The sequence below is a fragment of the Corynebacterium pseudodiphtheriticum DSM 44287 genome, from assembly GCF_000688415.1.
Taxonomy (GTDB): domain Bacteria; phylum Actinomycetota; class Actinomycetes; order Mycobacteriales; family Mycobacteriaceae; genus Corynebacterium; species Corynebacterium pseudodiphtheriticum.
Genome location: NZ_JIAH01000011.1, coordinates 1 through 57,671, shown reverse-complemented (window position 1 = coordinate 57,671; position 57,671 = coordinate 1). Strand labels below are relative to the sequence as shown.

The window sequence follows — 57,671 nt, the reverse complement described above, 5'->3', positions numbered from 1 at the left end:
GAGCATGTTTCGGATTTCTGAATAACATCTCTGCAATGTTCTTCGTCGTGTTTTCGAACCATTTGAGGTGTTGGCCGGAAGTCGACGGGGCTTGGCCTTTGAGCTGTCCGAAGGTGTACTCTTTGGCCGCCTTATAGGGCGTAAACTTTGGCTTCGTCAATTACCTTGCTCCATTCAAATTTGAAAGCGGTTGTTTTAAATTTCGATGAGCAGTAATCGGCTCTGAGTGCGTTGCGGCTTAAACTTGTTCCTTCGAAAGAGGGGTGGTGGAATTTTGATGTGTGGAAACGCGGATGGTTCTCAGAGTTTCCGGGAAATCCTCCCAAGCATGCGATTGTTTTCTTGTATGTCCTTGGAAAGCTGTTTCTCAAAGTTGAACTGGCCATTGGTTGAAGTGCTATTGGTCCGAAAATCCGAGCCAATTACGCTGCGAACATTCAGTTCAAAATGTTCTGAGTAGTGGTTGTTCAGCTCATCATCGTACTCCAGTAGGACGAACAGCTTTGCGGGCACGCCCTCGGCAGAATTCGAAATTAAATTGCCATCCAAGAGATTTTTATCAGGTTGTAGCCAATATGCAACGTCTACTTGGTGGCCGGGAACCCAAGTGGAAAAGACTGTGTTGCTGAAAATCGATTTGACGCGTCTTACTGGTGAGTAATGGAAACCTCCAGCGGTGGCTCCATTCTGTTCGGTTGTGCTAGGAAGATCTGGTTCAAACGTAACCTTTACGTTCTTTGCCACAGACTTTCCTCTATTAGAAACCATTAGACGTAAAGTTTCTTTTGCATAATCTGGCATCAAGATTTGAGCCATCATCATTGGCCGATTGGCGTTAATGTTGATCTGCCTATTTAGACGTAACGAACGCCGTGCTACAAGGAGGGAAACGAGGGCGATTAGAGCGATAGATGCGTTGATTAAGACGCTAGTCCTTTCGGTTGTCCACCAGCCTGCAAAGTCTAAGAAATGTTCCATTCACCAATCGTATCTCTATTTCTCTAACACTTTCCGTGCTGTGGACACTGAGGATCTCTGCCCCCTAGGCGCAACCCCAGAGTCTACCCCTATTGCCCTCACAACCCATGTTCGCTTAAAACGACGCTGCTGCGCACGCTATTTGGTGCGCTGCAACCGACCGAAGGCAGGGTGCTCCTGAATGGGGCACCTCTGGCCTCGATGCGGGCGCGCAAAATCGCTCACGAGCTTTCCGTGGCGGCGCAAGACAGTGGGGAACCACCGCAAATGACCGTCGCAGAGGTAGTTCGTTTAGGCCGACTGCCGCATAAAGATAATTCTGACGACGGCATCATCGCTGCTTTAAAAAGCGTCGGTATGTCGCACAAAGCACAAGCGCCTTTGACGCATCTTTCCGGCGGTGAGCGGCAGCGTGTGATGATTGCCCGCGCCTTTATTCAGGACGCCTCGCATGTTCTTCTTGACGAGCCGACGAACCACTTGGATATTCACTACCAGTTGGAGGTCTTCAAACTGATCAAGGACTACCGCGCCAATGCCACGGTCGTGTTGCACGACCTAAACATGGCGTTGGAGTACTGCGATTGGATCCACTTGCTGGATGAAGGCCGGCTGGTGCAATCGGGGCCACTCGTCCCAGAAATCCTCGAGCCCATTTATAACGTTCGCGTGGTGCGCACAGAGCACCACTTACACTTCGAAAGGTTAGAAAAATGAAAAAACTAGCGCAAAAGAAATTCGCCCCGCTTCTGATTGCACCACTGATTCTGGCTGGCTGCAGCAGCGCAGAAACTGAGGACACCGCGATCTCGTTGCAAAACTGCGGACGCACTGTCACTCTGGATGCGCCTCCAGAGCGCGTCGTTTTGCAAGGGCCCACTTCAGTACCAACTTTGCAACGCCTGGGTGTGCTTGACCGGGTTGTAGCAAAGGCCGGTGAATATCCGGAAGAGTACTTTGACGACGAGACTAATGCGGCACTGGAGAAAATCCCGTCGCTGACTAGTCGCGTGGATGCAAGCGGCCATCTGGAGCTGTCGAAAGAATCCATCATGGCCGAAGAACCAGACCTGATCATTGGCCAGAGTGAGACCGTGAACCCAGAAACCACCATCGAGACTGCACTCGTGCAAGAGCCAGGCTTCTGTGGTGAGGTGAAGAACGCGTCCTTCGACGATGTGTATGATCACATCGACCTGTACGGCACGCTGTTTGCCAAGGAAGACGAAGCCCAGAAAATCAAAGACGAGGTTGCTGCGGGTCTGGAGAAGATCGGCTCTGATGTCGGAAAAGGCAAGACGGTGGCTGTGCTGTACCCAGGCATTGAAGGTGCAAGCACCTATGCTTATGGCAAGGACTCCATGTCTAACCCAATCGTCGAAGCAATGGGACTGGAAAACGTCTTCGGTGATGTCGACGATCGTGTCTTTGAGATCAGTGCGGAACAGCTGGTGGCAAAGAATCCGGATATCATCCTGCTGCTGCACTCCGGCCAGGATGGCGTGAAAGAGGCCGTCACCAGCTTGGCTGGTGCAGAAACCGTCACCGCCGTGAAAGAAGACAAGATCCTGCCGATGCTGCTGGCTTTCGCTGAACCACCATCACCACTGGCTATTGATGGTGTTGAACAGTTGCAGAAATTCTTGTCTGAAAACTAACCCAACGCAAACTAGCCCAACGCTAGCCGCGTACCTGATCGGCGGCCTGGGCGGCAGTGATCAGCCCCAGTGGCACGCGCACCATTTCATCGGCACCCACATTATAAGAGCGTGAGATAAGCCCCGTAATCAGGTAGCTGCCGTCTGGTTTCGGTATAAGCCACGGATCGGCCACCGCGACTTCCGCCAGGGTAAAACGCGCGGTGGTGATCACGGTGCCTTTGTATTTGCGCACGCCATCGCCGTTTTCTGCGGCCGCATCTCGGGTGAATGCCACGCGGTGTGCATCCAGCTTGGTTGCTCCATTCTTGGCGTTTACCCCGCCGTTGGCGATCTCCGCGAAACGGAAGGCTAGGTCGGCGTCGAGAAGAAGATCAGGTTGGGGTGGTGCAGGGGTGTTTGGGCCAGGCGCGGGCGAGTAATTCAAGGGAATATAAAACTCCTCGGCCGCATTGATGGAACCTGCGCCGGGGTAGACGTATACACCCCAATTATCACCAGGCGTGGTTTCGGGTGGATCTACCACGATACGGGCGGTAAACGAACCGTCGGCATTCATTCGCTGCTCCTGCCTTGCGATGGAACGGCGCATGTCAATGGCTCCGGCAGGAATACTGTCCAAGGTGCCTTCTGGCATGACCCACGCCATGCGATCGTGTGGGTGGGTGCGGGTAGATGGATCTGCGCCCTCGCTGGGTTTCCAATGTGTGGGGAATGCTCCATATAGGGCGTAGAGGCCATTGGGCACACCCGGCGGGACGGGGAGGGGAAAGCCGCCCTGGTTAGCCTCGGGGGAGAATCCGACGCCATGCACCAGCAGCACGTCGCCACGGTGGACAGTCGCGCCATCGACGGGGGTGCCGTCTTCGAAAGTCACGGAAATCTGTGGATTTTCAGTAACTTTCGGGAAAATAGGTAGCTCGTCCGGAATCACCGGTGTGGCGGCGTGGGCGCTGGGAGTGATCTCGGGAGTGCCGGGAGCAAGCGTGCTAGCTGTAAGGGCGAGGGTGAGCACGGCGGCGGAAAGTGATGCTGTGCGGCGGGAGAAACCACCGTTGCGTATGCGGGGTGCATGGAATAGAAGGTGAGAGTTCATATCATTCAGGTTAATCCATGATCAGGTTCGCTAATCTCAATTTTTTATGGTTTGCCTCACCTGGGTGATCATCTGATTGGGTGGTCACTGAATCGTGGACGTCATTCGCCGTTGTATTTCCTGGGGTGTCTGAGATCCAACGTTAGAAGTGGCTTTGCGTAAGGGGAAAAGAGGCAGAGTTGAAACCGCTTTCCCAGTGCATGGACACGGAGTTAGAAAGCTGCTGGGGTAAAACGGTAAAGGTTACAAAACCTCGCTCAACAAGATCATTCTTTCACTCCAGTTAAGGGGAGATGATGGGCCTAAAGATATATGGAATCGATGTAGAAGAGACTCAATATGACGATGCGCTTTTTATACAGTTTTGGGAGGAATTTCTCACTGGCCATCTACAACAATTCAGCCAGCCTGACATTATTGAATTAGCGCCAGAGGACGGTGAATATGAGCTGGCCTTTGAACGCGCGGTTCGTAGTTTGATTGATGAGGACATTTTCGTTAGTGAGCAATGGCTTAAAGCGATCGAATTGGCGGTTCATATCCCAGATTACTGGGAGTCGAGTTTTTTTTCGAATACGCCAAGCGTGTACGCGCCCATCACGCAAAGGCAAGCGCCTAACTCGCAACATTTACCACCAACCCGGTTCGATCATCATCGCGCCGGGTTTTGTTATATCCACACCAAGAATTCCTGGGTGGAATCACCAATGGATACGGCAACCACCACCGCAGATAACTCGGATGCACATGCCGAGGACGACCTCGAAAACCACAAGCTTCAGCTGCGGGAAAGCGAGTCCAGAGTGCTCAAGCATTTGGCGTTGATGTCTCAATGCTCCGTTGTAGCAGCTCCGACGGGACTCAAGAGCATGTCGAGACGCTCAAGGAAGCATTCGACAAGCTGCAAGCACAGGTATTAGCTCTCCGCATTCGTGGAGAAGAGACATGCTTGACGTGTTCTACTGCCAGCGACTTGGCATTACCCCGCGTGCGCGGAGAAGCGAATGATGGCGGGCGTATTACACGGCTCTCAGCTCTTTGTATAGGCGGGGGATATTTCTTAGGCCGTAGCCTACGGCCATAGCAAAAGCCCCGTATAGGATAAGAGTGATTTCAATAGGCGCGGGTAGGGCGTTACTGATTATGAGCGCTACTCCGAGTGTGGTGGTGATTGTTTTTTCCATGATGGCTACTTTCTGTTGTAGGGTGGGGGCGAATCCCTTGCCATCTGGTTTGGCCGGGGATTCTTTTGTTGTTTATTCTCTAGAATAGCCTCCACGTATGCGGAGAAGAGTGTGATCGCCTACATGAGGGCGCCTGCTTGCGGGAATTACCTCCGCATGCGCGGAGGAGAGTTCTGCCCTAATTTCATGCGGCGCAATACCTCATCGGCGAGATCGTCCTCGCTTACTTCCCGTAGGGCTTGTAGTGGGTTTATTGCTTTGGCCCAGCGTTTATCTAGGTAGCCGGTATCTACGAGCGCATCTACAGGGTGGAATCCGTAATGCTCTGCTATGCGTATGACGTTTTCGGGGGAAATTTTTTGCTTATTCAGCTGTGCTACCAGCGTGGAATTTGCTGTGCCTATGGCCTTGGATATCGCTAGCACCGAGCCGCTGGTGATGGTTTCTAACCAGTCTTTGTGATTCATGGGCTAAATCGTAGTGACCACACCACCAATTTACCAAATTTGGTAAGCTGTTTAGCTGGGGAAACGTGGATGGCGGGAAGTGGGTCGGCCTAATTCTGTAAGTATTTGCGATATTTAGTAAATGTCAATGAAAAACAACACCCCAAGGAGGGGGCATGCGATTAGACCTGCAGGGAATTACCTTCGCATGCGAGGAGAAGAGCATGGAAAAGTTTCGGTGAAGCTCTACCAACATGCACTCGGACAGACAGCCGCACCGGCGCAGACTATGGTGCCTGCAGCACGAAGCCGTGCAGAATGGATGGACAAACTGCGCCCATTCGAGTTGGTCCGCCGGCAGACGCAACACTAGGAGCCACTAGACTGGAAGGCATGCAGCGCTGGGTCATTCACATCGACATGGACGCGTTTTTCGCTTCCGTCGAACAGCTGACCCGGCCCACTCTGCGTGGCCGCCCCGTCATCGTTGGCGGCATGAATGGCCGGGGAGTTGTCGCCGGGGCTTCCTATGAGGCCCGCAAATTCGGGGTGTCGTCTGCGATGCCTACGTACCGCGCGTTGCAACTCATCGGCTTTGGCGCGGTACAAATCCAGCCGCGTAAAGCTGTGTACTCGGCTGCCAGCAAACGCGTGTTTGAGCTGATTCACCAGCGCGTGGACCTGGTGGAACAACTCTCTATCGACGAAGCCTTCATGGAGCCTGCCGAACTCATCGGAGCCACCGCGGCAGAGGTCAAGGACTGGGCGGATAACCTGCGCGCAGAGATCAAAGACATCACCGGTTTGCCGTCTTCGATTGGTGCGGGCTCTGGAAAACAATTTGCGAAAATCGGTTCGGGCCAGGCGAAACCGGATGGCTCCAAGATCATTCCTGTTGACGAAGAACTCGAATTTCTGCACCCGCTGCCCGTCGGCAAGCTGTGGGGCGTGGGCCCAGTAACGGCGTCAAAGCTGCAGGCCATTGGCGTGACGACGATCGGTGATCTGGCGAATATGAGCGAGCGGGAGGTAAAAATCTCGTTGGGCGGCACCCTCGGCATGGATTTGTGGCACCTGGCGCGTGGCATTGACGAGCGGCCGGTGGCCCCGCGTGCAGAGGCGAAGTCACATTCGGCGGAACAAACCTTTGCTAAGGACCTGACCACCGCCGCAGAGGTGGATGAAGCGCTTGGCTGGGCTGCGGAATCCGCACATAAACGCTTGCTTGCCGACGGCCGGGGTGCGCGCACGGTCACCGTGAAGTTGAAGATGGCGGACTTTCGCATCGAAACCCGCTCGGCCACCCTGCCGTATGCCACCGATAACGCCGAAACCTTGCGTGCAGTCGCCGGCACTATTGTCCGTTACCCAGCAGAAACCGGGCCGGTGCGGTTAGTCGGCGTCGGCTATTCCGGTTTGGAAACCGCCCGGCAAGACGTGCTGTTTCCGGAGTTGGACCGCGCAGCGCAGCGGCAGGTTGCCGCGAGTGCTAACGGTGGGGTGAGCATGGAAGAACCAACGATGGTCACCGGTATTCCGGGCGCGGATGGGGTAGTGGTTCCGGGGGCTGTAGAAGACGCGGCGGCCGAACAACCCAGTGCTCCTGAGCTTCCGGGAAGCCATTGGCGCGCAACCCAGGATGTGTTCCACCCAGATTTCGGTCACGGCTGGATCCAAGGCAGTGGGCACGGGGTGGTGTCTGTGCGATTCGAAACCCGAGCCACCGGGCCTGGCAAGACCCGGACTTTCCCTGCCGATGACTCGCAATTGGTGCCGGCGGACCCACTGGATTCTTTGGCGTGGCAGGACTGGTTAGCCGAAAAGTTGCATTAATCGAAGCAGCGGAATAACTCTTCCGGGGCTGTGCCGGTGGCCAAGGCAATAATCAAGGCTAGCCGCGCTTGGCCTGGATGCACCGTGCGTGCGGAAATCGCACCGTGTTCAGCTAAGGTAGCCCCGCCGCCGCCACCACCGTAGGCCAGCTGCACTGCGCCGTGGGGCACACGTGTGGCCACGATAACTGGGATTCCGTGTCGTAGTGCACGCTGTGCGGCCTGCCCGAGTTCTGCGGACATATTCCCGGACCCCAGTGCTTCGATGACCACCCCGTCGACGCCTGTATCCACGGCGTAATCTAGCAACTCCGCGGTGGCGCCGGGATATCCTGCGAGCACGGGCACCCGGAAGCCAGATAAAGATGGCAGCGTGGCGAATTTTGGTACCGTTGCCGCACTACCGTGTGCGATGAAAGCTGTGAGCTCTGCAGTGTGGCGTTTGTGTACCGCGGTAGCAGGCAGATTCTGCCCGCCGAAGTGTACTTCCACTGCGTTGGTTGGGAGCAATTCCACAGCACGTCTGATTGCGCCCGCCAGGTTGCCCGGCCCGTCGGTCTCTGGATGATTGAAGGAGCGTTGTGCCCCCGTGAACACCACTGGCGCGCCGTGCACCAGCAGGGCGGTGGCGAAGGCAGATTCCTCCATAGAATCCGTGCCATGCGTGACGACGACCGCGTCCACCGCAGGATCGGTAGCTTGTTCGGTGATGGCAGCCAGCAGCGTGTCCAGTTCTGGTAGGCCGATCGAGGAGGAATCTAACTGCAGTGCGTCGTGGACGCAGAAGGTGAGCTCGTCGACAAGCCTGTTGTGCCCGGTTGGTTGCTGGCGAAGTTGTTGTTGCGCGGCGTCGACAAGCTGTTGGCCGCTGACCGTGGGCACGAGCGCGCCGGATTCATTGGTGGTACATGCGATGGTGCCGCCGGTGCAGATGACGGAAATCTGGCGAGTCATGAATTCAAGTATAAAAGGCACACGGGTAAGATTTCTTCGAGCGCTACGAGTATCAAAGCTGTGGCTTCGAATTTGCTTACGCAGATGTCTATTTTGGAGGATTAACCGTGAAATTCACGAAAACGAGCATCGCCGCCGCGACTGTCGGTTTGGCGCTGACCCTGGCGGCTTGCTCTGACGACGCCGACAACGCGGGTACCGCCGCCGAAAGCACGAAGAAAGCAGAATCGAGCACTTCGGCCAAGGCCGCGCCAGTTGAGCTGCCTACCAAAGAAGTGCTGAACGACGTTTTGCAGCGCGCTGCAGACCCGAACCTGCCTGCAGAAGAGCGTGTACTCACCGTCGAAGGCGGCGAGGAATTCCCAGAGCTGTTCGACACCATGGCTGCCGCAAAGATGGAATCGGGAGCTGAATTCAACGTCGTCGATCCGGTTTTGCCGGGTTACACCGAGGGATCAGCGTTGGCGACCGTCGCCTACTCTTTGCCAGAGCGTGAGGTGCAGCCTGCCGATAACGTCGAGTTCATCCACCAAGATGGCCACTGGAAGCTTTCACGTGAATGGGCCTGCGTCTTGGTTACCAATACTGTGGAACCAGAGCAGGTTCCAGCGGTTTGTATGGATGGCGGCGTTGAGGTACCACCGAACGAGGCTGAAGTTATCGACGAAGGCCACCAGGAATTGCCGGAGGCACACAACGAGCACGGAGAGCACCCGGCTCCTGCGCAGTAAATAATTATCGGCCACGAGTTCTTAGACTCGCGATAGACAAAGACCGCCTGCACCAGATGAGATTGGTGCAGGCGGTCTTTTGTTTGTATCGGGTGCTCGAACTTAGTTCACAACCGGAGCCATCCAGGACAGGATGTTTGTTTGCAAGAAGACTAAGGTGCAGAGCCCGATCAGCAGGATGATGGAGTAACCAACCACCGACTTGAAAATCGAGCTTTCCTTGCCTTCCATGCTGACGGCGGTGGCCGCAATAGCCAGCGATTGTGGTGAGATCATCTTGCCGACGACACCACCGGTGGTATTAGCTGCCAGCAACAGGTCTGGGTTGAGGCCGATGTTATTAGCGGCGGTGACTTGTAGGTTTGCGAACAGTGCGTTGGCGGATGTGTCGGAGCCAGTAATCGCGGTGCCGACCCAGCCCAGAACTGGTGCCAGGAAGCCGTAGACAGCACCGAGCGAGGCGACGTAGGTGCCCATGGCGACGGTTTGGCCGGAGTAGTTCATGACATAGGCCAGCGCCAGAACCATGACGATGGTCAATGCAGTCCAGCGCATCTTGTATGCGGTGCTGGTTAGCTCACTGACGACGTCGCTACCTTTGACGCGGAACTTACCGTTGTGGTTATAGATTCCGTAGATAACCGCAACGAAGATTCCGGAGATCAACAGCAGCGTACCTGGGTTATTGATGATCTTGAAGGTGTACGAAGTGTCGATGACATCGCCAGAGGCGTTAACCAGACGGTCGGTGAGCAATGGCCAAGCGAAAGAAATTTTTGCCTTATCTAGGATGCCCGGGATGGTTTCGCCCAGGTTTGCCAGACCAAAGATGACGGTAACGACGGCATACGGCATCATGGCCATCCAGACACGAGACTTGGTCAATACCTCGCCATCGTCTTCGCGTTCTGGGATGTCAAGACGCTTACGCATGGCGGCAACGCCCTTGGGCTGCCACACGCGCAAGAAGGCGAAAGCAGCGCCCAGGGAAGCCAGGCAGGCGACGATGTCGGTGAGCTGATAGGCGAAGAAGTTCGATGCCCACCATTGTGCGATTGCGAAGGAACCACCAATGATTGCTGCTGCCGGAGCGGCTTCGCGCACACCGCGGAATCCGTCGAGGATAAACAGCAAGATAAACGGCACTAAGAAGGCGAAAAATGGAGCCTGGTGTCCGACGATGGCTGCGATGTTTTCGGTCTGTTCGACGGTACGTCCGCCGACGTTACCTGCGGTGGTAATTGGGATTGCGACGGCGCCGAAGGCTACCGGGGCGGTATTAGCCAGCAAAACTGTGGTGGCGGCCTTCAGTGGCTTTACGCCCAGGGCCAGGATCATCGTTGCGGTAATTGCCACTGGTGCACCGAATCCAGCGAGTGCTTCCAGCAATCCACCGAAACAGAAGGCAATAAGGATGGCTTGAATACGAATATCGCCGTTACCGAGGGCATCGAATGTGCGGCGCAGGTCTTGGAATCGGCCGGAAACGACGGTGACCTGGTAGAACCAGATCGCCATCATGATGACCCAGACGATCGGAAATAGGCCGAATAGACCACCGCGGAAAGCTGACGAAAGCGCAGCGTCGACTGGCATGCTCATGCCGAAAATGGCAATCAGCAGTGCTGCTAGTAGGGCCGCGGCGCCTGAGGTGTGTGCGCGTGCTTTCACGAACAACAGCATGACGAAGAAGGTCACCAGTGGAACGGCGGAAATGAGGGCGGTGAGCCCGAGACTTCCTCCGATAGCTTCGGTATTAATCATAAATTGGTTCACGGGAGACTCCGAACTGTGAGGTGGATAAAAAGCTTCGTAATGAGGCGTTACGAGAAGATACTTAGCCGACTGCGTAGCATCCGCCGCGCTGGTGCTGGTGCATCCATCGCGCTGATGCATTGAGAATGCAGCACGTAGCTAAATCGATTCAGGTACCCGGAAAATTGGGGCACAAACCGGTAACATGAGTCACGAAAATGACGTTAACACAGCCCAATTCACGAAATTGAATTACCTGCAAAACACAGTTTCTGGAGGAGTCTTCGGTACGGGATTCTTAGAAGCAGCGGGCGTTTGCCGACGAAACCCGCGCCAATGCAGCGGTTGGTTAACCCGTCGACATTATGCAGAGAACCTTAGTGGCATGTGCTGCTATTGCGCGCTGCTAAAACGCATTCGCGTGGAAGAATCCTGCACGACGCTGGCTGCACCGTCGTCGTTGCCGTAGACCACGCGCGTGGTGAAATCGAGCTCGCCAGCAACCGGCAGTGGCTGTTTCATATCCACGGTCAAAGAACCACGTGAGCGAGTATCGGTGCTAGTCACATTCAAAGTGTCGTCGGCAAAACCTTCCGCGCCAGCATGCCCCTCTAAGGACAACGCTCCAAGTGCGGGACGTTGCTCGACGGAGATATCAAGTTTCACCTCATCGCCAGAAATATCTGTCACCGTAAACGTCGTGGTTTGCAGCATGGTTGCTTCGCCAGTGACACGAGAATCCACCGACCATTGCGCGCCAATGCCCACTGGCTCGTCCGGGAAAATCACGGGTGTGGACACCAACTTCGTCAGCGACTGTTCCACAACAGCACGCGCCTGATCGCTAGCCTGTTGCGGTGCGGCCAACAGCAACGTATTTAACTGGCCATTATTTTCAGCCAACCAACCAAAACCAAAACCGTCGGCAGAAGCGATCTCCTCTGCTAAACCTGCCGCATTTAAACCGGCATCATCAGCAGAGCCATTGCTAGTTTTGGTTCCGGAAATATGTGGGTCGCGCACCCGGAAATCGACATGTCGCGCAGAACCTGCACCGGGAGTCGAGTCAGCAAAACCTTCTGGAACCAGCACGGAACCAGCCACCGGCAGAGTAGTGGTCACCAAATCTCCCAGTTCCGGGGCCTCGGTCACCAGTTGATCATTTTTCATGACCAGCTGCTGGAACCCTTCTGATACTTGAATATCGACTGCTTGCTCGGAACTCACGTCGTTGTAGGACAGGAGCTTGCGCTCGCCCGTACCGGTAGACAGCACCTGGATGCGTGGTGGGTCTAGCGGAAGCCCGACGGCTTGCTCTGTAGCAGGGGCTTCGCCACGACGTTCACCCGCGCTACCGGCACTGGCGCCCGCGCTGTTGCTGGTCTCATCGCTTGCCGAGCCTTCTTCCCCACAGGCAGCTAGTAGCAGGGCCGACGTCGTTAAGAGCGAAGCCACAGCAAGGCGTCGGGATTTGGCGTCGCGCCGCGAAAGGGCAGAGTGCCGCGAATTAGCTGAGCGGCGAGAATTGGCTGAGCGGCGAGAACCCGTCGAGCCACGAGAAGCAAAATGGGAAAAAGCAGCAGCAGAAATCACGCTTGCCAGTTTAGCCAGCGCGGCGATTTCACGTAAAACCCTACTTTCAGGAACAATAAAGGCCGTGACTAGGTTAAAAACGTTGCCAACTCGACGACGCGCACCCTACCTGCGGCTCATGTTGCTGGTAATCGCAGGCGTCGTAGGGTTCGACCAAGCCAGCAAAATCGCTATCGAGGCTGCACTGCAACCCGGTCAAGCCTTCCCAATTCTCGGTGACTGGTTCCGCTTTTTACTGGTCTACAACCCAGGAGCGGCGTTTTCCCTAGGTAGCGAATCTTCTACGTGGCTGTTTACTACCTTTCAGCTGGTTTTCCTCGTCGGGGTGCTGCTAGCGTCGCCACGCATCGACGACCGTTTCCAAGCAATCGCTCTGGCGATGGTTGCTGGTGGCGCAGGCGGAAATTTAGTGGATCGACTGTTCCGCGAGCCGGGTTTTTGGTTCGGCCACGTGGTGGATTTCATTTCGGTGGGCGATTTTGCCATTTTCAATGTCGCAGACTCGTTTATCACCGTCGGTGTCGTGTTGTTCCTGGCCGCGGTGTTCACGGAAGAGCATCGAGCACGCAAAGCAGTAACAGACACGCCACAAAACAGCATTGAGCAACCAGCACGCCCAGCCAAGGAGGTCGACGATGAGCACTAACCCACGTGAGACCCGTTCGTTGCCGGTGCCGGAAGGACTGGCAGGTATGCGTGTCGATGCTGCGTTGGCGAAATTGCTGGGGCTGTCGCGCACAGTTGCGGCGAACCTGAGTGCGGACGGGGACGTGCTGGTCGACGGCACCGCCGTCGGCAAGTCGGAACGCTTACATGAAGGTGCCTGGTTGGAGGTCACACTGCCAGAACCTGCAAAGCCACTGGTGCCAAAAGAAGAACTCGTTGAAGGTATGGACATTTTGTACTTCGATGACGATTTGATTGCGGTGCACAAGCCTGTGGGCGTGGTCGCGCATCCTACTGTTGGTTGGGAAGGCCCCACTGTGGTGGGTGGTCTGGCTGCGGCTGGATTCCGCATCTCGACGTCTGGCCCGCCGGAGCGCAAGGGCATTGTGCAGCGCCTAGACGTCGGTACTTCGGGGGTGATGGTGGTGGCGGCTTCGGAGCGTGGTTATAGCAGCTTGAAAAACGCGTTTCGCGAGCGCAATGTGTCCAAAACCTACCATGCATTGGTGCAGGGGTTGCCGGATCCTATCGAGGGCACCGTGGACGGTTCTATCGGGCGCCATCCCAGCGCCGGTTGGAAATTTGCAGTCACCGACGATGGTAAGCGCGCTATCACGCACTATCGTTTGCTGGAAGCTTTCCGCGAGGCTAGTTTGTTGGAGATTTCCCTGGAAACCGGGCGTACGCACCAGATTCGCGTGCACATGTCTGCGCTGGGGCACCCATGCTGCGGGGACCCAATGTATGGTTCAGATCCGAATTTGGCGCAGCGGTTGGGCTTGCAGCGCCAGTGGTTACATGCGGTCAAGGTGGGATTCCACCATCCCGGTGATGGTCACTGGATGGAAATTGAAGCTCCGTACCCGGATGATCTTGCCGACGCCCTCGGCAAACTTCGGCAATAACAGAGTTGCCGAGGCAGAAACAGAGTTACCGAGGTAAAAGTTGCAGGGCAATCCCTCACAGAGAATACCTGGTCGCGGCTTGGGCGAGCTGGTGCTTCTCGTTGTTCTGGTTACAGCACTTGTGTGGTGGGCTGGCGGCGACGACAACGCGCGCCCGCGTCCTTTTGCTGGAGATCATCTGGGCCCACATGTTCAACAGAGTCGTGCAGACTACACAGCGCTTGCCGACGCTTCCTTGGCAGCAGCTCTACAGCGAGCACCGGAACAGCCAGTGTTCGCGATGCTCTCTTTCGCTGCTCCGCTGTCTAGTGCTGACGCAGGTAGCTTGGTTGCTGACCTCCGTCGAGTAGGGAGCTTGATTACGCAAGATGCGCAGATTCTGGCCTTGCCAGAACCAGCCGCGGACCCAGAACCAACCGCGATCCCTGACCGAACTGGCATTCCCTCTGATAGTGAAATTGCGACCGCGCGGACGCAAATTTTCACCAGCACCATAGCAGCTGCTTCTGGGATGAAGCATTCGCAGATAGGGGAGTCTCCGAGGGAAATAGAATCGTCTGGCATCATTGCCGTCATCGCTTATGACACCCCACGGAAGCTGGAAGCTTTCACCCACGATCCACGCATTGACGCTGTCGAAGTGCTGCCCCCGGATGCGGTGTGGGGACAGTTTGGCATCAGTCCACCGCAGGTTGCCCGCGGCGAGAACCCGCGCTTCCGCTAGAATTCTGGCTATGAAGAAGCGAGAATCGATCACTTTTACCGCCGCGCTTTTGGCGATTTTTGTGGGCTGTTTCAGCTTGGTCATTGGCGTATTCAATGGTTCTTTCGCCTGGCCAGGATTATTTGCTGCGATCGTGGGTGCCTTCGTAGCGTTTTATGTTTTGCGTGCTCATGCGCGTGCACAAGAGGCACTGGAGTCTTAGCCGCCAGGCGCTAGAATAACTCCATGGCTAAAAAATCCTCTTTCGTTCATCTGCATAACCACACCGAATTTTCCATGTTGGATGGTATGGCCAAGGTGGATCTGCTTTCGGAAGAGGTGAACCGGCAAGAAATGCCTGCCGTCGGCATGACTGACCACGGCAATATGTTTGGTGCGGATGCGTTTTATCGTCGCATGACGTCGAAAGGTATCAAGCCGATCATTGGTATCGAGGCCTATATGGCCCCGGAATCTCGCTTCAATAAAAACCGCGTGCGTTGGGGTACACCGGACCAAAAACGGGACGACGTCTCAGCCTCGGGTGCGTACTTGCACCAGACGATGCTCGCGGAAAATGCTACGGGTTTGAAAAATCTGTTTAAGCTTTCATCGCTGGCATCCTACGAAGGCCAGCTTGGTAAGTGGCCGCGCATGGACGCTGAGCTGATCGCCGAGCATGCCGACGGCATCATCGCAACTACTGGTTGTCCGTCGGGAGATGTACAGACGCGTCTGCGGTTGGGGCAATTCAACCAGGCTTTAGAAGCCGCAGCCATGTGGCAAGACATCTACGGCAAGGAAAATTATTTCCTGGAGTTGATGGACCATGGGCTGGACATCGAAAAGCGCACCAGGGATCAATTGCTAGAGATCGGCAAGCGCCTGGACTTGCCGCCGCTGGTGACCAACGACTGCCATTACGTGTTGCAATCGCAAGCTAAAGCCCACGAGGCAATGCTGTGCGTGCAGACGGGCAAAACTTTCCAAGACCCGGATCGCTTTAAGTTTGATGGCGACGGCTACTACATCAAATCTGCAGCGGAAATGCGTGAGAACTGGGACCACACCGTTCCAGATGGTTGCGATAACACGTTATGGATTGCCGAGCGCGTTGGTGATTATTCCTCCATGTGGGAAGAACACTCGCATGATCGCATGCCGGTTGCGGATGTGCCAGAGGGGTATACGCCGACGACGTGGCTGCACCACGAGGTGATGGAGGGCCTGGCAGAACGTTTCCCCGGCCAGGAAGTTCCCCGCGAATATATCGAGCGTGCGGAATACGAAATCGAGGTCATTGATGGCAAAGGGTATCCGTCGTACTTTCTGATCGTCGCGGAGATCATTAAATATGCTCGTTCGGTGGGCATTTGGGTCGGTCCGGGGCGCGGATCAGCCGCGGGCGCACTGGTGGCGTATGCGTTGACGATTACCAATATCGACCCGATTGAGCACGGCCTGTTGTTCGAGCGTTTCTTGAACCCAGAACGCCCGTCGGCGCCTGATATCGATATTGACTTCGATGACCGTCGGCGTGGTGAAATGATCACCTATGCCGCAGAACGCTGGGGCGAGGACAAGATCGCTCAGGTGATCACCTTCGGCACAGTGAAGACTAAACAGGCGATTAAAGATGCGGCGAAGGTGCATTTCGGGCAACCCGGTTTCCAGATGGCTGACCGCATCAATGGCGCGCTGCCAGCGCCGATTATGGCCAAAGACATTCCGCTTTCCGGCATCATGGACCCGGAACACGAGCGCTATTCCGAGGCCACCGAGGTGCGTAACCTCATCGAATCTGACCCGGACGTGAAAAAGATTTACGACACCGCCCGCGGTTTGGAAGGCGTGGTGCGCCAACCGGGCGTGCATGCGTGTGCGGTGATTATGGCTTCGGTGCCGCTGATGGAGCACATTCCGATGTGGAAGCGCAACGCCGACGGTGCGATCATTACCGGGTGGGATTACCCCGCTTGTGAGGCCATAGGCCTGCTGAAGATGGACTTTCTGGGCCTGCGTAACCTGACGGTGATCGGTGATGCGTTGCGCAATATCCGGCAAAACCGCGGCGAAGAAATTGATCTGGAAACGCTCATGCCTGACGACGAATCGGTTTCCGAGGTGTACCGGCTGTTGTCGCGTGGCGAAACCTTGGGTGTGTTCCAGCTGGACTCTACGGGTATGCAGGAGTTGCTGAAACGCATGAACCCGACTGGGTTCAAAGACATCGTCGCCGCGCTTGCGCTGTATCGGCCAGGCCCGATGGGCGTGAATGCCCACTTGGATTATGCCGATCGCAAAAACGGGCGGAAACCGATTACTCCGATCCACCCGGAGCTGGCAGAGCCGTTGGAAGAGATCCTGGCGGAAACCTATGGTCTGATCGTGTACCAGGAGCAGATCATGCGTATTTCGCAGAAGCTCGCGAACTATACCGCTGGTGAGGCGGATGGTTTCCGAAAAGCCATGGGTAAGAAGAAACCGGAAGTGTTGGCCCAGCAATACGAGAAGTTCTCTGCGGGCATGGCAGAAAATGGCTATTCCAAGGAAGCTTGCGATACCTTGTGGGGCGTTATCGAGCCGTTTGCGTCCTATGCGTTCAACAAATCACACGCGGCAGGGTACGGGCTCGTGTCTTTCTGGACTGGGTACCTGAAGGCCTATTACACCGCGGAATATATGGCCGCCTTGCTGACCTCGGTGGGAGATAAAAAAGATAAGTCTGCGATCTATCTGGCTGACTGCCGACACCTGGGCATCAAGGTGATGCCGCCAGATGTCAACGAGTCGGATGTCGAGTTCATGGCTGTCGGCAAAGACATTCGTTACGGCATGGGGGCTGTGCGCAACGTTGGTACTGAAGTTGTCAATTCGATTATTAAAACGCGCAAGCAAAAAGGTGCCTACCGTTCGTTCGGCGATTACCTGGACAAGATCGAGCTGTTGCCGTGCTCAAAGCGGATTACGGAAGCCTTGATTAAAGCCGGCGCTTTCGATTCGCTGGGGCATCCGCGCAAGGGTTTGATGTTGATCCAGGAAGATGCCGTCGACTCGGTACAATCAACGAAGAAGGCCGCGGATAAGGGCCAATTCGATTTGTTTGCCGGCATGGGCGGTGATGATTCCGAACAAAACGCATTCACCATCACTGTTCCGGATGAATCCTGGGAGCGGAAACACGAATTGGCTCTTGAACGCGAAATGCTTGGGCTGTATGTTTCTGGCCACCCACTGGACGGATACGAACAAGCGCTGGCTTCGTATATCGACACCGCTCTGACGACGGTGGTTTCCGGTGAGTTAAAGCCGAAGCAAAATGTGGTCATCGGCGGCATTATTTCGAACGTAGACCGGCGCTTTTCCAAAAAGGATGGTTCGCCGTGGGCGATCGTCACCATTGAGGACCATCATGGTGCGCAGGTCGACGTATGGGTCTTCAGCAAGGCTTATTCGCTGGTGGCGGAAGATATTGTGGAAGATAATATCGTGCTGTTCAAAGCCCAGATCCAAGTCTGGGGTGACGGCGATCAGAAGGTTATTGGTAGTGATATGCGCGTTCCCGAGTTAGGGCGTGGTGGGGGAGCAGGGCTGCCGTTGCGTTTGCACTTGACGACGCAACAGTGCTCGATGGAAGCCATCGCCGCGCTGAAATCCGTGTTATTGGACCACCCAGGCGATACAGAAGTCTACCTAACCCTTAGCCACGGCGAGGCTGAAGAAGTACTCGTGCTCGGTGATCACCTGACGGTCGATCGTTCAAATAGCTTGATGGGGGACTTGAAAGCCACGATGGGCCCGGGCATCGTTATGGCGCAAACCTAAGCCAGCATGGCGACGGATAATTTTTGGGAATTATCCGTGATAGCTAGCTATGTGATCTGCACTGGGGTGGTTACAATGAGTTGCTATGACTACCCCGCAGACTGCGCCAGCGTCCCCAGACAATTTCGAGCCCGTACGGGCCGCCGATATTCAGCTTGCGCAGTCGCGAATTTCCAGTGTAATTGCGCCTACCCCATTGCAGTATTGCCCTCGGCTTTCCCAGGAAACCGGTGCCGAAATCTTCTTGAAACGCGAGGATCTGCAAGACGTCCGCTCCTATAAAATTCGTGGCGCGTACTATTCCATCGCGAAGCTCAGCCAGGAAGAACGTGAAGCTGGAATTGTCGCTGCTTCGGCGGGCAACCACGCACAGGGGGTGGCTTATGCTTGCCGCACCATGGGCATCAAAGGTCGGATTTTTGTGCCGACGAAAACCCCGAAACAAAAACGTAACCGCATCAAAGTTCACGGTGGAGATGCCATCGAACTCGTGGTCACCGGTTCCAACTTCGACGAGGCAGCAGCTGCCGCCCGGGAAGAAGCCACGAAGCACGGATCGACCGTTATCGAACCTTTCGATGCTCGCGATACCATCGTCGGCCAAGGCACCGTAGCCGCCGAGATTCTGTCGCAGTTATCCGCGCGCGGACACAGCTTGGATACTGTTGTGGTTCCCGTCGGTGGCGGTGGCCTGTTGTCAGGCATTACAAGTTATTTTGCAGACATGGCACCAAACGCTGCTCTGGTGGCTGCAGAACCACTCGGTGCAGCCTCGCTCGATGCTGCGCTGACAGCCGGTGAACCGGTGACTCTGGAGACTGTGGATGCTTTCGTTGACGGGGCCGCGGTCAAACGTATCGGAGCTAAACCGTTTCACATCATCAATGCCAACCGGGAACGTATCCAGAACCTGCAGGTAGCCGAAGGCGCTGTATGCACTGCCCAGCTGAGCCTTTACCAAGACGAAGGCATCATTGCTGAACCCGCAGGTGCACTTTCAGTGGCTGCCCTGGAAAAAATAGATATCGCGCCGGGTTCAGTAGTGGTGTGCATTATTTCTGGTGGCAACAACGATGTGCTGCGTTATGCAGAAATCATGGAACGCAGCTTGGTTGATCGTGGGCTGAAACACTATTTCCTTGTGAATTTCTTGCAAGAACCAGGCCAGCTGCGTCATTTCCTGATGGAAATACTAGGCCCAGACGATGACATCACGCTGTTTGAATATCTCAAGCGAAACAATCGGGAAACCGGGGCCGCATTAGTGGGCTTGGAATTGGGTTCGGCTACAGACTTAGATCCTTTGCTTGAGCGTATGGTTGCGTCGTCGATTGAATGTCAGCGTTTGTTGCCGGGAACTCCGGAATATGACTATCTGGTGAAGTAGAACTGAGCGAGGAATGGAGCATTGTTATCAACTGCCTGTGGCGGGCGAATCGTTTCGTGCAGAGATTGAGATAAAACGCTCGCGGTTCATTGGAATCATCGAGCGCGTGTCCGACGACGAACAAGCACGCGGGTTTATTGATCGGGTGCGTGCAGAATTTCCCGATGCACGGCATCACTGCTCGGCATATGTTTACCGGGTGGATCAGGCTAACCCCGTGGAACGTTCTTCAGATGATGGTGAGCCGGGTGGAACTGCAGGCAAACCGATATTGGATGTGCTGAATGGCTCCGGAATGCAGGATCTTGCGTGTGTGGTAGTGCGTTATTTTGGTGGTATCAAACTCGGCGCGGGTGGTTTGGTGCATGCGTATTCGCAGACGGCAGGGGATGCTTTAGCGCAGGTGCAGCGACGGTTGCGGTGCATGCGTAATTTGTATGAGGTGAGTTTCTCGCATGCTGCGGCACAGAAATACGAGGCCGAGCTGCGTGCGAAAAACATCACGATCACAGATACCCAGTACGGAGCGGATGTCACCTACACCTTGGCGGTGGATCCCGACGCGGTGGAGCAGCTTGAATCGCAATTGGCTGCGCTTACTTCTGGGACGGCGCAGCTAGTGGAAGCTGGTACGGCGTGGGTGGAAAAGCCGGTAGACTAGACGTCCATGAGCATGCAACCAACTTCGCATAACCCTATTGACAGGCGCAAGGCGGCTGTACGCAAGTACTCCAAGAACGGACTGATTAGCGTCGGTGCCGGAATTGGTGGTGGCGTATTGTTCGCGTTCTTGTTTTCTAGCTCGTCATTCTGGTTGATTTTGGGCTTTATCGTTGCTGTGGTCGGTGGCGTGTACAACTACAACAAGGTGCGCAAGATCGTTAACCATAAGGACCATTACTAGAGTTTTTTTATGACTGCGAAGGCGAATGAACCCTCGGCGGCACCCGTGCGTATTGACGCCTGGCTGTGGTCGACACGCTTTTTTAAAACGCGGGCAGAAGCCACCAAAGCTGTGAAAGCAGGCCATGTGCTGATCGGCGACAAGGTAGCTAAACCCTCCACACCGGTGGTTCCAGGTTTGCGGATCACGGTGTGGAAAGACGATCGTGAATTCCGTTTGGAGATTAACGCGACCGTATCTAAACGCGTGGGTGCGAGGATTGCGGAGCATTGTTATATCGATTATTCACCGCCGGCGCCACCGAAGCCGCTGCAGCCCAGCGTGCCTAAGCGGGACCCAGGTGCTGGGCGCCCGACGAAAAAAGACCGCCGTGAGATGGAGAAATTCACCGGGAAACGACGAGGCTAATCAGCACAACTTAATGAACACAAGTTAATCAGCACAACCAAATCGGCGAAACCTAGTCAGCACAACTCTGTGGGGAACCCGTGCGCTGCCACCAGTGGCGAAGCGCAGAGCAAATCTGTGGAGCCGAAAAATTGCGATGCGGGCTGGGTATGTTCGGCTGCAACCCGCAACCAGGAAGTTGCTGTAGAAATCGAGCAACCGGTGAGCGCAACCAGCGTATCGGTGTTGGGAGCCAGGAAAATCAAAGCGCTGCTTCCTAACAACCGTGCTACGTGGTCGTGCATCACGGACAGCAAAAGCGGGTGAGCCAACCAGCTGGTAGCTGGAACAGGGGAGGAGCGAAGCTGTAGCCCTGGTGGGGCGCTGCCACCTAAGAGTCGTGTGGCAGGACGGGTCCAGAACTGGGTGCCTTCCGGTGTGTGGGCGGCTCGCAAGACGTTGTCCGCGGCTAAATCCCAGGCCTGACGCATGGGCAGGTTGAATTCAGATAACGCTCGGTGGCTCAAGGTCATATCATCGACGCTGAGTGTCACTGCAGTGGTGCGGGACAAAGGTAGGTGAGCTAGAGAATCACAGAATCCGTCGTCGCTTAAACCGCGCTGGTCCACCCAGGAACCCGGTCGCATAAGAGGAACGCATTTGGCTAGCGCTTGTGGGGGCCTGGCCGTAGTGGGGCCGGTCTCAATGGTGCCGGTTGTGGTGGTTAAAGGCGCTGCTGGGGCAATAGTTGGTGCCGTCACGGGAATCCTTTCGCTGGCTTGCTGCGTTAATTGGCAGCATCTGCGTTTCATGGTTACAGCAACATTGGACTGTCGCAGGCCAGCGGTGGTTCCCTGTTTTTTCCGGCGTCGTCAATCAGTCTGGTTGGTACCAGCGCCAGAACGACAGAAAGTTACGGCGTAACCACCGGACGGGAAGCTTTTTCGAGCAGTACGGCAACGGAATCGAACTGATAGCCGGCGACTACATCCAAGCCCATCTCGCACGTGCGGTTTGAGGATACAAACGCGTCATAATGCCGGGCATCCAGCCCAGTGCGTTCCTCGCGGGTGGCGGATTCCACCAATTCAGGGTGCAACAGGCCACGGTCACCGGCGGTGCCGCAACACATTGCACCAAACGGTACGCTGGCTTGGCCGGCGTGATTAGCCACAGCTACCAGTGCCTCCGTCTGGCCCATGTGTTGCGTGGAACAGGCCGGATGAACTGCGATGGTGCCCATGTCGTGATGGATAGGAAGGTAGTCGATGACGTCTTTATGCAACCATTCCACGATGTCGATGATGTGTAGTTCGTCGTAAAGCTGTTGCGTGTTTGCGTCTAGTACTTCGGGCACACCAGATAGCAAGCCATGGGTGCAGCTCGAGGCATCGATGATGATCGGCAACCTGCCCCCATCGGACCATTCGTGGAACTTGCGCACGATTGCATGCGCCTGGTGGCTGAAGCCATCCTGGTAACCCTTCGACGACCACGGTGTGCCGCAGCAGAAACCGGTGACGTCGTCTGGAATCCACAACGACTGGCCGCTGCGGCGGGCAAGCTCCACCATGGCACGTGGCAAATCGACGGTATCTGGGTCTGAGCCAGCTGGGCGCCCAAAAATTCGGTTCACACATGCCGGGAAATACACCGCGTTGGCACCGGCTCGTTCGGTCGCGGGCAAACGGCTAGCTGCCTGGGGCAATGCGCCCGGTACTGCAGGCACTAAGTCTGGGTTGATCACCGTGCGGGCCATGTTTGCTGCCCAACCAGCGGCTTTTTCTCCAACCTTATTAGCACTGATAATGCCAGCGCGTGCGAGCTTTTCCACGACATCCCATTTTTCGGCGGTGGTCAAAGCGACCTTTTCCGCGCGCGGGGTGGTCTGCTTGGCGCGCAGGTTTTTCATCACTGCACCGGTATCAATGCTGATGGGGCAGGGGATAGCACAGGTGCCGTCGGCAGCGCACATATCGACGGCATCATACTGGTATTCTTTCTGCAACTGCTGCAGCACCGGGGACCCTGGAGCTTGCCGGGCCATCTCTCGGCGCAGTACGATGCGCTGTCGTGGAGTGACTGTTGCGTGCCGTGATGGGCACACTGGCTCGCAGAAACCGCATTCCACACATGGGTTGATCTCTGCTTCCACACGCGGGAAAGATTTGAAGTTATGCAGGTGGTTATCCGTGCGGTGGGTTAGCTTCACATCTGGGGCCAGCATCGCGGTGGGATCGATCAGTTGTTTGGCCTCCCACATCAAATTCCAGGCCGCATCGCCCCATTCTTGGCGCACGAACGGTGCCATGTTGATGCCCGTGCCGTGCTCGGCTTTCAGCGAACCGTTGTATTTATCGATGACTAGATCCGCGAGCTCACGCAGGAATTCGGCGTATTTCTCTTTTTCTTTCGGATCATCAAATTCCGGGATGAGGAAGAAATGCAGGTTACCGAAGGCGGCATGGCCCATGACCATTTCCGGGTAACCGTAGTGGGAGAGTAAATGCAGCAAATCAGCTGCAGCCGCACCGATTTGTGCTGGTGGGAAACAAACATCCTCGGTGATCAGTGCGGATCCTTGCGGCCGGTCGGCACCTAGTAGCCCGAACAGCCCATTACGGATAGCCCAGGCACCGCGAATGTCTGAATCACTGGTGAGGAATTCCAGTTCAGCGCCCAGCTCGGCGTCGGCAAGCACATCTTTGACACGATCCATGGCATCGGCCAGCTCCTCGTCATCGGCGCCACCGACTTCGAGCAGCAGGGCGGCGGATTCGTCGGAGATATCGGCCCAGCCAGCTGGCGCTTGGTCGAAGTTCTCCACGGATTTTTTCATCACCGGCGCGACCATCAATTCGCAGGCCCAGGCGCCAGTTTCCATGAGCGGTGCCACGTAATTAGCGGCCTGGTAAAGGTCCGGAAGTTGGACCCAGGAGACAGCTTTCTTCTTCGGTAAGGCAACAGTGTCGAGCTCACATTCGGTAAAAGCACCGAAAATGCCTTCGGAACCAACTAATAAACGCATCAGGATGCGAACTGGTTCATCCTCATCCAAGAAAGCATCAAGGCGCAGACCGTTGGTATTGCGGATGGAGAATTTCTCGCGCAAGTGTGTAACCAACTGCTCGTCGCTGCGGATCTTGTCACGCAGTTGCAGCAGGCCAGCGTGCAGTTCCGGTTCCTGGGAGCGGAATTTCGCGTCACCGGCGCGCGTGTTCACGATTGTGCCGGATGGTAACACGAATTCCGCCTGCCGGATGCTGTGGTAGCTGTCGTTTTCCAGCCGACAGCGCATACCACCAGCATTGTTGGCAAGAACGCCGCCGATGGTACAGACCGAGGTAGAACCAGGATCCGGCCCGAGCATAAAACCCTTTCGGCCTAGTACTGCCTGAGCATCGCCCAAGACCACGCCTGGGCGCGACCACAACACCTTGCCGCCTTCGCGAACTTCCATGCCAGTGAGGTGGGTTTTTAGATCCACCAACAGATCATCGCCCTGAGCCTGGCCGTTGAGTGAAGTGCCAGCAGAGCGGAAAGTGATATTTCGGCCATGATCGGTGGCATAGCGCATCACGCGCGAGAGATCCTTCGTATTGCGCGGTGCGACGATGACCTGCGGGAGCAAGCGGTACGGGCCGCCGTCGGAAGCAAAGCGGACTATGTCGCTAATACGTGCGTGCACGTTTTCCGGACCGACGATCGCGCGCAAGTCGTCGACAAGCTGCTGTTTATCGGTGTGCAGATGGCTGGCGGGCACGGCATCACTCTGCGGCGCCGAATTCTCGGGCTGACCGTAACTTTGTGGATTGGGCGTGAGGAGCTTTTTCATAGCTCATACCTTATATGGTTGCGTTCGGTGATGTGTGCGCAATCACGGTGGGGTTTAATATCCCTGGAACGCCGGCTTATTTTGGTCTGCGTACTGGTAATACTCGCGGAAGGTCAACTGTGCGGCAGCTTCTTCGTCGATCAGCACTGTCGCGTGCGGGTGTAGCTGCAACGTGGAGGCCGGGCACATCGACGACAGTGGTCCTTCCACTGTTGCCGCAACCGCGGCTGCCTTGCTAGCGCCGGTAGCAACCAGCAACAGGTGCCCGGCGCGGCGGATGGTGGCCAAACCTTGGGTAAGCACGTGGGTGGGTACTTCTTCGGCGTCATCGAAAAAACGTGCGTTGTCTTGAATGGTTTGTGGGTGCAGGGTTTTCATTCGGGTCACGGAATTCAGTGACGACGTGGGCTCGTTAAAACCAATGTGTCCGTTGGTGCCGATGCCGAGGAGTTGGATGGCCACGTGCTCACTGGTGATGTGCTGCTCGTATGCGGCAGCGGCGGCTAGTGGGTCTTCGCTGTTGCCGGATGGGGAGAAGACGTCGGCATCGTTGATGTCGATGTGCTCGGTGAACTCGCGGCGGATAGTACGGGCATAGGATTGCTCGTGTTGTGGATCGAGGCCCAAGTATTCATCGAGCATGAAAACTTTGCAGCCAGCGAAGCTTAGCCCTTCGCGTTGGTGTCGGCGGATGAGCTCTTGGTAGGTCGCGATTGGTGTTGATCCGGTTGCTAGGCCTAGCACCGAACCACTCCGGGCATAGCCTGCGATGATGTCAGCTGCTTGTTTGGCAACAGCGTCTGGGGTGGCGCGAATGAGTATTTCCATGATGGGGTTCCTGGCAGTCTTTCGTTATAAGCAGTAAATTCAGCGGGCTGAATGCACCGCATGGATGGTGTGGTTTGGGGCGATTCCGACGAGGTCGATTGGCTTGCCGACGATCGCTGTGGGGTCTTCGGGCTTGGTGGAGTCTTGCAGAGTTGTGGGTTGGCCCAGGACCGCGTGGGCATTGCTCGAAGTAAAAGCCACAGCTTCTGGCAGGCTGTGACGTGCGGCGAAGCGGGTGAACTGTTCCAGCAGAGTGGTGGTGCCGCCAGCAATGCTGCCGGTGCTGCCATCTGTGGTGGTCAGACGGGCTACTGCAGTGTTGACTGTCACGTCAAGTCCGCCGAGCTTATAGCTGCCGTCGGCAAGTCCGGCTGCTTCCATGGCATCGGTGATGGCAAAGGCAGAGGGATTACCACCGGCCATGATCATGTCGACGGTTCCATCGGCTAAGTGCACTCCGTCACCGATGATTTCCAGGTGCGCCTGCCCGTGTCGGGCAGCGGTGATGCAGGCGGCTGCCGCACCAGGCTCGCGGTGGTGAATCGGAGGCATCGCATTAAACAGGTGGGTGGCGGTAACGGTTACGCCAAGTTCTCTAGCCCGTGTTATTACGGCAGAGGTGGTGGCGTAATCCGCGTTGGTGTGCCCCAAGGAGGCGATGATGTTGTGGTTTGCGCATAGCTGGAGGAGTTCGTCGACGTGATCGGTTTCTGGCGCAAAGGTGATTGACCGGACTGTGTTGTTTGAGGCATCGATGACGCGGGCGAAGACATCAGGATTACCAGGCATGATTTTGGCTGGGTTTTGGGCGCCGCATTTACCCGGATTGACGAACGGGCCTTCCATGTGGATGCCGTGAATCAGGCCTTCTCCCACTAGTGGGTGGAGGCGGTGTGCTTGCCGGGCCAATTCATCGCCGGTGGCAGAAACCAAGCTGGCCAGCAATGTCGTGGTGCCGTGTGTGCGGTGGTACCGTGCTGCGCGACGGCAATCTTCGGTGGTTCCAGAAGGGAAAGCGCCGGAATCTCCGCCGTGATTGTGCAAATCGACAAAGCCCGGCACCCAGGTGATGTCGCCAATGCCCGGTGTTTGTTCGACAGTGCTGACGACACCGGCTTCATCGATAGTAATGCGGGTGTTATCCCAGACAGCGTGTGCGGTGACAAGGCGACCTTCTAGGTGGCGCGGAAAGCCGTGGTCGGCGGCGGTGGGAGAGGGGGGCATCATTCTCCTGAGTATTCTCTTTAGCTAGTGACCGGTTGAGATGTTGACCGGAGAAACGTTTAATTGTGAATTCTACCCCATGCAGACATAAGACGTATGATGTTTACTGAAAAGATTGTGCACCAATTGTCTGGATTGTCAGGAGCAGAAGAAATGTCAGAATCCATCGCGCCATTTCACGGCGTAGTGCCCCCAATCGTCACCCCGTTTAATGAGGATTTCTCCATTGATACGGATTCGCTGCGCGCACAAGTAGAGCGGATGATCAAAGCCGGCATTCATGGCTTGTTCGCACTCGGCTCTTCGGCAGAGGTCGCTTTTTTGACCCGAGAAAACCGGCAGATCGTCCTGGACACCATCATTGACCAAAACGCTGGTCGCCTGCCCGTCGCTGCTGGCGTCATCGACATGACCACCCCACGCTGCCTGGAACACGTCGCTGATGCGCGCGAACGAGGCGTCGATGCCCTGGTAGCTACCGCACCGTTTTACGTACGCACCCACGCAAACGAAATCGAAGAACACTTCCGCCAGCTACACGCTGCAGCACCTGACTTGAAGCTATTCGCCTACAACCTGCCGGTCTCCGTCAATGTGGTGCTGGAGATTCCTATGCTGATTCGTCTGGCCCAAGAAGGAGTGCTGGCAGGCATCAAAGACTCCGGCGGTAAGGATGACTACACCCGCGCCGTTGTTGCCGCGCGCAAAACAGCCCAGCTAGAAAACTTCGTCGTACTCACCGGCTCGGAAATGACCGTGGACTACGCCTACTTGGGTGGCTGCGATGGCGTCGTGCCAGGCCTGGGCAATGTTGACCCCTACGCCTACGTACAACTGCACGAGACGTGCCGGGCGAAAAACTGGGAACAAGCCGTCGAAATCCAAGAACGCATCAACAAGCTCATGGCCGTAGCATTTGTTGGCGACGGCTCGCGGATGGGCGGCTCGGCGGCAGGGCTGGGTGGATTCAAATCTGCACTGCACCATCTGGGTATCTTTGCTTCCCCCCGCATGGCACCTACGCACATGCCGCTTAACGACGACGAACATGCGCGGGTCGCAGCCATCGTTGATGAATTCAGCCACGGTGTGTAACAGTGCAGGTGCAAAACAGCATCCCGACACAGAGCGCACTGAGTGCGCCGAGCGCACCGAGCACTCTGTGCTTCGATATCGGTGGTACGAAAATCGCCTACGGCATCGTCCACGACAACAGCCCAACTGAAACCATTGCTGCGGGATCCGTACCTGCACAACCACAAGGTTCTTCGCTAGCTGCGGAGTTCGACAAAGCTGTCGGCATCGCATTAGCAGCAGCTCGTGAAGCGGGGGTCGAGCCAGACCGCATCGGCGTCGGTGCGCCGGGCATTGTTCGCGGGCCGAGTGGAACCATACTCCGTTCGGGCCCCACGGTTCCTGGTTGGCAAGGAACCATCATCGAAGACATTATCGCTCGTCACACGAATGTGCCCGTAGCATGTCACAACGACGTGCGCATTTGGGCGTTCGGTGAGCACAACTTCGGTGCCGGACGCGGTATTACTGGCCGCGTGATCTATCTTTCGCTGGGCACAGGCGTCGGCGGAGCCATCGTCGACAACGGAGAATTACAAACCGGAACCTCCGGTTCCACCGGTGAATTTTCGGAGTTACTCGTGGCAGATCTGCGGGGCATGGCCGAAAGGGTAGAAAACACTTGCTCCGGAAACTCCCTAGCGCGCTATTACAACGTGCTCGCGGCTGATGCAGACTATGCCGGGCGTATCGCTTGGGACCACCCTGCCGGACCCGATGACCTGAGCCTTCCAGAGATCATGAAGCGCTATCATGCCGGAGATCGCCTGGCATTTGACGTGATTGATGGCAATATGCGCGGTTTTGGGCGTGCGCTGGCCGGGCTCGCTTTTGCGCTCGATATCGATGGCATCATCATCGGCGGCGGGGTTGGTGGGCTCGGCGAACCGATTTTAGGTGCGCTGCGCGCTGGGTTCGCGCAATGGACGGTGGATTCTGCGCAACGACTACCAATCGTGGATTCTGAGCTAGGCAGACTCGCGCCATTGATAGGTGCAGCTGCTTATGCCCGCGAGTATGCGGAATAGTTGTGATGAGAAGACCGTTTGGTTTTCTCACAGGAGCAGTTTTCACCGGCTCAGTTATCCCAACGCTTGAGTCACCTTAAGGCTTGAGTTACCTCAAGAACTTAGTTACCCCACATACCTAAACACCTCACACCAGAAAGGGCGCAAAAGCTATGCCTTTTAATTTTCAGGCCAGTGATATCGCCGGTCGTCGGCAAGAAATCATTACCGCCGTGCGTGGCAAACTCGTGGTTTCGGTACAAGCTCCTGATGGGCATGCGATGCGCGATACCCATACGCTGACTCACGTGGCGCGTGCCTGCGTCGATGGCGGAGCACCAGCGATTCGCTGTGGTGGATATGGTGGGGTAGAAGATATTGCGTCTATCGCCAGTGCAGTCGACGTGCCGGTGTTTGGCTTGACCAAAGAAGGCGATACTGGCGTTTACATCACGCCAACGCGTGAGTCTGTGCGCAATGTGGTTGCTGCGGGGGCAGCGGTGGTTTGCGCCGATGCCACCTTGCGTGAGCGTCCTGACGGTTCTAGTTTTGCTGAGCTGGTGAAATTAGCGCACGAACTGGGTGCGGTGATTATGGCTGATTGCGCGACCCCAGAAGAAATGGCGGCGGCGCATAGCGATGGTGCGGATATCATCTCGACGACGCTGGCTGGTTACACCGAACACCGGGAGAAAACTGTGGGGCCGGATTTCGCCTGCCTTGCACAAGGGCGTGCACTGGTGGGGGCAGATGCATTCGTGATTGGGGAAGGGCGGTTCCATAGCCCACCGGCAGTCGCGCAAGGTATTGAGCAGGGCGCTGATGCGATCATTGCCGGAACCGCGATTACCGATCCGGGCTGGATTACCGCGGCTTTTTCTGCCCCCTTGCGAGAGCTAGATTAGTTTTCGCCTGCACGGTGGCCTCCGTGCAGGTGGCCACCGTGCCCCATTAGCGTGCTTGTACTGCGGCGATCGCGCGCTGCAATGGGGCATAATGCGCAAGTACTTTTTCACGGTAGAGTTGCGCGTCACCGGCTGCTAAAGCGTGCACTATCGCAGCGTGGGCCTCGATGGTTTTTTCAATGTCACCGGGCATCTGCACTTCCATTAATGGCAATACGTCCATGTGAATCTGCCAAAAAGCATCGGAGAGCTCTCGGATCAGGTTATTGGCAATCAACGAATGCAGACGACGGTGGTAGGCGTGGTCCTCTTCCGCAAAAGATTGTCCGGCCGAGTGTTTTTCGTGCATGGCTTGTACCAATTCCAATAGGTGGGTGGCGTCGTCGGCAGTAAAGGCTGTGCACAATTCATCGGCCATGGATAAATCAAGCCCGATACGCACTTCCACGACATCGCGTAGATGTTGGAAAGAATTTTCGGAATCAATGGTAGTGCGCAGAACCATGCCTTGGATTAAGGGGGAAAGAGAAAGCGAGCCCACAAAAGTGCCGTGTCCGTGGCGTACTTCTACGATGTCCAAGCTGGACAGTGTGCGTACTGCCTCGCGGACAGAGGAGCGAGAAAGGTTAAGAGCTTCACACAAATTGGCTTCTGTGGGCAAAGGGTCGCCTGGGCGCAGCTGGTTGCGTTTGATGTACTCGGTGATCCCGTTGGCGGCGAGTGTCGCGGCATTAATGCGTTGGCTCACAATTGGTCCTTTCGGGCCGGACTGAAAATTCGGGGACAGGGCCTTTGCTGGCGGCGATGTGTCGTTGTCAGTTTCATTGTCGGTCTCATCGTCAGCCTCGTTTGTGGTCTCATTGTCAGGCTCGTTGGCCGAGGTGTTGGGAGGGGTTACCCCCGGTCGACGGGCGACGATAGTTGGTGACCTTGGAAAATGACAATTGTGACTGCTTCGTATGGCATGTTTAGTGCCAGCTTGCTTGTCGGAAGTCAGATGTCTGACATATTATATGATCACATTCACACCATTGGGTCGCAACGTGACGTGTCACGTACTCGCCGGGGTGCACCGTGCACTGGGTGGGCAGGCCTGACAAGGAAGGATCAAGACCACATGTCTATGAATATCTCCATTATCCGCCGGATTGGCATGGTTGCTGCCGCGGCCAGTATGAGCATTGCGCTTGCGGCGTGTGCTCCTGACAACAGCTCGTCCAATGGTGCACAAGACACCAACGCGAATGGCTCTAGTGCTTCTGATTCTTCTGATTCTGCATCCTCTGGTGAGGTGAACGAAGAAGGTACCATCCGGGCTGCTATTTCCTATGAGCTTGGCACCAATGGCTATGACCCAATGACCACCACCGCTGCACTGACTGTGGCTGCTAACTGGCACACCCTGGAAGGTCTGACCGAACTAGACCAGACCGACGGCACCACCTATGCAGCCCTGGCGTCGGAGTTGCCGGATTCTGGCGATAGCACCGAAGCTACAGTGCAGCTGCGTGAAGGCGCGAAATTCTCTAATGGCTCGGACATTACAGCCGACGACGTTGTTTTCTCCTTTGAGCGCGTCATGGATGAATCCAATGAGTCGCTCTACGCTTCCTTCATCGACTTCATCGACTCAGTAGAAAAAGTCGACGATACTAGCGTGAAATTCACGCTGAAGCACCCAACTGGCGTCTTGGCCGAGCGCTTGTCGACGGTAAAGATCGTGCCGAAGGATGTTGTGGAGGAAGATCCAAAGGCTTTCGATAACAACCCGGTTGGTTCTGGTCCATACGTTATGACCGACAACGGTGGCGCCACGAACACCATCAAGTTCGAACGCAACGAGCACTATAATGGTGATCGTCCGGCGCGGTCCGCAAAGATGGAATGGGACATCATTCCGGATGCCTCGACGCGCATTAACGCCTTGCAATCTCAGCAAGTACAGGCGATTGACGCCGTGCCATATCTGAACGTAGATACGGTTGCTGCCACTAACGAGCTTGAATCTGAGCAGGGATTCGGCCTGTTGTTCTCCATGTTCAACAACGATCCGTCAAACCAATTCTCGAACAAGGACGCTCGCCAGGCATTCTTGTACGCGATTGATATGGACAAGGTCATCGAAAACGCGATGCAGGGGCAGGCCACCGCCGCGAAGTCCTTCCTGGATACTGAGCACCCGAACTTCCATGAAGCCGCAAACGTCTATGAACACGACACGGCCAAGGCGAAAGAACTGTTCGAAAAAGCAGGCGTGTCTAAGCTGCGTCTGTTGGCTACCGACCACGACTGGGTAAAGCTGGTCTCGCCGATCGTGCAGGAAAGCCTGAAAGAAGCTGGCGTGGAAGTTGAATTCACGGAGAAGAAATCTTCCGATGTTTACAACACCATCGACGGTAAGCCCGAAGCTTACGACGTCGTTCTGGCCCCAGGCGACCCATCGGTCTTCGGTAACGATCCAAACTTGCTGATGCGTTGGTGGTACGGCAACGACACCTGGACCCAGACTCGTATGCACTGGAATGACGAAGGCTACGAAAAGATCCAGGACTTGTTGGATAAGGGTCTGCAAGAAACCGATGAAGCCAAGCAGCAAGAAATCTGGAACGAAACCTTCGACGTGCTTTCCGATGAGGTTCCGCTGTACCCACTGTTCCACCGGAAGTCGCCAAGCGCTTGGGATAACAACACCCTCGTCGACTTTGAGCCAATTCCGGTCACCGGACTGTACTTCTTGGGTGCAGGAACCACCGAAAAATAAGGCAAGACTGAATGTCTAATCTGATCCGCCTCGTCGGACGCAGGCTGCTGGCGCTGCCGATTATGGTCCTGGGCGTAACGTTCTTGGTGTTTTTCATCATGTCGTTCTCGCCAGCGGACCCGGCACGCCTCGCCCTCGGCGAGACTGCTTCGCCCGCTGCCCTGGAGGCTTACCGCGAAGAACACGGTCTGAATGATCCATTACTCGTGCGCTATGGCCAGTTTCTGGTCAACATGGTGCAAGGCGACCTGGGCTTGTCATCCGGCGGCGTGCCGGTTACCGAGCGCATCGCGCACGCGTTTCCCATCACGCTGCAGTTGACTTTTACAGGGTTGCTGTTAGCGGTCATCGTTTCCGTGATCTTGGGTGTATTAGCTGCTATCTACCGAGAAAAATGGGTAGACCAGGTTATTCGTGTGCTTTCGATTGCCGCGCTAGCGACCCCGTCGTTCTGGTTGGCTATTTTGTTGATCCAGTGGCTGGGAACCATTCCTGGTGGTTGGGGAGCCTTCCCAGCCGTCGTGGCCCGGTGGGTGCCGTTTAGCCAAGATCCTGCGACCTGGGCGAATAATATTTTCCTCCCTGCTGTGGCACTTGCTGTGCCGGTGGCAGGTTCGTTAACCCGTGTCGTGCGTACCTCGATGGTGGAAGAACTCGACAAAGATTACGTCCGCATGGCCATCGGTGCAGGTGTGCCGCGTGGCACCGTCATCGGACGAAATGTCTTGCGTAATGCTTTGATTACTCCCATTACAGTGCTTGGTCTTCGGGTGGGCTACCTCATGGGTGGTGCGGCCGTCATTGAGATCATCTTTAATATCCAGGCGATGGGCCAGCTAATTCTCGATGGCGTTGTGCGTAACGACGTTTACTTGGTCCAAGGCGTGACATTGGTGGTCGCGATCGCGTTCATCGTTATCAACATCATCGTCGATATTCTCTACGTGCTGGTGAATCCACGGATTAGGAGCATCTAATGCTACGAGCAAAAACTGGAGAATAAAGCTGGCGCACGATTTACTGGCCTGAAAAACCTGCCGTTGAAATCAAAGATTTCCATGGTGGTCCTCGGCCTCGTGGTGCTGGCCGCTGTCTTTGCGCCGCTTATCGCACCGCATGACCCATTGTCTACGGGAACTCCGATTCAGGCACCGTCTGGTGAGCACTTATTCGGTACGGATTCCGTTGGTCGTGACATTTTATCGCGGGTTATTTACGGTGCACGTTCCTCGCTGCTCATTGGTTTGTTGGCAACAGGGCTGGCTTTGCTGGCCGCGGCTGTGTTGGGCTCAATTGCCGCGACATCGAACAAAGTCGTTTCAGAAATTTTGATGCGTATTTTGGACATCGTCATGTCCTTCCCCGCCATCGCGCTGGCCGCGGTCTTCGTTGCGGTGTGGGGTAATAACGTAGCTATTTTGATCATCGCGATCGGTTTCGTTTATACCCCGCAGCTGTCCCGTATTATTCGTGCGAATGTTTTGGGGCAGTTCGGTGAGGACTACGTATCAGCCTCCCGGGTCATGGGTGCATCAACAGCGCATATCTTGCTCAAACAAGTTGCGCGCAACTGCATTGCGCCGGTATTAGTTTTTGCCACGGTTTTGGTTGCTGACGCGATTGTGCTGGAAGCCTCGTTGTCCTTCATCAACGCCGGTGTTGCGCCGCCGAACCCATCGTGGGGCAATATTCTGTCCGATGGACAGGGCATTTTGCTCACCGGTGCCTGGTGGCCTACTTTCTTCGCTGGTTTGATGCTGTTGATTACCGTGTTGTGTTTGAACATCATGTCCGAGGGCATGACCGACGCACTGGCTTCGCCGCCTGCACGCAAACCAATCGCCGATGATGCGAAAGCTGCCGAGCAAGCTGAGAAAGCTGCTGCTGTGAAGACTCTCGGCGCGACTTCCCGGGAGGAATCCCAGGCTGCGCTGGAACAATCGCTGAATGCTCTGCGTGGTTCGTCCATGGTGACTCAACGACGCGAGGCTGGGAAGGCAGAGGCCGGGGCTTCTGCAAAGAAAACCCCGTTGCTGGAAGTCAAAAATCTGCGCATTAGTTTTCCGGATGCGCATGGGTCGGTCGACATTATCGACGGCGTAAACTTTTCCGTTGCTCCTGGAGAAACCTTGGGATTGGTGGGTGAGTCTGGCTGTGGCAAGTCCATTTCGGCCATGTCCATCATGGGCTTGTTGCCGAATTCGGCGGTGAAAACGGGCGAAGTTCTTTACGACGGAAAGAACGTGCTGGATCTGAGCGAAAAACAGCACAACGCATTGCGCGGGCATGAAATCGCCATGATTTATCAGGATGCTTTGTCCTCACTGAATCCCTCGATGCTCATCAAGGCGCAGATGACGCAATTGATTAAGCGAGGCGGAAAGCGCGGAGCCCGGGAACTTCTAGAGCTGGTTGGTTTGGATCCAGATCGCACGCTGAAGTCCTACCCACACGAGCTTTCTGGAGGTCAGCGTCAACGCGTGCTGATTGCAATGGCGCTGACACGGAACCCGCGCTTGTTGATTGCCGATGAACCGACTACTGCACTGGATGTGACGGTGCAAAAGCAAGTCGTCGAACTGCTTAATGATCTGCAAAAGAAACTTGGCTTCGCGATGATCTTTGTCTCGCATGACCTAGCCTTGGTGGCTCGCATGGCGGATAAAATTACCGTGATGTACGCGGGGCAGGTGGTCGAGCAAGGCAGCACTGCCGAGATCCTGCATGCTCCGACTCACGAATACACTCGTGGGTTGCTCGGTGCTGTTTTGTCTGTCGAAGCTAACGCACAACGTTTGTACCAGATTCCAGGAACAGTGCCGTCACCGACGGAATTCGTCAACGGGGACCGTTTCGCGCCGCGCTCGTCATACCCAGAGCTGGGGTTGGAGGAAAAACCAACGCTGCGTTTGCTCGGCGATGAAGCAACCTCTACCCACTATTACGCGAGCACCGATGAGCTAGAGGCTGTTCGCCGTGGCGCTAACGCGGCAGCTGATAGTTCGAAGCAGGAAGGCTAGTCGCCATGACCGAATTGGATAAAAGCCTGTCGGCTAAGAAATCAGACCTAGGCCAGCCTGTGCTGGAGCTGCGGGATACCAGCGTGGTGTTCAAAACCCGTACCGGTAGTCTGTTTAGCCCGAATAAGGTGCAAGCGAATAAAGGCATTAACTTCCAGATCTACCGCAACGACATTGTCGGCATTGTCGGCGAATCCGGCTGCGGTAAATCTACCCTGGCCAAAGTCATGGTGGGGCTGCAGAAACCTACCTCTGGCGAGGTGCTGTTTAAAGGCGAGCAGTTGGGTTGGGGGAGATCTGCACGCAAACAAATGGGAAAGTCAGTTTCTGTGGTTTTCCAGGATCCAGCGACCTCATTGAACCCACGCATGAGCGTGCAGCAGCAATTGCTGGATCCGTTGAATGTGCATGGGGTGGGCTCGCATAACGATCGTCTCAGTCGTGTCCGTGAGCTGTTGTCACTAGTTGGCCTGCCACAATCAGCACTCAACGTGTTACCGCGGCAGATTTCTGGTGGTCAACGTCAGCGTGTCGCTATTGCTCGTGCGCTCGTGCTAGAGCCGGACGTGATCATTGCCGACGAACCTACCTCTGCACTTGATGTATCAGTGCGTGCGCAGGTGCTTAACTTGTTGTTGGACCTCAAACGTGAAATGGGCTTGGGCTTGGTGTTCATTTCTCACGACATCAACACTGTGCGTTACGTATCCGACCGGATTTGCGTGATGCTCGGTGGGGAAATCGTGGAAGAAAATACCACCGAGGAAATTTTCGGCAACCCGCAGCATGAATACACGCGCGAATTACTAAGCGCAGTGCCGTCGCTACTAGGGGATTAGCCCGGAGAATCCCAGCAGACTCTGCGAGTTTTGTGCGAAAAATGAGTGATAGTTAACACTATTTGGGATCATAAAAGAATCTTATTAGTCTCTTGGGTATGAGATTGAAGAAGATTGCGTTCCTTCTGAGCGCCATTGCTGTTGCTGTCACCGGCGCGGTAGCGCCGCAAGCCAATGCCGTTCGGGGAGGCCATGACGTCTCTCCCGATGACAAAAAGGCACAGAATATCGTCATTGTCGGCGGCTGCACGGGTACGGTCATCAGCCCACACTGGGTCCTCGCCGCAAAACACTGCTTCCGAGAAGGTAACCACCCGATGCCGATCACTACTGGCATCGACAAAAAGGGCGGCCGCAAAGGCTCGCAGGAAACTTTCTATGCCCCAAGCGGTGACATTTCGCTTGTGCGGATGTCCATGTATTCTGCCTTCGATTTCGACAGCTACCCACAATTGGCTTCCGAATCGCCTCAGGCTGGACAGACCGGAACCTTCTACGGTTGGGATAATCGCGAACATAATTACTTGCAGCAATCGACCGCTGAGGTACAAGGTAGCTACCAAGACGGCAGTTATAGCAACGGCAAGATGTTTGTTGTGCACCATCAAGATGGTGCCTATTCCAAACCAGGTGATTCCGGCGGGCCGCTTTTTATTGATGGAAAGCTAGCGGGTGTGGCCTCGGCAATCTCTGGCAACGGCGTGCCACTGAACCTCGCTGATATTGCGGCGCAAAAAGAGTGGATCGCGGAGAAACTGGCGACTACAGGAGACACCGCGAATTTCTAACACAGTTCTCTTGCCTGCTGCCTGACGGTTTTTCGTCTATTTTTTGTCGTCCGTTTCGACCGTGACATTACCGGTGAGCTTCCACCCGTCGCCTTCTTCGTATTCGAATTCCGGGGCTTCGACTTCGTTGCCATCTTTGTCGTAACCTGGCGCTGGCTTGTTTTCGGCTTTCTCCAGTTTTTCCGGAGTATCAGTCTTTTCCCAGCGCCGGGTGCGCACGCGTGTCGAAGCCGCGTAGTCGTCGCCCATACCCTTCAGCAATGAGATCATGATGAACCCTTGCATGATGAAGAATGGCAGCGCGACGATGGTCACCACTTCCTGGATCGCTTGGATTCCGGATTCGTTGATGAACAATAAGGCAGCGGTTACTACACCGACAGCAATCGCCCACGCGACGCGGTAGTAGGTAGGGGATTTGGCCTCTTCACCGGTGGCGAATGTATCCATCACCAGGGCAGCGGAGTCAATTGAGGTGATGAAGAAAATCGTGATGACAGCCAAGGCCAGCGTGCCGGATACGGCATACAGCGGGTATTGCTCCAGGAGCGCGAACAAGGCAACCGGGGTGTTGCCTTCTTCAACGACTGGCCCGGTCAGCACACCGGGATCTTCCAGCTCCATTTCGATGGCGGAGCGGCCAAAGATGGAGAACCATACGATGACGAAAATCGTCGGCAAGGCGAGCACACCACCGATGAATTCGCGTACGGTGCGCCCACGTGAGATACGTGCGATGAACATGCCGACGAATGGCGACCAGCATATTGTCCACGCCCAGTAGAAGGCCGTCCAGGAATTTAGCCACCCTGGGTTTTCGTTGTAGGAGTCTACCCAAAACATCAGTTCTGGCAGGCTGCTGGCATAAATTCCGAACGCTTCCGTCGTGTGGTTAATAACTTTCAGCGTTGGACCCATGACGGCCACGAAGATCATCAGTAGTACGGCACCGAGAATGTTCAGGTTGGATAGGATTTTCACGCCCTTATCCAGGCCGGTGGCCACAGAAATAGAAGCGGTCACGGTAATTCCGACGATGATCAGCACTTCGACCCAGCCGACTAGCGGCACACCCCACATGATGTTTAGTCCGGCGTTGATTTGTAGTACACCCAAGCCGACAGAAACCGCAAGACCAAAGATGGTGCCGATGATGGCCATTGCATCAATTAGTTTGCCCGGCCAGCGGTAGACCATTCCGCCCAGAAATGGTGAGAATACCGAAGAGATGCGTGCAGGCATTTTGCGCTTGTAAATGAAATAGCCCATTGCCAAGCCCGGCAGCACAAAAATTACCCACATGTGGGCAGCGAAGTGGTAGTAGGTGTATTCGAATGCCTGTGTGATGGCCTCTTGGCTCATCGGTTCCAGCTCGCCACGTGGCGGATTATACGCGTGGTGGATTGGTTCAGCGGCACCCCAAAACAGCAGGGTAGCGCCTAGCCCGGCCGCGAAAAGCATAGCGAACCAAACGGGCAAGGAAAATTCAGGTTCGTCTTCGTCGTCGCCTAAGCGCAGTTTTCCGAATTTGGAGACGAAGATTCCGATCAGGAACACGAAGATGACGGAAAAACCACCGATATAAAGCCATGCGAAATTCCGCAGCAGTGTGTCGGAAGCATCGCTGTAGAGATCGCGAGCCCGGGAACCGAAGGCGATGGTTCCGGCCACGAAAACCGCCACGAAGATGGTGGCGGTGAAAAAGACGAAGGGGTCAGTTTGGAGCCGGAGTCTGCGCTTAGTGGGTGCGGACCCGGTTGATGATGTAGAAGGTGGCGTCATATTCTTCCTGCCAGCTAGGTTACAAAGTTCTAGCAGGGATTATACTGAGCCTGACCTTGGCTGGGGAGATTTTTGTCCCGGCGCTGGGACGGAGGATTCCTAGAACGGAGGCTCTTCGTCTAGCCCCAAGACGTGCAGGAGCTTGGATGCCGGCCAAATGGCGATCCCTTGACCTTTTTCGTTGAGTTCCTCCGCTCGCTTTTCTTTCGAGGTCTTTTTCGCCCATTCGCCAACCACCAAAATGGTGGTTTTCTTCGTGACATTTTTGCCGATTTGCGCGCCGCGTTCCGCAATGTCTGACCACAACCGACCTTTGTCGTAAGGCTCGAATTCCCCGGTTAGCGTGACGTGTTCGCCGAATAACGGATGGTCTGAGTCTGCATTGTGGTTCGCTTCCGGCACGGTATCTGGGGTGGCGACGGCTTGCCACGGGGCGGGCTGGCCACTACCGGATTTCGCCGAGGATTTCCCGGCTTTTTCGCTTGTCGACGCCTGCTGGCTGCTTTGGCCGGCTTGCGCGTTGCTGCCGGTGCTTTGTGCTCCGCCACCGGCTAATTCGCTGAGATCAGTGCGCAGTACGGGAATGTGGGTGTCGCCGTGAACTTTGCCCAGTGCAAAATTACTGGCGGCATATAACTCGGCAACGCTGCCGCGGTGATGTTCGCGCAAGGCTAGCTCTACGAGTATCTCACCGGTGACGTAGGCGGCAGCGGCCGCGCTTTCTGTGGAAGCGGGTTTGTCTGTTGCGACTTCCAGTGCTTGGGCGATCGTGTCTAATTCATGGTCGCGAACTTTGATGGTGGCATGTGTGCTGGCGTTGCGGGCTAGGGCTAGTGTGCACGCGTAGGTGAATGTAGCGTGAGTAGCAGCCAGCGCCCGATGCAGCTGTGCTGCCTGATAAAAACCGTTGTGGGCGACGATCGGCGTCGAGCCGTCGACAAGCGCTGGCGAATTCTGCAAATGGTGCGCGAATTCTTCTATGTTCCACGTTTTTTCTGTGTTGGCCTGGCCGTCGGTGTACTCCACGGTGTGGACGCGCAGTACGTTGTTGTATGAGGCTGTGCCGTTGGTATTGACCTCTGCTTTGCCTTCGCCGTCTGTGTTGTCTCCTGTATTCTTCTCGACGTTTCCCGTTGACTCGATAGCAATGGCTAGGAAATTTAGTCCGGCTACCGCACCTTCGGCTGGAGCTTTTCCTTGTTGGGCGTCACGAATATCGGTGATGAATGCTTGTAGTGCTTTGGTGCTCGCTTGGCCAGGTGGGAAGGTGACTGACATATCAGTGCCGTGGAGCACAACGGAGCCGCACTCTAGCGCGGTGGGTTCAGTGGCGGAAATGCCGGTGATGTCAGCAATATTGATGGTTGAGACCGTGCGCGATTCGTCGCCGCGGTATAGCGCTGCGGATAATTCGCTACGCATCATGGTGATCGTGTCATTGGAGACGGTCAGCGTGGCGTTATGGGCTTGCGTCACGGCAGTGATCCTTCCTGGTTGGGCGGCTGTGGGGCTGGCAGTTCTGTTAATGGCACCGGGGTAACCCTGCTCATGACGCTGGGTTAACTCTGCTCGTGGCACCGGGATTGCAGCCCTGCTAATAACACGGTAATGCCTCGTTCGACATCGGTGTTGCCAGCCCCGTTGCAATTGTTTGCGTTAGAACCATCGGTATTAGAGCTAGCGGATTTAGTGGCAGCCGATTTACTGGCAGCGAGCAATTGCTGAGCTGATTGTTCCATTATGCTTGCGCCGAACACTAGGTGCAGAGCCGAGGTCGCGGTAGCGATGACGTCGGCCTCAGCGTGGTCTGCGGCGTGGATGGTCGCAACGTGACCTTTTTTCGGCGCATTGTGTCCAAGCTCGTGGTGAATGCTAGCCACAAGGCTGTCACATAGGTGAGACCACAAGGGAGAATGTGGTTGTGAGACCGCTGCGTGCACCAGCTCGGCTCCATCACGGTGGGCAAGCAGTGTGGAGTGCAGCGTGGTGCAAAAATCCTGGGGGCTAGCGTACATACTGCCCGGTGGTGCGTCGACAAGCGCAAAAACCGGCTGCAGAATCTTTTTTGCTACCGCTGTAATCAATTCTTGTTTGTTGGCGATATGCCAATAGAGGGCTCCTGCGGCAACGCCGAGGGAGTTTGCTACCCGGCGCATCGTCATATCCGCCAGCCCATAGGTGTCAAGAAGCTCCAGGGCCTGGGAGATGATGGTTTCGCGGTGTAGCTGCACAATTGCATAGTTTACGGCAGTCTGTTTTGTGTGTAGTACGTGACGGCGAGCGCCGCGATTCGCAGCGCCTAGCCTGAAGCTCACAGCAAGTTCCGAGGAAGTTTTCATGTTCGCACGCGGGGCAGGCTGTTAGGATTACGTGACGTTACGCCAAAGAGTTCAAGTATTCGCCTCCGTGGCGCTACCCCAAATATTCAAGGAGCATCCATGTCTTTGTCCCTGACACCCAAAAAAGCCATTGTGGCTCTCGCTGCACTGGCCCCACTGATTGTGGCTGGGTGCTCGTCGGCTGACGAGGAAACCGCTGCGAAAAACACTTCCACTGTCACCAGCACGTCGGAAACCCCTTCGGCAACCCCAACCGAAGACCCGGAGCATAAGGACGAACACGACAAGAAAGAAGAAGATCAGCACCCTGAGGGGCAGCAGCCGAAGCCTGGTAACCAAGCGGCAGCGGGCGGTGCCCCAGCACAGGGTGGCCATAATGGTCAGCCTGTCAACCCATTCGATCAGCAGCTCGACCAACAGCGTTTGAATGTGGCTCCTGTCGAGGGTGGTCAGCCTGCCGACGAGCAAACCATCGGTGAGATTCGTCAGCTGTTGGATGGCGCGTACCAGCAGGAGACCCTGACGAAATTCATGCAGTACATCCCGAATAACACTTGCCGCGCGGCTTTGGATGAAATTGGTGGCGCTAATGCCTTCAATATGGATGAATTAGATCCGGCAACTCGTGCGCAATTCGACCGGGCATATGAACTTATGCCAAACCGCTCGTACATTGAGTCTGTCACCAACGTGCAGCGCAACGGCGACCGTGCTTCGGCAACCGTTACGGTAAACACCCCGCAGGGCAAGGATGAATCCATCCAGCGCTACCAGATCGAAGACGGCCAGTGGAAGTTCTGTAAGTAATTCATGGCTCGCAGTATTCCGCGCTGGTTGGGGGACCGGGCTGGGCTGATTGGTCTCTGGCTGATCGTGTATTCCGTTGGCGGCGCAATTTGGGGGTTGTTGCGCCCGACGTTTTCAGCGCAGGTTGTCAGTACCGAGAGTCTGATCCCAGATTATTCTGATTCCAGCCATTTCATAGCGTTTGCGACGTATGTGATCGCCACTGCCGCGATGTCCGTGGCATTGGCGATTTTCGCCTATCTTCTGCAAGGTTCCCGCAAATTTGTGGATTTGTTGTGGATTGGCGTGGTTGCTTTAGCAGGGGCAGTGTCATTTCTGGCCATTGGCGACGTCGTTGGCATGAGTGTGCATGGCATAGGGGCTGCTGATCAGCTTGCGCCGGGGACTACGATCACGACGGTAGCTGCCGCCAAACCCGGTATTTCGGGTTACCTGGTCTCGCCATTCGTGGCTATGCTGGTGTATTGGTCGTTACAGGTTCTTAGTCCTGCGACGGAAACCACGAAAAACCCTGTCGTGAAACAAACAGAAGACGCCTAGCCAGCATTAAGGAGCCACTACGGTGTTAAGCACGATCGACCTGCGAGGCCAAGTGCCCACCACTGCCCAATTGCGCCGTAGCCTGCCACGGGGCGGTACAGATATTACGTCGGTTTTGCCGACGGTCACGCCCATTATTGAAGCGGTGAAAACGGGTGGGGCGCAAGCGGCATTGGAATTTGGTGCTCGTTTTGATCGCGTGCGGCCGGACTCTGTGCGCGTGCCAGCAGAAATTATGGACCGTGCCGTCGGTGAGTTGCAGCCGGATGTGCGCGCGGCGATTGAGGAAGCCATTGCTCGGACCCGCAAGGTACATAGTGAGCAAAAACCACAATCGCATACGACCGAGCTTGCCGACGGCGCCCGCGTGACTGAGGTTTTCCGTCCGGTGGAACGCGTCGGCTTGTATGTACCTGGTGGACAGGCGGTGTATCCGTCGTCGGTAATCATGAATGCTGTGCCGGCACAGGAGGCCGGCACAGAATCACTCGTAGTCGCGAGCCCTCCACAGGAAGATTGTGGTGGTTGGCCGCATCCGACTATTTTGGCTGTTTGCCGGTTGCTCGGTGTTGATGAAGTCTGGGCGGTTGGCGGCGCGCAAGCGGTGGCGCTGCTGGCTTATGGTGATGATGAGTTGTGTGAGCCGGTGGATATGGTCACCGGCCCGGGCAATATTTATGTCGCTGCCGCCAAGCGTTTGGTACAAGGCGTGGTTGGTATTGATTCGGAGGCCGGCCCCACGGAGATTGCGATTATCGCCGATCACACTGCGAACCCGATTTGGGTCGCGTATGACCTGATCTCCCAGGCAGAACACGATGAGATGGCAGCGAGTGTCCTGATCACTGCTGATGAAGAGTTTGCCACTCGCGTGAACCATGAGGTTGCAAAGCGCTATGGCGTGACTGCCAACCACGCTCGTGTCGAACAAGCCTTGCGCGGTCAACAGTCCGGCATTGTGCTTGTCGACGACCTTGAGCAAGCCGTACGTGTGGCAGATGCCTATGCGGCTGAACATTTGGAAGTGCATACGGAAAATGCCCGCGAAATTGCCGAACGCGTTCGCCATGCGGGAGCGATTTTTGTGGGGGAATATTCTCCCGTGCCGTTGGGTGATTACGTGGCCGGTTCTAACCACGTGTTGCCTACGGGAGGCACAGCTCGCTTCTCGGCAGGGTTGTCGACGCATACCTTCCTACGTCCGGTGAACTTGATTGACTATGATCGTGTAGGTTTGCGTTCGGTCGCAGAGCACGTGATTGCATTTTCGCAGGCCGAACAGCTGCCTGCCCATGGTGAGGCGATCCGGGCGCGTTTTGCTGAGCGTGCGGAAAACGCGGAGGGGTAGCGCATGGTCGATATTTCCCATTTGCCTTTGCGCGAGGAGCTGCGTGGCCAACGCGCTTATGGAGCCCCACAGCTTGCGGTACCAGTTGCGCTGAATACCAACGAAAATCCATACCCGCCGTCACCGGCACTAGTGGAAACGTTGTTGGAGGAGATCAGGCAATTGTCTTCCCAACTTAACCGGTATCCGGACCGCGATGCGGTGCAGTTACGTGTGGACTTGGCGGACTATGTGACACGTCGGACCGGGGTAGAGGTTACTGGGGAAAACGTGTGGGCAGCCAACGGATCGAATGAGATTTTGCAGCAATTGTTGCAGGCATTTGGTGGTCCTGGCCGTAGCGTGTTGGGTTTCCAGCCGTCGTATTCTATGCATTCAATTTTGGCTGCTGGTACACACACAGAATTTCTTAACGTCCCGCGGCGGGCAGATTTCACCGTCGATATTGATTCCGCACTGGCTACAATCGCCGAACACCGACCGTCGGTCGTGTTTATTACGACGCCCAATAACCCGACTGGTACGCCCACTAGTTTGGACGAAATTGAGCAGCTGTGTCAGGCTGCCCATGCTGCCAACGGCATTGTGATTGTCGACGAAGCTTACGCAGAATTTTCTGCAAGCCCGTCGGCCACAACGCTGATCACGAAGTATCCTGCCACACTGGTGGTCTCGCGCACCATGTCCAAAGCTTTCGATTTTGCGGGGGTGCGGCTGGGCTATTTTGTTGCCGATCCCGCCTTCGTGGAGGCCGTGCAGTTAGTACGTTTGCCGTATCACCTTTCGGTGTTGACACAAGCTGCTGCCCGCGCTGCTTTGCGCCATGCTGATGAGACGCTGGCCGACGTCGGCAAGCTAATCGAAGGGCGCAATCATGTGGTTGCCGGGCTGGAGAAATTCGGTTATACCGTGATGCCCAGCGAATCCAATTTTGTGTTTTTCGGAAAATTCGCTGAACAACACGAAGTCTGGCAGCAGTTTTTGGATCGTGGGGTGTTGATCCGTGACGTCGGCGTTGCCGGATATTTGCGGGCGACGATCGGTACACCAGAAGAAAACGAAGCCTTTTTGCAAGCAGCACGGGAGGTGCAGCGATGAGCGCACGCATTGGCACGCATAAACGGGTCACGAGTGAATCTGATATCTCGGTAGAAATCAATGTGGACGGCCCAGCAACAACCGATATTTCCACTGGTCTGCCGTTTTTTGACCATATGCTTACTGCTTTCGCCGTGCACGGTGGCTTTGGGTTGCAGGTTGCGGCGCGTGGCGATATTGAAGTCGACGCTCATCACACTGTGGAAGATACCGCGATTGTTTTAGGCGAAGCTTTTGCGAAGGCGCTCGGAGATAAAGCCGGAATTACCCGTTTTGGCCAGCAGCAGTTGCCAATGGATGAAGCGCTGGTAGAAGCCGTGGTGGATATTTCCGGTAGGCCGTATTGCGTGTTTCGGGGAGAACCGGAGCACTTGGTGCACCAGATCATTGGCGGCCACTACGCAACGGTTATGAATGAGCATTTTTTTGATACTTTTGCCAAGCACGCGGGGCTGACTTTGCATGTTCGCTGCCATTATGGCCGCGACCCGCATCACATCACCGAAGCAGAATTCAAGGCGGTGGCCCGAGCCTTGCGTGCCGCGGTGCAGATTGATCCGAAGCAAGCTGGCCATATCCCGTCTACTAAAGGTGCGCTGTAATGGCGAATCTATCGGTATTAATCACATTTTTGTTCGCCGGTTTGCTCGCTGGTGGCGCCGTCAGTGCCTATCGTGCCGGTGCCAAAGCCTGGACGATTATTGCTGCCGTTGCTGCGGTGTCAGTGATAGTGCTGGCCATATGGATGATGACTATGCAGATGCCGTAAGCTGCGAAAAGTAGGTGAGCGACAGCACTGCGTAAAGCGAGGAGGCGATGCCGACGATGAGTCAGCAGCATGGTGGTGACAACAACGACCAGCGTGAGCAGGCTACTGGTGATGAGCAACCGCGGGTAGTCCAGTCGCCGGCGGGCTCGATCTGGAAAGTTCCTGGTTTTAGCTCCACGATGGTGGCGATCGGTGCTGCTTTCGGCGCGTTTTCTTTGCTGCTACCCGTGTTGCCCCTGGCAGTGCTTGATTCGGGAGGTTCTGCCACTCTTGCCGGTGGTGCTACCGGTTCGTTCATGGCTGCGACCGTCGCCATCCAGATCTTTACCCCGCAGTTGGTGCGCAAGTTTGGCTATAACCCGGTGATGATGGTTGCTGCCTTCATGCTGGGAGTACCCGCACTGGGGCATTTGTTAGGGATGGAACCGTGGGTGGTGCTGCTGTTTTCTGCTTTGCGCGGTACCGGATTCGGTGCCTTGACCGTTGCGCAGTCCGCCTTGATCGCAGAATTAGTGCCTATTCGCCTGTTGGGTAAAGCCACTGGAATTTTGGGCGTATTCGTTGGTGGTGCGCAAATGGTGTTCATGCCTGTGGGCTTGATGATGGGCGACGCCTGGGGTTATCACACGGTGTATTACCTGGCAGCGATCACCGCTTTGATTGCGGTTGCCATGATTGTTCGGTTGCCGAAGCTATTCCCAGCCACCGCGGATGAAGACAACACCGGTGTTGTGCACGTATCTATGTGGAAATTAGTGCTTGTGCCTGCGCTGGCGATGACTAGTATTTCGATGAGCTATGGTGTGGTCTCGTCGTTCTTGCCAGCTTCGGTTCGTGAAGCGGACCCGGCTACTGGTGCTGTACTGGCTGGTTTCATGCTCTCGTTAATCGGGGCGATGACCTTCATCTTCCGTTTGGTTTCCGGTACGGTTGCCGACCGCACCGGAAAGCCGGGCATGTTGATGATCCCCATGCAGATTCTTGGATTGTTCAGCATGTTGTTGATGGCCATTGCGACTTATGCCGGCTGGTCGATCTGGTGGCTGGTTTTGGCCGCACTGCTTTTCGGCGCCGCCTTCGGTGCTATGCAAAACGACGCGTTGCTGTCTATGTTTGATCGCCTACCGCGACACAAATTCTCCGAGGCTTCGGCCGTCTGGAATATTTTTTATGACGCTGGCACTGGGCTAGGCTCTTTGGCTCTCGGTGCTCTGGTTGCAGGTTATGGTTATGCCGGAACTTACCTTGCCGCTGCGGGAATCGTTTTCTTATTAATGATTCTGACCAGCCTGGATGCTTTCATCGGTAAGCATCGGACCACCGAATATCACCATATCCGTGGGCGTTTGCGGCAGGTGCCGGGAGCTCGCACGGCGGGTCGTGCGTGGCGTGTCTCCCGCAGGGGTGCTTCCCGTTTGCGGTTTGGTAAGAAGTCATAGCCTAAACTGTCAGGCATGAGCCCGACTGTTGCCCTGCTTGATTATGGTTCCGGAAATATCCGTAGTGCTTACCGCGCCCTTGAGCACGTCGGTGCGGACGTAGAAATTACCAAAGATCCGCAAATTTGTCTGAATGCAGATGGCCTACTCGTGCCGGGGGTGGGCGCGTTTGCTGCGTGCATGCGTGGGCTACGTGAGGTTCACGGCCCCCGGATCATCGGCCAGCGCCTAGCCGGTGAGCGTCCGGTGTTGGGGATTTGCGTGGGCATGCAGGTGTTGTTTGAACACGGTGTGGAACATGACGAAGCCGCCGATGGTTGCGGTGAATGGCCGGGCACTGTTGAACGATTGCAGGCGCGGGTATTGCCGCACATGGGGTGGAATACCGTGCAGCAGCCTGATTCGCCCATGTTTGCTGAGCTTTCCGACGACGAACGCTTCTATTTCGTGCACTCTTATGGGGTGCGCACCTGGCAATTAGATGGCACTGATTTTGCAGCCCCGCCGCGCGTTGCTTGGTCCGAGCATGATGGCGATCGTTTTGTGGCTGCAGTCGACAACGGTGCGTTGTGGGCGACACAATTCCATCCAGAAAAATCTGGTGCGGCTGGTTCGCAGTTGCTGCGGAACTGGATTAACACGCTATAACAGGCTGCACACCGTGCTAAAGGAACAAGAAAGAAGCTGTCATGAATTTTAGTCTTCTCCCCGCTGTTGATGTTGTCGATGGCCAAGCTGTTCGCTTGGATCAAGGCGCTGCTGGCACAGAAAAATCATATGGTGATCCGATTGCTGCTGCTCGCCGATGGCAACAGCAGGGTGCACAGTGGATCCACTGCGTTGATTTGGATGCGGCCTTCGGGCGTGGTTCCAACCACGAGCTGTTGGCGCAGATTATGGCCGAGGTGGGGGTTAACATTGAGCTAACCGGTGGTATTCGTGATGATGCATCTTTGCAGCGAGCTCTAGCTACCGGTGCGCGTCGCGTGAATATTGGTACTGCCGCGCTGGAGAAACCGGCATGGATCGAGCGAGTTTTGGCCGAACATGCCGATGTCGTCGCGGTGGACCTCGCGGTGTTGCGCGATGAATCGGGCGAATGGCGTACTCGCGGTCGGGGTTGGGAAACCGACGGCGGGGACCTGTGGGAGGTATTGGAACGTCTAGACGCGGCTGGCTGCCGGCGCTTCGTTGTCACCGATGTGTCGAAAGACGGCACGCTGACCGGCCCCAATATCGATCTGTTGCGGGAAGTTAGTGCAGCTACTGAAGCAAATATTACGGCTTCGGGTGGGATTTCTAGTTTGGACGATGTGGCGGCCGTCGCCAAGCATGCCAATGAAGGAATCGATTCCGTGATTATTGGCAAAGCGTTGTATGAGGACCGTTTTAGTTTGTCAGCGGCACTCGAATTGGTGGATGGACTAGTAAGCAAGACCACACGTGGCTAAGATCGGGTTTTAATGGATGCATCCGAGAGCACTGCACGTGAGTCGAGAGCATATGAGACGAATGCGCAAGAATCGCTGCAGTACCTAGCACAGTTGGAAGAACTCCTAGGCGAGGCCGAGGAGATGTTTCGTGCTGGCTTCGGCACTGCGCCCGCTAGCAGGAAGTCCGGGGGATCGCCGGTGACCACTGTCGATTTCAGTATTGAAGAATATTTGCGCGACACATTGCAGGGCATCGCTGGCGCTACGGTCTGTGGTGAGGAGCGCGGCGGGGAGATTGGCGCAGAACCTGCGTGGGTAATTGATCCGATCGATGGCACCGCGAACTTCGCGGCGGGCAATCCGATGTGTGCGATTAATGTTGCCTTGGTGGCGAATTACCGGCCGGTGGTCGGCATGATTGCATTGCCGTTGCTGCACAAGCGCATTAGCGCAGTAGCCGGTGGGGGAGTGTTGCGAAACGGAGAGCATTTTGTGCGTCATCGACCACACGGGCACATTGGGGCGTCCAACGTGGGTTCGGCTGCGGTGGATCAGGTTTCCGCACACCGTCGTGCACAAATGCTGGAAGATATTGTTTCGCAGGGCCTATCCACCCGTATTACTGGTTCGGTGGGCCTCGATTTGGCTTTTGCTGCTGAAGGAATTTTTGATGGCATTATGAATTTTTCACCGTTCCCCTGGGATAATGCTGCGGGGGCGTTGTTGAACGCTGAGGCCGGGTTGGTGGTCACTGACCTGGAAGGTCGGCCATGGACGACGCGTTCGCATGGCATCATTGCCGGCAGCGCCGATATTCATCATCGCTTGCACCGTTTGGTGCGAGAGAACTAGCGGCTCAGCTCAGGTCTTAAAATACGGTAAATACGGCCATAAACACCGGTCAGAAATCTCGGCCATAAACACCGGTCAGAAAACTCGGTTGGAAATACTAGAAAAGGGGCAGTGCTCATGAGCCTGGCAACGCGGGTGATCCCGTGCTTGGATGTAAAAGATGGCCGCGTGGTCAAAGGCGTAAATTTTACCGGCCTGCGTGATGCCGGTGACCCCGTGGAACTCGCTCGTCGCTATGAGGCTGAGGGGGCAGACGAGCTGACCTTCTTGGATGTTTCTGCTTCTCAGCAGGGGCGCGGCACCATGTTGGAAGTTGTGCGTGCAACTGCTGAGCAAGTGTTTATTCCTTTGACCGTGGGCGGTGGGGTGCGTAGCGCTGCGGACGTGGATGAATTATTGCGTGCCGGTGCAGATAAAGTCTCGATCAACACCGCGGCTATTCATCGTCCAGAGTTGCTCCGCGAGTTGTCTCGTCGTTTTGGTTCGCAGTGCATTGTGCTTTCGGTGGATGCGCGTAGGGTAGCCGGAAATCCAGTAGCTGATATGCCTTCGGGTTTTGAAGTCACTACCCATGGTGGATCGAAATCCGCAGGCCTCGATGCCGTTGAATGGGTGCGCACGGGCCAAGAACTTGGGGTCGGCGAGATTTTGCTGAATTCCATGGACGGCGATGGTACGAAAGCTGGTTTTGATCTCGAGTTGATCACCGCTGTGCGGAAGCACACGAATTTACCGGTAATCGCTTCGGGCGGGGCCGGGGCGGCGGAACATTTCCCACCAGCGATCGCGGCTGGTGCCGATGCGGTGCTCGCGGCGTCGATTTTCCACTTCGGGGAGGTCACTATCGATCAGGTTAAAGCCACCATGGTGACTGCGGGATTGACGGTGCGATGATGAGTACACAAGATAACCCTGCTGATTATGAGTTGGATCCGGACGTCGGTAAGCGGCTTAAGCTCAATGCTGCCGGTTTGCTTCCGGTGGTGGTGCAGGCAGCCGATACCGGGGAAGTGCTCATGCTGGCGTGGATGGATACTCATGCGTTGGCATACACGCTGGCGACACGCCGTGGCACCTATTACTCGCGCTCTCGCCAGGAATACTGGATTAAAGGTTTGACTTCCGGCAATACCCAGCAGGTGGAGTCGGTGGCGCTGGATTGCGATGGCGACACGGTGCTGTTGCGCGTTCGGCAAAGTGGTGGGGCTTGCCATACGGGTGATCGCACATGTTTCGATGCTGACGTTTTGCTAGCCTAAAATAATGTTTTCGCATCGGGTTTCTGCGCTGTTATTGGGTTTGGGCGCTGCTGGTCTGTGGGGAGCGTCCCGGATGGATTGGGTGGTTGCTGAAACCGCCGATGATTTGGCGGGGGATCGCGCAATTGCGATTAGTGGCGGGCAGTGGTCCATGGAAACCACCGCGCTTGCTTTGGTTATGTTGGCTGGGTGTGTTGCTGGCTTGGCGTTGCGGCGCTTGGGGCGTCGTGTGGTCGGTGTTATTTCTGCTCTGGCTGCCATTGGTGCTAGTTGGTCTGGCTTGACGATGTTGGCTGGAACTCCGGATCCGGAGCATGCTCGCAACGTGCTGCGCGCGGCTGCCACGAATGAAACCGCGGTGAATGCGGAAGGCATTAGCGAATGGGCCCACGTGGTGGCAGCGGAGCCAAATGTTGTTGGCCCGGTGTTGAGCTTGCTGGCCTGTGCTGTGGCGCTGTTTGCCTCGGTGCTTTTGGCTATGCGGCCGGGAGTAGATCCGGCTGCGGTGAACAAATATGAGCGGAAAGCTGCGCGTGAGGAAAAGCTTGAGCGCGAGTTGGCAGAAAGCCCAGATTCTGGACGCGTGTTGTGGGATGCGCTGGATGCCGATATCGATCCGAGCGAGCGCCCAAGCGGTCAGACTTCTTCTGATAATCGTAGGCTAGACGACCGCTGATTGCTGTTTTGGAAGGCTACCAGCCGCCGTACAGCCCCCACCTGGGTGATACTAGGCTGGCCTTAATGTGCTTTGCAGTGGTGTTCTTTGTAGTGATGTGGAATACTCAAAGCATGATGCTGCGCATGATGGTGCGCGTACACGAAGGGGTGGTAGCTGGTGACAACCGTGCTGGCAGCTGATGCCATCGTGGCTGAAATACTTGCCGACGTCGCCGCCCGTGAAGCCCGCGTATCGTTTGCGGATATCAAAGCGCTTTCGCGGTCTGTGCCCAGCCCGCGCCCGGTAGTATCAGAGTTGCTTCGCCCTGGTTGTAGCATCATTGCGGAAATTAAACGTGCCAATCCTGTGCCGCATATGCACGGTGGCAATGATTGTGCAGTTTACGCCGATGCGCCGCGTTTGCTTGATTTCGATGCTGTGTCTTCGCTTGCCGACGTCGCCGGCTTGGCGCAAGGGTTCGCGCAAGCCGGGGTGGTGGCGGTCGCCTGCCAGACAGAACAGCTGCGTTTTCGCGGGTCCTTGGAAGATATGGCTACTGCCCGGGCAGCTAGTTCCGTCCCTATGCTGTGCCGGGACATCATAGTGGACCCCTACCAAGTGCATGAAGCCCGCTTTTTTGGTGCCGATATGGTTCCGCTGCAGGTAGAGCTATTGGCGCAAGCACGTCTGGTGGCATTAGTTGATCGCATTGAAAGCCTGGGGATGACGGTATTGGCAGAAGTGCGTAGCCCGGAACAAGCCCAACGTGCGGTTGCCGCTGGGGTAAAAGTCGTCGGTATTAATGCCCGAGGCTTGCATTCGCGGCACTTAAATCCGCATCGATTTTCCGCTATCGTGCCTCACTTGCCCAGCGATGTGGTGCGTATTGGCTTGGGTGGGGTAGTGAGTGCCCGCGAAGTTTGGCGTTACGCCGGGTGGGGAGCGGATGCGGTGTTGGTGGGGGAAGCTCTCATGGCTGCGCCGCGCCCGGCGGTGCTGGCCCGTGATCTGGTGGCAGCCGGCTTGCACCCAGCATGCCCTGTCTGGCGTAGTTGAGCGCTTCATTTTGCCATTGCTAGCTGCGGTAGCACCCCGCCTATCTATCCGTAGTATCGGCCTGACTTAGCACGCTGGATTATGCTTTGGGGGCTTATGGCAGAATCCTAAGTCATGGTTACAGATTTTTTGGCGAATATTCCGTCTCCGCCGCAGGGGGTGTGGCAGCTGGGGCCACTGCCTTTGCGTGCTTATGCCTTGTGCATCATTGCAGGCATTATCGTCGCGCTGTATATCACGCAGGCTCGTTATGTGCGGGCTGGCGGCGACTCCAACGTGGTGTGGGACGCGGCGATTCTGGCGATTCCTGCTGGGGTGATTGGCGGCCGTGCTTATCACGTGATTACGGATCACCACAAGTATTTTTGTGCGGATTGTGACCCGGTGGATGCTTTGCGGATCACTAATGGTGGTTTGGGTATTTGGGGTGCGATTGCATTGGGCACTATTGCTGTGGCGGTGATGTTTAAAATTCGTGGAATTCGCCTGGCCCCATTCGCAGATGCTGCGGCTCCGGCCATCGTGCTGGCGCAGGGCATTGGGCGTTTGGGTAACTGGTTTAACCAGGAGTTGTACGGTCGAGCTACTGATGTTCCGTGGGCGTTGGAGATTTACCAGCGCGTGGATGAAAACGGCAATTATGCTCCGGTTGCGGGAACATCCACGGGTGAGGTCATCGCGACGGTACATCCGACCTTCCTGTATGAGCTGTTGTGGAACGTAGCAATCTTTGTCTTTTTGTTGTGGGTGCACAAGCGCTTCCGTTTGGGCGGCGGGCAAGTCTTCGCGTTGTATGTGGTGGGTTATACCGCAGGTCGGTTCTGGATTGAGCTGATGCGTTCCGACGAAGCCACGTTGCTATTTGATGCAGTGCGTGTGAACGCGGTGGTTTCTGTGGTCGCTTGTGTTCTTGCGATCGTTGCCTTGGATGTCCTGGGCAAGCGCTTTCGGCGCCAAGTTCAGGAGGGCTTGGTGGATCCGGCGGCTCCTGCGAAACCGAAAAACTCTGACTAGCGGTGCGCTAAGCGGGTAAACTTAGGCGACGTGGACAGACGAACAAAGATTGTATGCACACTTGGACCAGCCGTCGCCAGCCAGGAAGCCATTTCGGGCTTGGTTGCTGACGGGATGAACGTTGCTCGCCTGAACTTTTCGCATGGTGAACACGAAGATCACCAGCGCAACTATGAATGGGTGCGCCAGGCCGCCACGAAAAGTGGCAAGGCTGTTGGTGTGTTGGCTGATCTGCAAGGCCCGAAGATTCGCCTGGGCCGGTTTACTGAGAATGAAACCTATTGGGCAACCGGCGAAACGGTGCGTATCACCGTCGATGATGTGGAAGGCACCCATGATCGGGTGTCGACCACTTATAAAAATCTTGCCGACGACGCCCGCCCGGGCGATCGACTATTGATTGATGACGGCAAAGTCGCCGTAGAATGCGTTGAAGTTGACGGCACCGATGTGGTCTGTCGTGTGACTGAGGGCGGCCCGGTATCCAATAACAAGGGTGTTTCCTTGCCCGGAATGAATATTTCCGTGCCGGCGCTGTCGGAAAAAGATATTGAAGATTTACGCTTCGCGCTACGCCTAGGCGTGGACTTTATTGCGTTGTCGTTTGTGCGCTCACCATCGGATGTGGACTTGGTTCACGCGATCATGGATGAAGAAGGCCGCCGCGTACCAGTGATTGCGAAGTTGGAGAAGCCAGAGGCCGTCGACGCTTTGGAGTCCATCATCTTGGCTTTCGATGCGGTTATGGTTGCCCGTGGCGATTTGGGCGTGGAAGTCCCGCTGGAGCAGGTGCCGCTGGTGCAGAAGCGAGCGATTCAGATCGCTCGCGAGAATGCGAAGCCGGTGATCGTGGCTACCCAGATGCTGGATTCGATGATCGAGAATTCACGCCCGACCCGAGCAGAAGCCTCCGACGTGGCCAATGCGGTGCTCGACGGTGCTGATGCGGTGATGCTGTCGGGAGAAACTTCCGTGGGCGTAGATCCGCACAACGTGGTCCGTACTATGGCACGCATTGTGCTGGAAGCCGAAACCATTGGTGAGCTGCCTGATTTGGGGCATATCCCACGCACCAAACGCGGTGTGATTGCGTATTCCGCCCGCGACATCGCCGAGCGTTTGAACTCCAAGGCTCTCGTGGCGTTTACTACCTCGGGCGATACTGCCAAGCGTTTGTCGCGTCTGCGATCCCAGCTGCCACTGTTGGTCTTCACCCCGCACGAGTCAGTGCGCTCACAATTAGCACTGACATGGGGCGTGGAGACATTCTCGTGTCCGGAGGTCGCTTCTACCGACGAAATGCTGCACGTACTCGACCGCCAGTTGGTTAAGGTCGATGGCTATCACCGCGACGACGTAATCGTCCTGGTTGCTGGTACTCCACCTGGGGTCGAAGGCAATACCAACATGGTGCACGTCCACGCGATCGGCGAAGACGTGCGCATTACGCCACAGGACTAAACGGCAAAACATGAGCGCACAATAACCAGGGCAATTGCTCTAAGCCGCTACGAAGCTCAGCAGTGCACCGGCACCCGCAAGGGTGGTTGCGTGCACTGTTGGTTTATATTCGGGCACAAAGTTCGCCTGGTGATTGACTGGGACATCTTCATCTAGGGTGCCTCGTTCTGCAGCCTCGTCCCAGAGCTTGCGCGGAGTACTACCCACGAACCAGAACAGGTAAGGCACGTTCCATGCCTTAGGCAAATAGGTGAAATCTTCCGAGACCGTGGAACGCTGCGCTGTTACGCTCTGCTCACCAAAAGTAGCGTCGAAAGTCCGGCGCACACGGTTAAAAACTGCGTCGTTGTTATCTACCACCTCGCCGTGGGCATAGAAATGATAAACAGGTTCTTGTGTGGAACCAGAAGCATCGACTTCTGCTTGCACCACGCGCTTGAGCGCAGCGTATACGCGTTCTGCTAATTCCTCGTCGTAATAGCGGGTGTTGAGCACCAGCTCCGCGCTGTCCGGAATGATGTTGTTGGTATCGCCCGAGCGCAGAGTGCCCACGGAAATCACGAAAAACTCATCGGGTGCGACCTCCCGGCCGACGATTGCCTGCAAACGAGTAACGATCATCGCAGCCGTATACGTTGGGTCAATCGACTTGTGCGGCATCGATGCGTGGGCGGACTTGCCAAAGATAGTGACCTTGATGGAATCGCAGCCCGCCATTAACGGACCGCGCCGGGTTTGTACTTCGCCTGCGCGCCCAGGCATGACGTGTTGGCCCAGGCACACATCCGGGGCGGGGATCTTGCCGATGAGGTCGTCTTCGATCATGAGCTTGGCACCGATGGAGGATTCTTCGGCTGGTTGGAATAACGCAATGACTGTACCGGCCCAATGCTCGCGGAGATTGTCTAAGATTGCCAGCGCCCCGAGCAGGGCAGTGGTGTGCATATCGTGCCCGCAGGCGTGCATGTTGTTGCCATCGACAAACAACGCATCAAAATCCGCACGCATGAGGGCAGTGGGAGTTTCCTCTGTGGCTTGGTTGCGCATAACAGCGGTGATGCCGTGGCCGCCAATTCCGGTGGTCACCTCGACATCAAAGCGCTGGAGGGCGGCGTGGATGGCTGCGGCTGTGCGTTCTTCCTGGTGGGAAAGCTCGGGGTGTTCGTGGAGGTCGTCGTAAAAGGCTTGTTGCCAGGAAAGATCTGCGGTGTGGTTATTGAGAAGGTCGGCAATGTGTTGTGGATTGGGGCTGGCTTGTGAAGTTTTTGAGTGCTGAGACATGCAAATAATGCTAGCTAAATAGCACGAGGCTGAATGCAGAGAGAAAGGATCCGAACTTGTCTTTTGAAAGGTGACACGACCATTACTGGCGAGAGCGGGGAGTGAGCGGAGTACCCCCGGTATAAGGTGGTGTGGTCCGAAGCGCATCTGGGCCAGTATGAAAATTCCACGAGCAAAAATCTGTTTGTGCAGCTCAGGTGGGTAATAATTTTTCTAAGCCGAGACTTTGTCTGCCCAGTAGGAAAATGTGTAGTAAACCCGAAAGATTTTCTAAGGTTTTCTTGTGTGGAATGTAGCAAAGCTATAACATTCTGGCTGTAAGTGTTATCAGCAGCTGGGCGTCGTCGTTCGGTTGAGACTTTCGTTAGGGGAAAGCGTTGTCAATTCCAAAATCAGTTAACCGGACGGTCAAGCGTCGTGGTCTCGCAATCGCAACTGCAGTTGCTGTTGCAGGCAGCGGCATCGTGGGCGCAAACTATGCATCCGGGCAGGACGCAAACGGTGGGGCAGTAACGGCAGCTGAGGAGAATGCGAACCAGGCACCCGCTGCTCAGGAAGTGTTTGATCGTGAAAAGCAGACAATCGATGCCCGTTTAACTGAGACGAAGAATCCAGAAGCGGTTGCTCAAGAAGTTGCTGGGAAATACAAAGATCAATTTTCCGGTGATGAAGCAGCCTTCGGCCGTTTTGAATACCAGCTTGAGCAGAAAGTAAAGCGCCACTTTACTGAACGTGTACATGACAATGACATTGATCTTGAGGATCCGTCGTACATTCTGCCCACTTGGGAAGAAGCTTTCAAAAAAGATAAAGAGACTAAAATTAAGTCTCGCTTGATTGAGACGAAAAACCCGGAGCAGGTAGGCAAGGAAATTGCTAACCAGTACCGCGGCGGCTTTAAAGATGCTGGTGAGTACAACACGTTCGAATACAAGATTGAGCAGGAGACGAAAAAGTATTTCAACGCCCTCGTTGCTGACGGCGAGGTCGAACTAGGGGAGCAGTACAAACTTCCGGCGACTGCAGAAGAAGCCTTTGAAGAATCTAAGGAAAAATTCAAAGAGCAGTTGATTCAATCTCAGAATCCGGAGCAGGTAGGCAAGGAGATTGCTAACCAGTACCGCGGTGGCTTTGAAGATGCTGATAAGTACAGTAATTTTGAATACAAGATTGAGCAGGAGACGAAAAAGTATTTCAACGCCCTCGTTGCTGACGGCGAGGTCGAACTAGGGGAGCAGTACAAACTTCCG

The 57,671-nt window shown here is 55.7% G+C and carries 54 protein-coding genes; 39 read left to right on the top strand and 15 right to left on the bottom strand.

All coding sequences use genetic code 11. From position 1 onward, the window contains the following. Positions 1-300: 300 nt before the first annotated feature. Positions 301-978, bottom strand: coding sequence for a COG1361 family protein (locus tag O146_RS0109270; RefSeq protein WP_027018290.1), 678 nt, complete (start codon positions 976-978; stop codon positions 301-303). A 57-nt stretch (positions 979-1,035) separates the two neighbouring features. Between O146_RS0109270 and O146_RS11815 the strand changes: the two genes are divergently transcribed. Together O146_RS11815 and O146_RS0109260 are read left to right on the top strand one after the other, a co-directional pair. Continuing rightward, positions 1,036-1,695, top strand: a complete 660-nt coding sequence (locus O146_RS11815; protein ID WP_081820630.1) for an ATP-binding cassette domain-containing protein — start codon at positions 1,036-1,038, stop codon at positions 1,693-1,695. Continuing rightward, the gene (locus tag O146_RS0109260; RefSeq protein WP_035000765.1) at positions 1,692-2,636 is read left to right on the top strand and encodes an ABC transporter substrate-binding protein; all 945 of its coding nucleotides are present in this window, start codon (positions 1,692-1,694) and stop codon (positions 2,634-2,636) included. Before O146_RS11815 ends, O146_RS0109260 begins: the two co-directional genes overlap by 4 nt. Before the next feature lie 22 nt (positions 2,637-2,658). Here O146_RS0109260 and O146_RS11810 read toward each other — a convergent pair whose 3' ends face one another. After that, the gene (locus O146_RS11810) at positions 2,659-3,732 is read right to left on the bottom strand and encodes an HtaA protein (RefSeq protein ID WP_244266836.1); all 1,074 of its coding nucleotides are present in this window, start codon (positions 3,730-3,732) and stop codon (positions 2,659-2,661) included. 293 nt (positions 3,733-4,025) lie between these two features. Between O146_RS11810 and O146_RS0109250 the strand changes: the two genes are divergently transcribed. Further along, complete coding sequence (locus O146_RS0109250) at positions 4,026-4,652, top strand: hypothetical protein (protein WP_035000763.1); 627 nt, start codon at positions 4,026-4,028, stop codon at positions 4,650-4,652. Positions 4,653-5,062: 410 nt separating this feature from the next. On the opposite strand, the gene O146_RS0109240 is transcribed toward O146_RS0109250, so the two are convergent. Continuing rightward, complete coding sequence (locus O146_RS0109240; protein WP_027018287.1) at positions 5,063-5,383, bottom strand: hypothetical protein; 321 nt, start codon at positions 5,381-5,383, stop codon at positions 5,063-5,065. A 372-nt stretch (positions 5,384-5,755) separates the two neighbouring features. On the opposite strand from O146_RS0109240, the gene O146_RS0109230 reads away from it, so the two are divergent. Further along, the gene (locus O146_RS0109230; protein WP_027018286.1) at positions 5,756-7,195 is read left to right on the top strand and encodes a DNA polymerase IV; all 1,440 of its coding nucleotides are present in this window, start codon (positions 5,756-5,758) and stop codon (positions 7,193-7,195) included. On the opposite strand, the gene O146_RS0109225 is transcribed toward O146_RS0109230, so the two are convergent. Continuing rightward, the gene (locus O146_RS0109225) at positions 7,192-8,148 is read right to left on the bottom strand and encodes an asparaginase (RefSeq protein WP_027018285.1); all 957 of its coding nucleotides are present in this window, start codon (positions 8,146-8,148) and stop codon (positions 7,192-7,194) included. The genes O146_RS0109230 and O146_RS0109225 overlap by 4 nt on opposite strands. A 107-nt stretch (positions 8,149-8,255) precedes the next feature. On the opposite strand from O146_RS0109225, the gene O146_RS0109220 reads away from it, so the two are divergent. Continuing rightward, complete coding sequence (locus O146_RS0109220) at positions 8,256-8,879, top strand: WKL family lipoprotein (RefSeq protein WP_023019246.1); 624 nt, start codon at positions 8,256-8,258, stop codon at positions 8,877-8,879. A 102-nt stretch (positions 8,880-8,981) separates the two neighbouring features. On the opposite strand, the gene O146_RS0109215 is transcribed toward O146_RS0109220, so the two are convergent. Next, positions 8,982-10,655 (bottom strand): L-lactate permease, encoded by a 1,674-nt coding sequence (locus O146_RS0109215; protein ID WP_027018284.1) that lies wholly within the window; start codon positions 10,653-10,655, stop codon positions 8,982-8,984. 372 nt (positions 10,656-11,027) lie between these two features. Next, positions 11,028-12,227, bottom strand: coding sequence for a hypothetical protein (locus tag O146_RS11805; RefSeq protein ID WP_051619381.1), 1,200 nt, complete (start codon positions 12,225-12,227; stop codon positions 11,028-11,030). Between the two features lie 64 nt (positions 12,228-12,291). Between O146_RS11805 and lspA the strand changes: the two genes are divergently transcribed. The 9 genes from lspA to O146_RS0109165 all read left to right on the top strand — a co-directional run bounded on the left by lspA (position 12,292) and on the right by O146_RS0109165 (position 21,025). Then, positions 12,292-12,873, top strand: coding sequence for a signal peptidase II (gene lspA / locus O146_RS11800; protein ID WP_369707191.1), 582 nt, complete (start codon positions 12,292-12,294; stop codon positions 12,871-12,873). Then, positions 12,863-13,798, top strand: coding sequence for an RluA family pseudouridine synthase (locus tag O146_RS0109200; RefSeq protein WP_027018283.1), 936 nt, complete (start codon positions 12,863-12,865; stop codon positions 13,796-13,798). The genes lspA and O146_RS0109200 overlap by 11 nt, the downstream gene beginning before the upstream one ends. A 91-nt stretch (positions 13,799-13,889) precedes the next feature. After that, positions 13,890-14,522 carry a hypothetical protein gene (locus tag O146_RS0109195; RefSeq protein ID WP_155896264.1) on the top strand — a complete coding sequence of 211 codons (633 nt, stop codon included), beginning with the start codon at positions 13,890-13,892 and terminating at the stop codon, positions 14,520-14,522. 10 nt (positions 14,523-14,532) lie between these two features. Continuing rightward, positions 14,533-14,724: a hypothetical protein gene (locus O146_RS0109190; RefSeq protein WP_021352291.1), complete on the top strand. Its 192-nt coding sequence runs from the start codon at positions 14,533-14,535 to the stop codon at positions 14,722-14,724. A gap of 23 nt (positions 14,725-14,747) precedes the next feature. Beyond that, positions 14,748-18,326 carry a DNA polymerase III subunit alpha gene (dnaE, locus tag O146_RS0109185; RefSeq protein WP_021352292.1) on the top strand — a complete coding sequence of 1,193 codons (3,579 nt, stop codon included), beginning with the start codon at positions 14,748-14,750 and terminating at the stop codon, positions 18,324-18,326. A gap of 85 nt (positions 18,327-18,411) precedes the next feature. Continuing rightward, entirely contained in the window at positions 18,412-19,713 is a 1,302-nt protein-coding gene (ilvA, locus tag O146_RS0109180) for a threonine ammonia-lyase IlvA (protein ID WP_027018281.1), read from the top strand. Between the two features lie 13 nt (positions 19,714-19,726). Then, entirely contained in the window at positions 19,727-20,374 is a 648-nt protein-coding gene (locus O146_RS0109175; protein ID WP_027018280.1) for a YigZ family protein, read from the top strand. A 6-nt stretch (positions 20,375-20,380) separates the two neighbouring features. Beyond that, entirely contained in the window at positions 20,381-20,617 is a 237-nt protein-coding gene (locus tag O146_RS0109170; protein ID WP_023019255.1) for a hypothetical protein, read from the top strand. 9 nt (positions 20,618-20,626) lie between these two features. Next, the gene (locus O146_RS0109165; RefSeq protein ID WP_027018279.1) at positions 20,627-21,025 is read left to right on the top strand and encodes an RNA-binding S4 domain-containing protein; all 399 of its coding nucleotides are present in this window, start codon (positions 20,627-20,629) and stop codon (positions 21,023-21,025) included. Between the two features lie 56 nt (positions 21,026-21,081). Here the strand turns inward: O146_RS0109165 and O146_RS12250 are convergent, their stop codons facing one another. The 4 genes from O146_RS12250 to O146_RS11790 all read right to left on the bottom strand — a co-directional run bounded on the left by O146_RS12250 (position 21,082) and on the right by O146_RS11790 (position 26,894). Then, positions 21,082-21,537, bottom strand: coding sequence for a hypothetical protein (locus tag O146_RS12250; protein ID WP_126856203.1), 456 nt, complete (start codon positions 21,535-21,537; stop codon positions 21,082-21,084). Positions 21,538-21,917: 380 nt separating this feature from the next. After that, positions 21,918-24,839 carry an FAD-binding and (Fe-S)-binding domain-containing protein gene (locus O146_RS0109155; RefSeq protein WP_027018278.1) on the bottom strand — a complete coding sequence of 974 codons (2,922 nt, stop codon included), beginning with the start codon at positions 24,837-24,839 and terminating at the stop codon, positions 21,918-21,920. 54 nt (positions 24,840-24,893) lie between these two features. Further along, the gene (locus O146_RS0109150; protein WP_027018277.1) at positions 24,894-25,667 is read right to left on the bottom strand and encodes a glucosamine-6-phosphate deaminase; all 774 of its coding nucleotides are present in this window, start codon (positions 25,665-25,667) and stop codon (positions 24,894-24,896) included. Between the two features lie 39 nt (positions 25,668-25,706). After that, positions 25,707-26,894, bottom strand: coding sequence for an N-acetylglucosamine-6-phosphate deacetylase (locus O146_RS11790; RefSeq protein ID WP_244266835.1), 1,188 nt, complete (start codon positions 26,892-26,894; stop codon positions 25,707-25,709). 150 nt (positions 26,895-27,044) lie between these two features. Between O146_RS11790 and O146_RS0109140 the strand changes: the two genes are divergently transcribed. The 3 genes from O146_RS0109140 (at position 27,045) to O146_RS0109130 (ending at position 29,877) form a co-directional block, all read left to right on the top strand. Beyond that, entirely contained in the window at positions 27,045-27,986 is a 942-nt protein-coding gene (locus O146_RS0109140; protein WP_023019261.1) for a dihydrodipicolinate synthase family protein, read from the top strand. A gap of 2 nt (positions 27,987-27,988) precedes the next feature. Then, positions 27,989-28,993, top strand: a complete 1,005-nt coding sequence (locus tag O146_RS0109135; protein ID WP_021352303.1) for an ROK family protein — start codon at positions 27,989-27,991, stop codon at positions 28,991-28,993. A 152-nt stretch (positions 28,994-29,145) separates the two neighbouring features. Further along, positions 29,146-29,877 (top strand): putative N-acetylmannosamine-6-phosphate 2-epimerase, encoded by a 732-nt coding sequence (locus tag O146_RS0109130; protein ID WP_021352304.1) that lies wholly within the window; start codon positions 29,146-29,148, stop codon positions 29,875-29,877. Between the two features lie 46 nt (positions 29,878-29,923). On the opposite strand, the gene O146_RS0109125 is transcribed toward O146_RS0109130, so the two are convergent. Continuing rightward, positions 29,924-30,625, bottom strand: a complete 702-nt coding sequence (locus tag O146_RS0109125; protein ID WP_021352305.1) for a FadR/GntR family transcriptional regulator — start codon at positions 30,623-30,625, stop codon at positions 29,924-29,926. A gap of 369 nt (positions 30,626-30,994) precedes the next feature. On the opposite strand from O146_RS0109125, the gene O146_RS0109120 reads away from it, so the two are divergent. The 5 genes from O146_RS0109120 (at position 30,995) to O146_RS0109100 (ending at position 37,285) form a co-directional block, all read left to right on the top strand. Further along, positions 30,995-32,638, top strand: coding sequence for an ABC transporter substrate-binding protein (locus O146_RS0109120; protein ID WP_021352306.1), 1,644 nt, complete (start codon positions 30,995-30,997; stop codon positions 32,636-32,638). 11 nt (positions 32,639-32,649) lie between these two features. Continuing rightward, complete coding sequence (locus tag O146_RS0109115) at positions 32,650-33,615, top strand: ABC transporter permease (protein WP_023019265.1); 966 nt, start codon at positions 32,650-32,652, stop codon at positions 33,613-33,615. Positions 33,616-33,696: 81 nt separating this feature from the next. Further along, positions 33,697-35,658 carry a dipeptide/oligopeptide/nickel ABC transporter permease/ATP-binding protein gene (locus O146_RS0109110; protein ID WP_425265836.1) on the top strand — a complete coding sequence of 654 codons (1,962 nt, stop codon included), beginning with the start codon at positions 33,697-33,699 and terminating at the stop codon, positions 35,656-35,658. 5 nt (positions 35,659-35,663) lie between these two features. Then, positions 35,664-36,497 carry an ABC transporter ATP-binding protein gene (locus tag O146_RS0109105; protein WP_023019267.1) on the top strand — a complete coding sequence of 278 codons (834 nt, stop codon included), beginning with the start codon at positions 35,664-35,666 and terminating at the stop codon, positions 36,495-36,497. 98 nt (positions 36,498-36,595) lie between these two features. Beyond that, a complete protein-coding gene (locus O146_RS0109100) occupies positions 36,596-37,285 on the top strand; it encodes a S1 family peptidase (protein WP_027018271.1) in 690 nt (229 codons plus the stop codon). 36 nt (positions 37,286-37,321) lie between these two features. On the opposite strand, the gene O146_RS0109095 is transcribed toward O146_RS0109100, so the two are convergent. The 3 genes from O146_RS0109095 to O146_RS11785 all read right to left on the bottom strand — a co-directional run bounded on the left by O146_RS0109095 (position 37,322) and on the right by O146_RS11785 (position 41,298). After that, positions 37,322-39,067 carry a BCCT family transporter gene (locus O146_RS0109095; RefSeq protein ID WP_027018270.1) on the bottom strand — a complete coding sequence of 582 codons (1,746 nt, stop codon included), beginning with the start codon at positions 39,065-39,067 and terminating at the stop codon, positions 37,322-37,324. A 99-nt stretch (positions 39,068-39,166) separates the two neighbouring features. Next, positions 39,167-40,543, bottom strand: coding sequence for a hypothetical protein (locus O146_RS0109090; RefSeq protein WP_035000761.1), 1,377 nt, complete (start codon positions 40,541-40,543; stop codon positions 39,167-39,169). Between the two features lie 83 nt (positions 40,544-40,626). After that, positions 40,627-41,298 carry a TetR family transcriptional regulator gene (locus tag O146_RS11785; RefSeq protein ID WP_162163374.1) on the bottom strand — a complete coding sequence of 224 codons (672 nt, stop codon included), beginning with the start codon at positions 41,296-41,298 and terminating at the stop codon, positions 40,627-40,629. Positions 41,299-41,505: 207 nt separating this feature from the next. Here O146_RS11785 and O146_RS0109080 point away from each other — a divergent pair, with 207 nt between their 5' ends. The 16 genes from O146_RS0109080 to pyk all read left to right on the top strand — a co-directional run bounded on the left by O146_RS0109080 (position 41,506) and on the right by pyk (position 55,140). Further along, a complete protein-coding gene (locus O146_RS0109080) occupies positions 41,506-42,213 on the top strand; it encodes a hypothetical protein (protein ID WP_027018268.1) in 708 nt (235 codons plus the stop codon). A gap of 3 nt (positions 42,214-42,216) precedes the next feature. Continuing rightward, positions 42,217-42,753, top strand: a complete 537-nt coding sequence (locus O146_RS11780) for a hypothetical protein (protein WP_051619378.1) — start codon at positions 42,217-42,219, stop codon at positions 42,751-42,753. Positions 42,754-42,775: 22 nt separating this feature from the next. Beyond that, complete coding sequence (gene hisD, locus O146_RS0109070) at positions 42,776-44,101, top strand: histidinol dehydrogenase (protein ID WP_021352415.1); 1,326 nt, start codon at positions 42,776-42,778, stop codon at positions 44,099-44,101. A gap of 3 nt (positions 44,102-44,104) precedes the next feature. After that, positions 44,105-45,199 (top strand): histidinol-phosphate transaminase, encoded by a 1,095-nt coding sequence (locus tag O146_RS0109065; RefSeq protein WP_027018267.1) that lies wholly within the window; start codon positions 44,105-44,107, stop codon positions 45,197-45,199. Continuing rightward, entirely contained in the window at positions 45,196-45,801 is a 606-nt protein-coding gene (hisB, locus tag O146_RS0109060) for an imidazoleglycerol-phosphate dehydratase HisB (RefSeq protein WP_027018266.1), read from the top strand. Before O146_RS0109065 ends, hisB begins: the two co-directional genes overlap by 4 nt. Beyond that, positions 45,801-45,968 (top strand): hypothetical protein, encoded by a 168-nt coding sequence (locus O146_RS12775; RefSeq protein WP_021352412.1) that lies wholly within the window; start codon positions 45,801-45,803, stop codon positions 45,966-45,968. Before hisB ends, O146_RS12775 begins: the two co-directional genes overlap by 1 nt. A 56-nt stretch (positions 45,969-46,024) precedes the next feature. Continuing rightward, on the top strand, positions 46,025-47,407 hold the full coding sequence (locus O146_RS0109050) for an MFS transporter (protein WP_027018265.1): 1,383 nt from the start codon (positions 46,025-46,027) through the stop codon (positions 47,405-47,407). 15 nt (positions 47,408-47,422) lie between these two features. Beyond that, positions 47,423-48,055: an imidazole glycerol phosphate synthase subunit HisH gene (gene hisH / locus O146_RS0109045; RefSeq protein ID WP_021352409.1), complete on the top strand. Its 633-nt coding sequence runs from the start codon at positions 47,423-47,425 to the stop codon at positions 48,053-48,055. A gap of 41 nt (positions 48,056-48,096) precedes the next feature. Then, positions 48,097-48,858, top strand: a complete 762-nt coding sequence (priA, locus tag O146_RS0109040) for a bifunctional 1-(5-phosphoribosyl)-5-((5-phosphoribosylamino)methylideneamino)imidazole-4-carboxamide isomerase/phosphoribosylanthranilate isomerase PriA (protein ID WP_027018264.1) — start codon at positions 48,097-48,099, stop codon at positions 48,856-48,858. A gap of 12 nt (positions 48,859-48,870) precedes the next feature. Further along, positions 48,871-49,692: an inositol monophosphatase family protein gene (locus tag O146_RS0109035; protein WP_051619377.1), complete on the top strand. Its 822-nt coding sequence runs from the start codon at positions 48,871-48,873 to the stop codon at positions 49,690-49,692. 117 nt (positions 49,693-49,809) lie between these two features. Then, entirely contained in the window at positions 49,810-50,586 is a 777-nt protein-coding gene (gene hisF, locus O146_RS0109030; protein ID WP_027018262.1) for an imidazole glycerol phosphate synthase subunit HisF, read from the top strand. After that, positions 50,586-50,951, top strand: coding sequence for a phosphoribosyl-AMP cyclohydrolase (gene hisI / locus O146_RS0109025; protein ID WP_027018261.1), 366 nt, complete (start codon positions 50,586-50,588; stop codon positions 50,949-50,951). The genes hisF and hisI overlap by 1 nt, the downstream gene beginning before the upstream one ends. A gap of 4 nt (positions 50,952-50,955) precedes the next feature. After that, a complete protein-coding gene (locus tag O146_RS0109020; RefSeq protein ID WP_035000759.1) occupies positions 50,956-51,627 on the top strand; it encodes a TIGR02234 family membrane protein in 672 nt (223 codons plus the stop codon). Positions 51,628-51,786: 159 nt separating this feature from the next. Further along, a complete protein-coding gene (locus O146_RS0109010; RefSeq protein ID WP_027018259.1) occupies positions 51,787-52,665 on the top strand; it encodes an indole-3-glycerol phosphate synthase TrpC in 879 nt (292 codons plus the stop codon). Between the two features lie 114 nt (positions 52,666-52,779). Further along, a complete protein-coding gene (lgt, locus tag O146_RS11775; protein ID WP_051619376.1) occupies positions 52,780-53,679 on the top strand; it encodes a prolipoprotein diacylglyceryl transferase in 900 nt (299 codons plus the stop codon). Positions 53,680-53,709: 30 nt separating this feature from the next. Continuing rightward, complete coding sequence (gene pyk / locus O146_RS0109000; RefSeq protein WP_027018258.1) at positions 53,710-55,140, top strand: pyruvate kinase; 1,431 nt, start codon at positions 53,710-53,712, stop codon at positions 55,138-55,140. A gap of 39 nt (positions 55,141-55,179) precedes the next feature. On the opposite strand, the gene O146_RS0108995 is transcribed toward pyk, so the two are convergent. Further along, positions 55,180-56,421: an amidohydrolase gene (locus O146_RS0108995; RefSeq protein ID WP_051619375.1), complete on the bottom strand. Its 1,242-nt coding sequence runs from the start codon at positions 56,419-56,421 to the stop codon at positions 55,180-55,182. Positions 56,422-56,798: 377 nt separating this feature from the next. Between O146_RS0108995 and O146_RS11770 the strand changes: the two genes are divergently transcribed. Further along, a partial coding sequence (locus tag O146_RS11770) for a hypothetical protein (protein ID WP_035000758.1) occupies positions 56,799-57,671 on the top strand: 873 nt, incomplete at its 3' end.

Excerpts from the sequence above, each read along its gene's own strand:
- O146_RS0109140 (WP_023019261.1), top strand. The coding sequence starts at position 27,045 with ATGTCAGAATCCATCGCGCCATTTCACGGCGTAGTGCCCCCAATCGTC.
- O146_RS11810 (WP_244266836.1), bottom strand. The coding sequence starts at position 3,732 with ATGAACTCTCACCTTCTATTCCATGCACCCCGCATACGCAACGGTGGT.
- O146_RS0109170 (WP_023019255.1), top strand. The coding sequence starts at position 20,381 with ATGAGCATGCAACCAACTTCGCATAACCCTATTGACAGGCGCAAGGCG.
- O146_RS0109225 (WP_027018285.1), bottom strand. The coding sequence starts at position 8,148 with ATGACTCGCCAGATTTCCGTCATCTGCACCGGCGGCACCATCGCATGT.
- O146_RS11780 (WP_051619378.1), top strand. The coding sequence starts at position 42,217 with ATGGCTCGCAGTATTCCGCGCTGGTTGGGGGACCGGGCTGGGCTGATT.
- O146_RS0109200 (WP_027018283.1), top strand. The coding sequence starts at position 12,863 with ATGAGCACTAACCCACGTGAGACCCGTTCGTTGCCGGTGCCGGAAGGA.
- hisH (WP_021352409.1), top strand. The coding sequence starts at position 47,423 with ATGAGCCCGACTGTTGCCCTGCTTGATTATGGTTCCGGAAATATCCGT.
- O146_RS0109150 (WP_027018277.1), bottom strand. The coding sequence starts at position 25,667 with ATGGAAATACTCATTCGCGCCACCCCAGACGCTGTTGCCAAACAAGCA.
- O146_RS0109105 (WP_023019267.1), top strand. The coding sequence starts at position 35,664 with ATGACCGAATTGGATAAAAGCCTGTCGGCTAAGAAATCAGACCTAGGC.
- O146_RS0109110 (WP_425265836.1), top strand. The coding sequence starts at position 33,697 with ATGGTGGTCCTCGGCCTCGTGGTGCTGGCCGCTGTCTTTGCGCCGCTT.
- O146_RS0109100 (WP_027018271.1), top strand. The coding sequence starts at position 36,596 with ATGAGATTGAAGAAGATTGCGTTCCTTCTGAGCGCCATTGCTGTTGCT.
- ilvA (WP_027018281.1), top strand. The coding sequence starts at position 18,412 with ATGACTACCCCGCAGACTGCGCCAGCGTCCCCAGACAATTTCGAGCCC.
- hisF (WP_027018262.1), top strand. The coding sequence starts at position 49,810 with ATGAGCCTGGCAACGCGGGTGATCCCGTGCTTGGATGTAAAAGATGGC.
- O146_RS0109250 (WP_035000763.1), top strand. The coding sequence starts at position 4,026 with ATGATGGGCCTAAAGATATATGGAATCGATGTAGAAGAGACTCAATAT.
- O146_RS12775 (WP_021352412.1), top strand. The coding sequence starts at position 45,801 with ATGGCGAATCTATCGGTATTAATCACATTTTTGTTCGCCGGTTTGCTC.
- O146_RS0109095 (WP_027018270.1), bottom strand. The coding sequence starts at position 39,067 with ATGACGCCACCTTCTACATCATCAACCGGGTCCGCACCCACTAAGCGC.
- dnaE (WP_021352292.1), top strand. The coding sequence starts at position 14,748 with ATGGCTAAAAAATCCTCTTTCGTTCATCTGCATAACCACACCGAATTT.
- O146_RS0109020 (WP_035000759.1), top strand. The coding sequence starts at position 50,956 with ATGTTTTCGCATCGGGTTTCTGCGCTGTTATTGGGTTTGGGCGCTGCT.
- O146_RS0109175 (WP_027018280.1), top strand. The coding sequence starts at position 19,727 with ATGGAGCATTGTTATCAACTGCCTGTGGCGGGCGAATCGTTTCGTGCA.
- O146_RS0109130 (WP_021352304.1), top strand. The coding sequence starts at position 29,146 with ATGCCTTTTAATTTTCAGGCCAGTGATATCGCCGGTCGTCGGCAAGAA.
- hisB (WP_027018266.1), top strand. The coding sequence starts at position 45,196 with ATGAGCGCACGCATTGGCACGCATAAACGGGTCACGAGTGAATCTGAT.
- lgt (WP_051619376.1), top strand. The coding sequence starts at position 52,780 with ATGGTTACAGATTTTTTGGCGAATATTCCGTCTCCGCCGCAGGGGGTG.
- O146_RS0109165 (WP_027018279.1), top strand. The coding sequence starts at position 20,627 with ATGACTGCGAAGGCGAATGAACCCTCGGCGGCACCCGTGCGTATTGAC.
- O146_RS0109260 (WP_035000765.1), top strand. The coding sequence starts at position 1,692 with ATGAAAAAACTAGCGCAAAAGAAATTCGCCCCGCTTCTGATTGCACCA.
- O146_RS0109230 (WP_027018286.1), top strand. The coding sequence starts at position 5,756 with ATGCAGCGCTGGGTCATTCACATCGACATGGACGCGTTTTTCGCTTCC.
- hisI (WP_027018261.1), top strand. The coding sequence starts at position 50,586 with ATGAGTACACAAGATAACCCTGCTGATTATGAGTTGGATCCGGACGTC.
- O146_RS11790 (WP_244266835.1), bottom strand. The coding sequence starts at position 26,894 with ATGATGCCCCCCTCTCCCACCGCCGCCGACCACGGCTTTCCGCGCCAC.
- O146_RS0109155 (WP_027018278.1), bottom strand. The coding sequence starts at position 24,839 with ATGAAAAAGCTCCTCACGCCCAATCCACAAAGTTACGGTCAGCCCGAG.
- O146_RS0109120 (WP_021352306.1), top strand. The coding sequence starts at position 30,995 with ATGTCTATGAATATCTCCATTATCCGCCGGATTGGCATGGTTGCTGCC.
- O146_RS0109115 (WP_023019265.1), top strand. The coding sequence starts at position 32,650 with ATGTCTAATCTGATCCGCCTCGTCGGACGCAGGCTGCTGGCGCTGCCG.
- O146_RS0109065 (WP_027018267.1), top strand. The coding sequence starts at position 44,105 with ATGGTCGATATTTCCCATTTGCCTTTGCGCGAGGAGCTGCGTGGCCAA.
- O146_RS0109080 (WP_027018268.1), top strand. The coding sequence starts at position 41,506 with ATGTCTTTGTCCCTGACACCCAAAAAAGCCATTGTGGCTCTCGCTGCA.
- O146_RS0109050 (WP_027018265.1), top strand. The coding sequence starts at position 46,025 with ATGAGTCAGCAGCATGGTGGTGACAACAACGACCAGCGTGAGCAGGCT.
- O146_RS0109240 (WP_027018287.1), bottom strand. The coding sequence starts at position 5,383 with ATGAATCACAAAGACTGGTTAGAAACCATCACCAGCGGCTCGGTGCTA.
- O146_RS0109035 (WP_051619377.1), top strand. The coding sequence starts at position 48,871 with ATGGATGCATCCGAGAGCACTGCACGTGAGTCGAGAGCATATGAGACG.
- O146_RS0109190 (WP_021352291.1), top strand. The coding sequence starts at position 14,533 with ATGAAGAAGCGAGAATCGATCACTTTTACCGCCGCGCTTTTGGCGATT.
- priA (WP_027018264.1), top strand. The coding sequence starts at position 48,097 with ATGAATTTTAGTCTTCTCCCCGCTGTTGATGTTGTCGATGGCCAAGCT.
- O146_RS0108995 (WP_051619375.1), bottom strand. The coding sequence starts at position 56,421 with ATGTCTCAGCACTCAAAAACTTCACAAGCCAGCCCCAATCCACAACAC.
- O146_RS0109270 (WP_027018290.1), bottom strand. The coding sequence starts at position 978 with ATGGAACATTTCTTAGACTTTGCAGGCTGGTGGACAACCGAAAGGACT.
- O146_RS12250 (WP_126856203.1), bottom strand. The coding sequence starts at position 21,537 with ATGACCTTGAGCCACCGAGCGTTATCTGAATTCAACCTGCCCATGCGT.